Here is a 57671-nt window from a genome sequence, read left to right as displayed (position 1 = left end):
AGGCGCGTCCTTACTTCATAGTTGAATTTGCATTTGTTTTAGGCTTGCTTCTAACGCGGCCTAGGTTTTCAGGAATTGCACGCTTCCGATCATTCTGCTCGCCGGCAATATTCTTGGGACCTTTTCCGATTGAATACCAATGCATTGCTTGCTTATCATGGCGAGCCAAGCCGTTTCGCTTCAAGAAAAGTTTGGCTTTTTCGCTCGCATCTTTGGTGTATTGAGCATTGACAACAATCTCATTGATGGCCTGACCTGATAATCCTGTATCACCAGCTTCAGCCAAGGCATTAACGATGAGTTGGGCCACGCGGGAGCGTAGGCGCGGGATTGGCTGCGCCTGGCCGTCCAGGCCAGCGCGCTCGGCCGCTTGAGCGCCGTCGAGACCTGGACCCGACGGCGGTTCGGCAGCTACGCGAACGGCAACTTCGGCGAGCCGGCCGGCCAACCTCGCGCGTCCGGCGGCAGTGCCGGCCTGAAGTTCCAGTAGCGCGTTCTGCGCTCCGACCAACATCGTCATCAGCGCGTGCACCTTCGCGGCCAGCTCTTCGTAGGCCCTGAGCTCCTCGGTCAGTATGTCGGCGTTCGTCCGCATGATGGCTCCGGCATTCCCCTCCCGCCAATCTGGGGCGCTCGCGCTCCGGAGTCAACTCGGAAAGACAGGGATCAGGCACCAAGGATTACCGAGCTACAGGAAAGACGTCCATGCCTAGGTGCCCTGCCGCGTTCCGGTGTCGTCAGGTCCAGGTCCGGTCCGCCGTCGCACCCACGGCGCAACCGTTTCGGTGGCACGGCCCGCGAGGGACCGTAACTCGATGGCGCCGCCGGATCCGCGTTCGCGATGAGTCCATCAATCGTATGGGCTTGTACCTAGGAATATTAGCAGGGAAACCCCCGAATTTGCAACGCTCTAGTAAAAATGGCAAGATCCCTGTCGAAACCATGGTTAACAGACCGTTGCGCCCACCGGCCCACCGCTTGGCTTTTTCCAGCAGGTAGCAGACCCAGTATCCGGTCTCGGGCACCATAGTTCCGCACCTGAGCAACCACGCGTATCGTACGGTCGCCCCCGACAGCGGCTCTTCGACCTATCTGGCGACGCGGACAACCCGCTCCTCAGGTATGACTGGGCGTAGCGATGGGTGCCGCCCGCTTCCGGCCGCGTAGCCCATTAGGCGCGCGCCCGGCCAACATTCGCCAGCGCGTGCGCCGCCGGGAAAGCATGGTCCATGTCGAGACACCGTCTGTGGGTGCCTTGGCGCCTACCGACGGAACGAGGGCCTGGGCGCCCAGGCCCGGTTGAGCCAGGCGGCCCACCGGGACCGGTTAGCGCCCCGCCAAGGCGGGCGGCACCGTGCCTCTGGCAACTGAGAAGGTCCCGTTGCGCGCCCCGCAGGGCACCAAGGCGATGCCGGCCACAGGGATGCCGACAGCCGGGATGGCTGGTCCGAGCGCCACGAGGCCACGACGGCAGTCAGCGTCCGGGGCGGGGGATGCCGGACCTTGTTGGCCATCTCGACGATACGGGCTCCGATTTGGGACGGCCTGACCAATGCGCCGTAGGACACGGCTGCGGCGAGCGCCACGCCGCGCAGGCTAACGCGTCATCAGGTGCATCGAGACCGGCGTCGCCACCGTGCCGATCGGCGCAAGCATGGTGCCGGCAGGGCGGCTCCCGGCACCACCGGCACCACCGCCATCTCCTCACCCATGCGGAGCGCGTGGACGTCCGGTGGGTCCCGATCCAGCGTCGGTGAAGCGCCTCGCGGTCGTAGCCGACCATGGCGGCCGGGGTGGTACCGGTCGGGATGGAGATGCGGACCGCGTTTGCTCTGAATGCCAGCCAGGCTGAAGGCAGCCCTGCCCGAGGCCGCCTCCTTCCTGACCCGCTGACACCGGCGATCCGCAGCCCGCCGGGGGCGACCGGAATCCTGTGGACAACCAGCGGAGAGGCGCGCGTGCTCAGCCCAGGTCGGTCCGGTCGGCCGACCTGGGCTCGCCGCCTGGTCGCGATGACCCTTGGAAAGCCCTGCGCGGTGGCCGGGAAGCGCCTCGGCTCGGCTTCCCGGAGCGCGAAGCCGGCCGGGCAAGCCGGTGGGCCGGTCCACCGTGGCCCGGCCGTGTGCCCGGCCTCGACCCGGTCGCGCACCGGGAAGCTGCCTCAGGACCCGTTCCGTCCAGGCCGTCGTCTGGACCATCCTTCCTCGGGCGACCGGGTTCCCTTCCACCCGGCACTATGGCCCTGATCGACGGGCGGATGAGGAGGCGGGAATGCTGCACGATGCCCGGACCATCGACCTGGAAGCGCTGATCGAGGCGGAGTACGCCGCGCTGCGCAGGCATTTCGAGGAGAGGCTTGCTCCCCTCCTGGTGAAGCGCGCCCTGCGCGACGCGGCCGGCACGGTGCCTGTCCGGGGCGGCGACATCCCCGGGCCCGCGCCCGCGGCACGCGTCGAGGCTTCGCGCGCCGGCTCCCCGGTCACTAGGCTGGTCATCGAGACGCTTCTGAGGGCTCCCGCGCACCGCATGTACGGCCCGGACCTGACCCGCATCATCCGCGACGCGGGCTACACCCTCGACTGTGCGGAGAAGGTGAGGACACGGCTGAAGAAGCAGGGGGTCCTGGTCAAGGAGCGCGCGACGTCCTCGTGGTCGCTGGCGCCGCGCTTCCTTGAGACGGGAGCGGTAATCCCCGGGCGCACCACCCCGCACGTCGCCCGACCACGGGAAACCCCGGTGGGCCGGATCATCCTTGAAGCCCTGACGGCGGCCGGCGAAGCCGGGCTCGCGGGCGATGATCTCGTCGAGGCGGTGCGGTCTCGCGGCTACCCCACGTCCCGAGCGGTCGCGGTGCGGGGGAGCCTGCGCGCCGAGGGACACATCGCGTGCGGCCTGGGCCAAAACGCGCGTTGGCGGCTCGCGCGGCCGCACCGAGCGGAGCCCGGCGAGCCGTCCGCGACCGCCTCCGCGCAAGCGTAGGCATCCGACGTGATTACGGCCGGGCTGCCGGCCCAGGGCGCCCGCGCCCGAGACCGGTCAAGCCCCGACGCGTCGGCTCAAGCCGCCGTCAGGGCCGCCCCCCACCGGCCGCCGGATGGCCGGCGGGCACGCCGGCGATGCGGGCGCTCGCCGGCTCGGGCTGGCCGAGCGCCTTCGCGACCTCCTCGAAACTGGCCCGCGCGTCGGACCAGTCCTGCGCGAAATCGAACACCTTGCCGCTGCTCGATCTGGACTACCCCCTGTACCGGTGCGCCGTGGTCCTCGTCCCCGTTGGCGAAGGCGGCGGTGCCGAGGATGGCGCGGGCGGCGAGCGCGGCGTTCCCGGCATGGAGCGTCTCGACCATGCCGATCAGGTGCTCGCGGTCCTGCTTGTCGTCGGAAGCCATGGAAGCGGCGGCCTCGCGCTTGGCCTGCTTCCAGAGGGCCATGGCGAGCGCCTGGCCGGCCTCCTTCATGGCCTTGGACATGTCGGTCGGTTCGAGCTTGGGGTTGTAGCCGCGCTTCTTCCGCCAGGCGCGCAGGTGCCTGCAGACCTCGCGGGGCGAGCCGCCGGTCGGGATGGCCTCGCGGACCCTGCGCAGGTTGGGCCGCTCGCCCTTGGCGGACGGCATGGGCCCTCCCCGGGGGCGGCGGGGAGCATGCCTGGACGAGGTTAAGCGGGCGCTGAGGCGGGCTCCGCGGGGGCGCGGATTCGCAACTCCGCGGTCGTGTACCGGGTGGCGGCACCCGATACCCCGTGCGCCAACGGTCACTTGCCGCTCGCCTGGCTGGCCCGTGATGGTGTCAAGGCGGATTTGGGGATGTCCGACGGGGTGTGCCGTTTGCCCTGGATGCGGAAGAGGACGACCGCGGTCTCGACTGAGCTATCCGCCACGGTCCGGTGATGAACACCGATCTGGTCGCGTATATCGGGCTGGGCCCCGGAGCGGTCGAAGAGGTCGAGGACCATCAGCATGGAGAGGGCGACGTTGGTACCCTGGTACGAGATGGCCTGCGGGCCGTACCTGTCGACCAACTCGCCCGACGTGAGCTTCGGGAAGGAGCGCTTCAGTTCGGATGTCGTCCTCATCCACCTGTAGCTGAAGAGGACATCGACGCGACCACCGCCTAGGTCCCGGGCCTCGGGACGGCAGATCTCGGCAAGCCGCGAGCCCATGAGGGAATTCACGAAGTCATATTGGAGATCGGCCTCCAGCGGCGGGTTTTTCGCGTCCCTGTTGAAGAGATAGGCGACCCCGGGGAACGTGGCCGTGCTGAGGTTGTATCGTGAGACCACAAACCGGGTGACGTCGAGGAGCAGGATGTCGAAGAACCGCCGGGCATCGGCCCGCTCCCGGTAGTCGACGTTTGTCATCAGGGCGGCTGTGGCCCTTGCGAGTACGTCGTCGACGGTCCTGGAGACGGTCTCGTCGAGCAGCGAGATGGCGTCGGCCTCGATACGGGCCGAGACGGTGTCGCGGACTGTTGCCGGCAGGTGCTCAATGATGGCGGCGGTCGGTGAGCTCCCGTCCGCCGCCCCGGAAGGGCGGTGGGTGACAAGGTCTTCTCGGGCCTGCCTGACGAGGTCGCCGAGGGACTTGGCATCCGCCAGGTAAGCGGACCCTGCATTCTCCTCGATCCAGTGCTCCAGGATGTCCAGGGAACGAAGCTCGCGCTGCATCGCGCCCACGATCCTCGGGCGCACGACCTGCTCAAGCCCGCCGTCCGAGCCGCGCCGGAACATGGTGCGGCTCGCTGCATAGACGGACAGGAGCTCCTCCTCCATGACCGCGGCGACCTTGAGCCACGCCGAACGGGAGACCTTTTCCGCGACCGCCCCGAGACGGAGCGCGAGCGATGTCCAGTGGACGCGTTCGAGGTCCTTCGCCGCGAGCCAGGACGCCGTCTCGGGCTCGCGGTCGTTCAGCGTCAGGAAGGCGGTGTACTCGAAGGCCGACCGGGTGACGGTGTCGATCCGGTCCGGGAGGTCCTCGCCGGTACGGCCTTCCTGGAAGGCCACCAGCATGTCGAGGCAGTTCACGTACAGCCGGGCATCGAGGCGCGTCTCGGTCGCGTCCTCGGCACGCGCGAACCAGTACCGGGCCTGCCCGAAGGCGTCGAGCGCCGTCTCCGGCTTGGTGGCGCCGAGCCCCGTCCTCAAGGCATCGAGGCCGAGCTCGACCGCGGCCTCGTCCTCCGCTTCCTCCACATCCGCGAGTTCCGTCAATTTGTGGCGCAGGTCGTCCGCGGGCTCGTGGGCCAGCACGGCCCCGGCAACCCTGGCCGCATGGCGGAGGTAGATGCCGTCGTCCGACGGGTCGAGATCGAGGATGTCGGCCTGGAGGCGCCGGAGCAGCGACCGCTCCGACTGGGCCATGATCATCGCCGCCTTCAGCGCCTGGGAGCGCGTGCCGTAGTCGACGGATCTGTCGGCAGCGCGTCCGAGGAAAGCCTTGCCGAGCCCCTGGCGGTGCGACGACGGGACCTGCCCGCCGCGTCCGAGCCAGGACGCGATCTCCATCATGGCGAGGACATCGGCGTTCCCCGCCAACGCGACCAGCGCCTTCGTGGTCGCCTCGGTCCGCGGATGCTCGGCAAGGACAACGAAGAGGCGCGCGCCCTCGACCTCCGTCGAATGGTCAGCGACCGCCGCGGCAAGCTCGTCCGACGACAGGCAGCCGAGGTCTCGCGCGTCGCCCTCTTCGAGAAGGCGCCTGATCAAGTCGGACGTCGCCACGGCGCTAGGCTCAGAAAAGGAATCGCTCGCCCTGAGCGTGGGTCACGTGATCGCAAGGGACAACATCGAGGAGCGCCGGCTCCGCGCGGGCGCCGACGATGATCTGGATGTCTCCCGCGCTCTCGATAGCCCCGTGCACGCGCGACAGCAACGCGGCGAAGTCGGCGGGCGCCATCTCCTGCGCGCCAGGGCTGTCCAGCACCAGCAGTCCCGGGTGCCGGCCGTACATGCGTTGCCGGGCCACCTCGATCACGGCGAGCGCCGCCGCGATGCGCACGCGGAGGTTCTCGCCCGGCGACAGCTTCCCGAAGCTGGTCTGGGCCCTTCCCTGCACGATCCGCATCGCGCCCCCGGTGCCCCAGTCCATGCTCTCGATGTTCTGGACGCCAAAGGAACGCGACAGTTGCGTGATCTCCTTCGATACGTCGGCGAGGATCTCCCGCGCGAGTCCGTCGTAGAGGTCCTTGGTCACCTCCTCGGCGGCCTTCAGCACCGCCTCGTCATGGGCGCCGGCCGCGTCGGCGGCCTCGTCCTCGGCCTCCTCTTCCTCGGCCGCGATCAGGGCCAGGAGTTGCTCGCGTTGCGCCTCAAGACCCCGGATCTCCAATTCCAGGTCGGCCGAACCCTCGGTTCTCAACGCGGCTTCGAGGGCGCGCGACGATGCGATTGCACGGGACAGCTCCGCCTCGGCCCCGCGTTGCGACGCCTGCGCCTCGGTCGCCTGGGCGCGCAGTTCGGCGACGTTCGCCGCAACGTCGTCGGCGTCGCGCTGGAGCTCTTCCAACCTGAGGCCGTCCTCGTCCTCGGCCGGCGTCTGGCGGGTGCCGCACAGGGCGCAGGTCGAGCCGTCCGTCGCCCTGGCGTGCCGGTCGTGGTCGATCCCGGTGTCGCATGACGGGCAGCAGACGGGACGCAAGGTGCGGAGCACCACGCCCGCCGCGCGGTCGTCCTTGAGCTGCTGCAGGGCCCTGCGCGTGTCGAGGAGCACGGTCGTCGCTCCCTGCAGCTGCCTCTCCAGCCTGAACGTCTCCCGCCGGGTCGCCTCCACTCTTTCGCGCAGGGCGAGAAGCCGCCCGTCCATCTCCAGCATCCGGGCTCGCAGGACGCCGCGGTCCGGGCCGGGGCGGACCCGGCCACGGGCGGCAGCCAGGGCGTCCTCCACCGTCCCGAGCCTGGCCTGGAGGCGGTCCTTGAGGCCCTTGGACGGGCTGAGCCTCTCGGCCTTCGTTGTCCTCAGCCGCTTCAGCGCCGTGGATGCCGCCGTGTAGGTGCTGACCCACGGCAGGCCCATGAACATCTGCAGCAGCCTGAGGGGGATGGCGTCGACGAGCAACTCGCCGAACACCGCCTCGCCCGGGCCGTTGACGAACAGCGCCGAGGCGATGACCTGCCAGCCGTGGGTGTGACTGCCGTCCTTCTTGTTGTGGGCGTGGAACCTCGCGAAGCCGAACTCCGCCAGCATGGCGTCCTCGACCGCCCGTTCGAGGGGTTTTCCGACCGTACCTTCGTACAGGACGAACCAGCCCCCTTCCTGCTCGCGGGCGAAGGTGGCGGCTGCGTCCTTGTCGGGATCGCCCGCCTCCTTCGTGACGAGGACGCGGTGGCCGATGCCGTTGGCCTCGAAGACGATCTCGGCCTTGCTGAGCCACCGCCACACGTCCGGCTTCACGCGCTCGTGGATGTCCCCGCGGATGCCTCCCTGGATCATGTTCAGGAGCGTCGACTTCCCGCGGAAGTTCTCGTCCGACACGATGGCCCAGAGCCCGGGACCGAAGGTGAAGGTTTGGTCGAACGGGCCGTCGGCGGCGGTGCCCTCCTTCACGCCCTCCAGCGTGACGGAGCGGACGCGCAGGCTCTTCCTGCGGGGCAGCGTGGATTGCGGCTCGACGGCGTGCCTGTCGAGCGCCTCCTGCACGACGGCCACCGGCAGGGATGCCTTGCCGGCGATGGCCTCGATCCACTCCGCGGCCGTGGCTTGCGTCATCATCGTCCCCTGAGGCTCTGGAGCCGAGCCAGGACGCGCTCCTTGATGGACGGGATCTCGGTCCCGTGGCGAGCGTCGCGGTACTCGGGATGGAGGTACTGGTCGCCCTTGAGGTCGGAGCCGCTCCGGAAGCCGGCCAGCGTCATCACCAGCTCGACGCGAGACCTGTACCAGCGAAGGCTCGGCTGCTCCCGCTCGATCCGTTCGATGAACGAGAAAGCGGCCGGAAGGACCATGAAGTCGTGCCGGCGCTGTCCGGCGGTCTGCTTCAGCGGACGCACCAGGCCATGCGCCGCGAGGATCGAGAGCGGCATCTCGATGTTCTGGAAGGCACCGCGGCGCCAGCGGACCATCGCGACCGTGCGAAGGTCCGGCTCGTCGGCGTCGAAGATGTCGGAAGCGGCTTCCAGGGCGGCAGGATCGCCCTCGGCCTCGAAGCGGGTCAGCAATTCGTCGGCTAGGTAATCCGGGTAGCGGACGAGGAAGTCGATGGCCATGGCCCGCTTCTCGCCCTTGAAGATGCGGCCGTCATGTACGGCTTCCTCGCTCCCGAGCGCCAGGATGTACAGCAGGCGCACCGCGTCGCGATGGTGGAACCCGACCTGCGGCCTGGCCGGTCCGCCCTGCGCAGGACGGGCGGCGCCGGGGCTCGTGGTGGTCTCGGGCTGCCCGTCCATCGTGGTCGCTCAGGGTCGTGGAGGCCAGGTCACGTCGGTGACGAGGCGTGCGCCGGCCGGCGCCGAATTCCCGTATCGCCGGAAAGCTAGCCCGCCGAGTCACCGGCTTCCAGACCGCCTCGCGGCCATCGACGCTCGACGGGACCAGGCCGGACAGGTGACACAACGGCCCGGCAGTGGTTCCGGTTCGTTCGCGCGTAGGGTATCGGGTAGCGCTACCCGATACCTCGCCGACGAGTCGCGTTTCCGAGGCGTCTGCCCGGCGGGTCCGAACGGCCTCCGGCACCGTCCCGGCGGCGCACCTTCGCGAATCCCGGCGCCCCGGGGTTGCTTCGCCATCACGCGCGGGACGCGGCCGCCACCCTCCAGGACGCACCGTCATGAAACCCGCGCCTGAGCACCCATCTGCCTGACCGCCGGAGTGCCGCCGCGTGCCGAGCCTCCGCACCCGCGAGGCTCGATGCCATCCAGGGTCCCGTGGTCGAGCGACCACCGCTTCGACCCGTCAAGCCATTCTCGACGAGCGGATTCCCAACCGCCGCCCGTTCGCCTCCATAGAGGAGCACGACGAGACGCTGATTGCGAACCGGAATGCCGCTGTGGGCACCGATGACACCGTCCGGCACCTCGGCGACTTCTGCTACCGCCGCGGCGAGGATCACGCTGGTAGCCAACTCAGTGTTGCGCTGCGCGAGATCAAAGTTCCGCACTGTCACAACCTAGAGCACACGTGGCCGGCGTCGAAAGTCGGCGGCCACGTTCGTTCTTTGAGGGGGTGATTCGGCCCGTCAGCCCGGAAGCCGGGCGCTCGTCCGACGGAAAGATACGCGACGCCGAGGGCGCCTGTGACGGCGATGGCGATGTGCGCCCGGATGGATGCACCGCACCCTCAAGGCAGCGCGCCGCGCATCACCGGTCAGCCGATGGACCGACCGAGGCTCGCCGCTTGATGGCCGTGCGCGATACCCTCCCAGCCGAGCCAGCCGGTGTAGAGGCCGACCAGCACGATGAGCGCGGCCGAGGCGTAGGGGCCCGCCGGGCGAAGGCGCCGAACCCGGACCAGCGGCTCGCCACGTGCTTCACGCTGAGCGCCGCGAGCACACCCTTAGGCTTGCAAACTCTCGTTGAGCGGACGTCATTAAGGCAGTCTCACGCGCAGCAGCCGCAGCGCGTTCGCCGTCACCAGCACGGTGGCGCCCGTGTCAGCCAGGATGGCCGGCCAGAGACCGGTGATACCGGCGATGGTGGTGACCAGGAACACCAGCTTCAGGCCGAGCGCGATGGCGATGTTCGCCCGGATGTTGGCCAGCGTCCGGCGCGCGAGCTCGACCATGCGCGCGACGTCGGCAACGCGGCCATGCAGGACCGCGGCGTCGGCCGTCTCCAGAGCCACGTCGGTGCCGCCGCCCATCGCGATGCCGACGTCGGCGGCCGCGAGCGCGGGCGCGTCGTTGATGCCGTCGCCGACCTTTGCCACGACCGCGCCGCCGGCCTGGAGCTCGCGCACGATCCCCTGCTTGTCCTCCGGCAGGAGCTCCGCCCGCGCCTCGATGCCGAGGGCGCCGGCCACGGCCCGGGCCGTGCGCGCGTTGTCGCCGGTCAGCATGAGGGCGCCGATGCCCACCGACGCGAGGCGGTCGACGGCCGCCTTCGCGTCGGTTCGAGGCTCGTCCCGCATCGCGAGCAGGCCGGCCACCGCCCCGTTCGCGAGGAGCACGGACACCGTCTTGCCCTCGCCCTGAAGGGCGGAGATCCGCGCCTCCTGTCCGGCCGCCAACACCGTCCGCGTGTCGGCCTCCCGGGGAGAACCCAGGAACAGGTCGATGCCCCCGACCTTGCCGGTGACACCTTTGCCGCCGAGGGCCTGCGCTCCGAAGGCCGGGGGCACCGGCGCGCCGACCTCAGCGGCCTTAGCCAGAACGGCCTTGGCGAGCGGATGCGAGGAACCGCCCTCCAGCGCGCCGGCCAGCGAAAGCACGTCCCGCTCGGAGCGCCCGAACGCCACCACGTCCGTCACGACCGGCTTGCCCTCGGTCAGGGTGCCGGTCTTGTCGAACGCAACCGTCGTCACCGCGGCGAGCCGCTCCAGGACCGCGCCGCCCTTGATGAGGAGGCCCCGTCGCGCCCCGGCCGAGAGTCCGGCGGCGATGGCGGCCGGCGTCGAGATGACCAAGGCGCAGGGACAGCCGATCAGCAGGATGGCCAGCCCCTTGTAGACCCACTCGCCCCAGGAGGCCCCGGCGAGGAGCGGCGGCGCCACGGCCACGAGGGCCGCCACCGCAACCACGGCCGGCGTATAAATCGTTGCGAACCGGTCGATCAGCCGCTCGGTCGGCGCCTTCGCCTCCTGCGCCTCCTCCACGAGCCGGACGACACGGGCGATGGTGTTGTCGCGCGCGGCCGCGGTCACCCGCACCCGGATCGCGCCGTCCCCGTTGACCGTGCCGGCGAAGACCGCGTCGCCCGCCGCCTTGGGCCTTGGCACGCTCTCCCCGGTGACGGGCGCCTCGTCGACCGCGGTCTCGCCGTCGAGGACGGTTCCGTCCGCCGGGACCCGGTCGCCCGGGCGAACCAGCACGGTCGCCCCGACGCGGAGGCTCGCCGCCGCGACCCGCTCGGTCGTGCCGTCCCGCTCCAGCAGGGCGGTGTCCGGCACCAGGCCGGTGAGCCCGCGGATGCTCGCCCGCGCGCGGCCGGCGGCCACGCCCTCCAGCACCTCGCCGACCAGGAACAGGAAGACGACGGTGGCCGCTTCCTCGGTCGCCCCGATGGCGGTGGCGCCGACCGCGGCAATCGTCATCAGCGTCTCGATGGAGAACGGCGTGCCGTGGCGGGCCGCCGCCAGGGCCCGCCGGGCGACCGGCACCAGGCCGACCGTCATGGCGGCGAGGAAGGCCCAGCGCTCGGCCCCCGGCACGACGTGCCCGACGGCGTATGCCACCACAAGGGCCGCGCCGCAGGCGAACGCCAGCAGGGCCTTGGGCGCCCGCCACCAGGGAAGATCCGCGACCTGTTCCCCCGACGCGGCCGCATCCGGGTCCTCCGCGCCGTAGCCGAGGCCGCGCACCGTCGCGGCGATGGCCCCGGCGCTCGTCCCGGGCCCATGCCGGACCGTGAGGGTTTCCGTCGCGACCGACACGTCCACGGACTCGATGCCGGGAAGCCGCCGCACCGCCGTCTCGACCTTGGCCGCGCAGGAGGCGCAGTCCATGCCCGAGACCCGCAGGCACGTCGAGCTCGCGTCGGTCAGGTCCAGGGTCGCGGCGTCGCTCATGACAGGTGCCTTCCTTATCGTTCGGGAGACCCTACTTCCTCCAGCGACTAGAGGAGCAAGCGGCATGAGGCCCATCGCCATCGGGGAGTTGTCGCGCCGCACGGCGGTGAAGGTCACGACGATCCGGTTCTACGAGGAGCGGGGCCTGCTCCCGACCCCGGAGCGCACGGAGGGCAACCGGCGCAGCTACGGCGAGGCCGACGTGCGCCGCCTGCGGTTCATCCGGCATGCACGTGAGCTCGGTTTCGAGATCGAGGACATCCAGGCCCTGCTCGACCTCGCCGGCCAGCCCGACCGCCCATGCGGCGAGGCCGACGCCATCGCGCGCAAGCACCTCGCCGACATCGACGACCGGATCGCGCGGCTCACCGGGCTCAGGCAGGAGGTCCAGGCCATGGTCGAGCAGTGCTCGGGCGGGCACGTCCGGGAATGCCGCATCATCGAAGTGCTGGCCGACCACGGCGAATGCCTGCACGAGCGGCACTGAACGGCAGGGTGCGGCATTCCACCCCGCGACGGCGCCTTGCTCCTCCAGCGGCTAGAGGAGTTAGGCGCCCCGGATGCATCGGGGCCGGATGGGGCCCGGGGCAAGAGGGTCGGCGATGACGGGAAACCACGACCACCACGGTCACGATCATGAGCATGGCGAGCACGGGCACGACCACCACGGCCACGGTCACGGCGGCCTCGGCCACGTCCATGCGCCCGCGAACTTCGGTAAGGCTTTCGTCATCGGCATCGGCCTGAACCTCGCGTTCGTGGTCGCGGAGGTGGTCTTCGGCTTGCTGGGCCACTCGGTCGCCCTGCTCGCCGACGCGGGGCACAACATGTCCGACGTGCTCGGCCTCGGCGTGGCCTGGGCGGCCACCGTGCTCGCGAGGCGCGCGCCGACCGCGCGGTTCACCTACGGGCTCGGCAGCTCGTCAATCCTGGCGGCCCTGTTCAACGCGGTGTTCCTGCTGGTCGTCGTCGGCGGCCTGTCCTGGGAGGCCATCCAGCGCCTGGTCGAGCCGGAGCCGGTCGCCGGGAAGACGGTCATGGCCGTCGCGGCCATCGGCATCGTGCTCAACGGCGTCTGCGCCTGGCTGTTCGCGTCCGGCCGCAAGGGCGACCTGAACGTGCGCGGCGCGTTCATGCACATGGCCGCCGACGCGCTGGTCTCCGCCGGCGTGGTGGTGGCCGGCCTCGTCATTCTGCTGACCGGCTGGACCTGGCTCGACCCCGCCGTGACCCTGGCCATCAACGCGGTGATCGTCTGGGGGACCTGGGGCCTGCTCACGGGCTCGCTGAGCATGTCGCTCGACGCGGTGCCGCCGGGCATCGAGCTGGCGCGGGTCCGGTCGTTCCTGGAGGGTCAGCCCGGCGTCGCCGGCCTGCACGACCTCCACGTCTGGTCAATCAGCACGACCGACGTCGCGATGACCGCCCACGTCCTGATGCCGGGCGGCCACCCGGGCGACGCGTTCCTGCTCCGGACCGCCGCGGACCTGAAGGAGCGCTTCGGGATCGGGCACGCCACCCTGCAGGTGGAGACCGACGCCTCCACCCCCTGTGTGCTGGCGCCCGACCACGTAGTCTGAGGCCGGTCGGCTCAGTCGTCGTCGTGGTGATGGTGGTGGGGCCTGTCCCAGTAGGGGCGGCGTTCATCGTAGCGGCGCTGATGGTAGTGCCGGACGACGACGTCGTCATGGTCGCCGTGGCGGTAAACGTCGACGTGGTCGTGCGGGCGCCGATACCCGTAGCCGCCCTCGTAGTATTGGGCGGAGGCCGCGGCCGGCGCGAGGATCAGGGCCGCCGCAAGGCCGGCGAGGATCGTCCTCATGTGTCGCTCCGAAGGTGTCTCAGGTCACGGTCACCTTGCGACGCCCCGATTGAACGCACCCTGAGATAGCCGTTCAGGGAGCGGTAACCTTCGAGGGTCCGGGAAACCGAAGGGGCCGCGGACCGGGCTTCCCTGGTCCGCAACCCCTTCGGCGGCCTCAGTGGCGATGCTCTTCGACGACCGTGTGCTCGTGGACGTCGTGATGGTGCTCGTGCACGACCGGGCGTTCGTGGTGCTCCCGCACGACGGTGCCGTGGGTGTGCTCGACGTCGTGACGATGGTGGTCGCCGTGGACCGACACGCCGCCCGGACCGACGTCCACGTGCTGGGCGAACGCGCCGACCGGCGCGAGGGCCAGGGCGGCGGAGGCGGCCAGGGCGGCAATCGTGATCTTCATCGAAGGTCTCCTGGTTTCGAGGTTGGGCAGAGAATGCGCGAGCCGAAAAAAACCGTTCCGGGATTTTTTCGGCTCGGTATCCGTGCTGGTCCGACCAGCAACGGATCGCGGGCTAGCCTGCCTGCCAACTGCGCGACGAGCCACGAATGCCCTTGCGTCATGAGATTTACTTCCGTGCATCGCCATGTACCGGCCTTGCCGAGGGATGACCTTTCCGGACCTGGGAAGCTTTCGTTCAGGCCGTGTTCAACGCGCCACGGCGATGGCTTGTGTTATCCGGAGGGAATCGCACATAAGGCCGGAGATGGGTTCAGGACACGGGCATAGCCGCCGACGGGCGGCACGCGCATGGTGGGCGGCTGCCGCCCGCCTGCTCGCGCTCGTCCTCGCCCTGTCCCTGGTCGCGCCGGTCACCGGATACGCGGACGACATCGCGTTCCACCAAGGCCATCGCTCCGTGACCGAGGTTTCGATGGCGGACGCCGCGCCGGGCGCGGACGCGACCGATCCGGGGCTGGCTTGCCACCTCCATTGCGGCTGCCACCAGGTCGCCCCGGCAGTGGCGGGCAGTCCCGTCGTGCCCTGCCTCGAAGCCATGTCGCCTGTCTACGCCCGGGTCAGCGAGACGGCCTCCTCCATCGCCCCCGACCGCCTGCCCGAACCTCCCAGGACGTGAGGCGACGGCGCCCTCGCGGCGCATGTCCCGGCCCTGCGCCATATCCGGCGCCGGCTTCCCCACGTGAACCACGGGTCCGACCGCGAGCGCCCTCGGCGCCGACCGGAAGCCCGTCCGAGTAGGTCCCATGCGCATCCTCCTCCCCGCGGTCCTCCTGGCCGCCGGCATCGCCATCGGTGCCGCCGTGCCCGCCGTCTCCGACTTCGTCCGTGGCACCCTCGTCACCGCGGGCGTGCCGCCGACCCTGCTCGCGTTCACCGGCCCGCCCGCCAAGGCTCCCGAGGCCAGGCACGCGGATGGCGACGGCCACGATCACGACAAGGGGGCGGGAAAGGCCGGGCACGACCATGCGAGCCACGCCCCCGCCGCGGAGCCCGGGAAAGCCGCGGCGGCTCCCGCGCAGGGTCATGCCCATGGCGGCCACGGGCACGAGGAGGGCGAGGGACACGCCGAGGAGGGCGTGATCAAGATGCGGCCCGAGCAGGTAGCCGGACAGGACATCAAGGTCGCGCCCGTCGAGGGCGGGACGCTTGCCCGGCACCTGCTGGTTCCCGGCACCATCACCCCGGACATGGACCGGATCGCCCGGGTGCCGGCCAAGGTCGTCGGCACCGTGGCGGAGATGCGCAAGCGCCTCGGCGACGCCGTGCGGAAGGGCGAGGTCGTCGCCGTCCTCGACAGCCGCGAGGTCGCCGACGCCAAGAGCGAGTACCTCACGGCCGTCGTCCGCGCCGACCTGGAGAAGACCAACTTCGACCGGCAGCAGGCCCTCTGGGACAAGCGCGTCTCGGCCGAGTCCGCCTACCTGAACGCCAAGGCCGTCTACACCGAGGCCACCCTGCGCCAGGACCTCGCCCGCCAGAAGCTCTCGGCGCTCGGCCTGAACGCCGCCGAGGTGGCCAGGCTCGCCAAGCAGGACGAGGCCACGCCCAACGCCTCCACCCTGCGCCAGTACGAGCTGCGCTCGCCTCTCTCGGGCCGGGTCGTCGAGCGCAAGGTCGACGTCGGCACGGCGGTGGGCAAGGAGGGCGACCCGTCCGACGTCTACACCGTCGCCGACCTCTCCGCGGTCTGGATCGAGCTCTCCGTCCCCACGGTCGAGCTTGGCCAGGTGAAGGAGGGCGCCCGCGTCGTCGTCACGCCGAGCCGGGAGGGCGGCGGCCGGAACGAGGAGGGCAAGGTCATCTTCGTCAGCCCGTTCCTGAACCAGGAAACCCGCTCGGCCCGGGTCATCGTCGCCCTGCCGAACAAGGACATGGCCTGGCGGCCCGGCACGTTCGTCACCGCCGAGGTCGAGATCGCGCGCGACGAGGTGCCGGTGCGCATCCCCAAGTCGGCGCTGCAGACCGTCGAGGGCAAGCGCGTGGTCTTCGTGCGCACCGAGGAGGGCTTCGAGAAGCGCGAGGTCGAGCTCGGACGATCGGACGACGATTCCCACGAAGTCACCGCCGGCCTGAGGGCCGGCGAGGAGATCGCGGTCGCCAACTCCTTCCTCCTCAAGGCCGAGCTCGGGAAGAGCGAAGCCGACCACGACCATTGAGGGAGGGCGACATGATCAGCCGCATCCTCGATTTCTCCGTCCACCAGCGCTGGCTGGTGCTGCTGCTGTCGCTGCTCGCCGCCGGCTTCGGCGGCTACGCGGTGACCAGGCTGCCCATCGACGCGGTGCCCGACATCACCAACAACCAGGTGCAGATCAACACCACCGCGCCGTCGCTATCGCCGGTCGACATCGAGAAGCAGGTCACCTACCCGGTCGAGACCGCGCTCGCCGGGATCAAGGGACTCGAATACACCCGCTCGCTGTCGCGCAACGGCTTCTCGCAGGTCACGGCGGTGTTCGCGGAGAAGCTCGACATCTACTTCGCCCGCCAGCAGGTCGCCGAGCGCCTCGCCGAGGCGAGGCGGGACCTGCCGCCGGGCGCCGAGCCCGCGATGGGCCCGATCTCGACCGGGCTGGGCGAGATCTACATGTGGTCGATCCACTACGCCAAGCCCGGCGAGCGCCGGGCCTCGAAGGCGGACGCGCCGGGCTGGCAGCCGGACGGCAGCTACCTGACCCCCGAGGGCCAGCGCCTGAGGACGGAGCTGGAGCAGACCGCCTACCTGCGCACGGTCCAGGATTGGATCATCCGGCCCCAGGTCAAGACGGTGCCCGGGGTGGCCGGCGTCGACGGCATCGGCGGCTTCGAGAAGCAGTACCACGTCCAGCCCGACCCCAATAAGCTCGCCTCCCTCGACCTATCCTTCACGGACGTCGCCCGCGCCCTGGAGACCAACAACGCCAACCAGGGCGCCCGCTACCTGGAGGACAACGGCGAGGGCTACGTGGTGCGGGCGGCCGGCCGCCTGGAGGACATGGACGACATCGGCAAAGTCGTCGTCGCGACGAGGGGCGGCGTCCCGGTCCGGATCAAGGACATCGCCGAGGTCCGCATCGGGCGCGACCTGCGCACCGGCTCCGGGAGCGAGGACGGGCAGGAGGTCGTGGTCGGCACGGCGCTGATGCTCATCGGCGAGAACAGCCGCACCGTGGCGGCCGCCGTCGACGCGCGCATGGACCAGATCCGCAAGAGCCTGCCGCCCGGGGTCGAGGTCCAGACGGTCCTCGATCGCACCCGCCTCGTCGAGGCGACGGTCAAGACGGTCGTGAAGAACCTGTCCGAGGGGGCGGCCCTCGTCATCGTCATCCTGTTCCTGCTGCTCGGCAACATCCGGGCGGCGGTCATCACGGCGCTGGTCATCCCGGTCGCCATGCTGATGACCATGTCCGGCATGGTCGAGGCGCGGATCTCGGCCAACCTGATGAGCCTGGGCGCGCTCGACTTCGGCCTCATCGTCGACGGGGCCGTCATCATCACCGAGAACGCCCTGCGCCACCTTGCCGAGAGGCAGCACGCGCTCGGGCGAAGGCTCGACCCGGAGGAGCGCCTTGAGACGGTCCGGGCGTCGGCCGAGGAGATGATCAAGCCGTCGCTCTACGGGCAGGCGATCATCATCCTCGTCTACGTCCCGCTCCTGACCTTCACCGGGGTCGAGGGCAAGATGTTCGAGCCGATGGCCCTCACCGTGATCATCGCCCTGGTCTCGGCCTTCGTCCTGTCTCTGACCTTCGTGCCGGCGCTCATCGCCATCGTCATCACCGGCAAGGTCACGGAGAAGGACAACCTCATCATCCGGGCGTTGAAGGGCGCCTACCGTCCGGTGCTCGGGGCTGCGGTGCGCGGTCCCCTCGCCTTCATCGGCGCGGCACTGCTGCTGCTCGTCGGCGCGGGCGTCCTGTTCACGCGGCTCGGGACGGAGTTCATCCCGCAGCTCGACGAGAAGAGCATCGCGCTCAACGCGACCCGCATCCCGTCGACCTCGCTGAGCCAGTCCCAGGCGATGCAGCTCAAGGTCGAGAAGGAGGTCTCGAAGTTCCCCGAGGTCGCCTACGTGTTCTCGAAGACCGGCACCGCCGAGGTCGCCTCGGACCCGATGCCGCCGAACTCCTCCGACACCTTCGTCATGCTCAAGCCGCAGGAGGAGTGGCCGGACCCGGGCCTGTCGAAGGCCGACCTGCAGGGGCGGATCGAGAAGGCGGTGGGGGCGCTCGCGGGGAACGTCTACGAGTTCTCGCAGCCCATCCAGCTGCGCTTCAACGAGCTCCTGGCCGGCACCCGGGGCGACCTCGCCGTGAAGGTGTTCGGCGAGGAGTTCGAGCCGATGCTCAAGGCGGCCAACCAGGTCGCCGCGGCCTTGAAGGGCATCGACGGCGCCGAGGACGTCAAGGTCGAGCAGACGGCGGGCCTGCCGTTCCTGGAGATCAGGATCGACAAGGCCGAGGCCGGCCGCTACGGCCTGAGCACCGGGGCGATCCAGGAGGTCATCGGCGCGGCCATCGGCGGCAAGGAGGCCGGCGTCGTCTTCGAGGGCGACCGGCGCTTTCCCATCGTGGTGCGGCTGACCGACAAGGTGCGCGAGGACCGCGAGGCGCTGGAGAACATCCCGGTGCCGCTGCCGCCGGGCGCGAACGGCCGGGCGAGCTCGGTCCTGCTCAAGCAGGTGGCGGGCTTCTCGGTCACGGAGGGACCGAACCAGATCTCGCGCGAGAACGGCAAGCGCCGCGTCGTCGTCACCGCCAACGTCCGCGGGCGGGACATCGGCTCGCTCGTCGCGGAGGCGCAGGCCAAGGTCGGGAGCCAGGTGCAGCTGCCGCCCGGGTACTTCGTGACCTGGGGCGGGCAGTTCGAGAACCTCGCCTCGGCCAAGCGACGGCTGATGGTCGTGGTGCCGGTTTGCTTCTTCCTGATCTTCCTGCTGCTGTACTCGGCCCTGGGCTCGCCGCGGGACGCGCTCCTTGTGTTCAGCGCGGTGCCGCTGGCGCTGACCGGCGGAATCGCGGCGCTCTGGCTTCGCGGGATGCCGGTCTCGGTTCCGGCCGCCGTCGGCTTCATCGCATTGTCCGGCGTGGCGGTCCTCAACGGGCTGGTGATGCTGACCTTCATCAAGCAACTCGTGGCGGAGGGGCGGCCGAAGCGTGAGGCGATCCTGGAGGGTGCCATGACCCGGCTGCGCCCGGTGGCGATGACGGCGCTGGTTGCCTCGCTCGGCTTCGTGCCCATGGCCATCGCCACCGAGACCGGGGCCGAGATCCAGCGCCCGCTCGCCACCGTGGTCATCGGCGGCCTGATCAGCGCGACCCTGTTGACGCTGGTCGTGCTGCCGGCGCTCTACGCCCGCTTCGGCCGGGTCGCGCCGGCGAAGGCGGCGCCGGGCGCTCGGGAGCCGGAGCGCCGCCAACTCAAGGCGGCGGAGTAGCCCGATGCGGACCGTCCGGTGCTGGGCGGCGGTGACGGCCGTCATCGCCCCGTCCTGCGCGGCCCTTGCCGGCGAGGCGCCGTTCGGCCTCGCCTGGGGACCGGTCGCGACGGTGCCGCGGCCGCTCAAGGTGGGCCGGGAGGCGAACCTGACCGCGCTGCACTACCCGCGGGGCTGGCGGCCGGCCGTCGGCCCGGAAACCGCCGAGGTCGTGCTGGTGGTCTGCCGGGAGGAGGGACTGCAGCAGGTCGTGTGGGTCGGCCTGCCCCTGGCCGGCGATGCGTTCGCGCGGGCGCGCCAGGCCATCCGCGACGAGGGCGTCCGTCGTTACGGCGAGCCCGACCCGGGGCCGTCGCCCGGTTCCGAGGTTTGGCCTGGCGGCGGGGCGCTCCTGGCCACCCGCGAGGTCGGGGACGGTCGGCGCGAGCTCGTCATGACGACGTTCGGGCCCGGTTACGCGGCCTGTTCGGCGGCCCACCGCGCCGCGACCGGACACCCGGCCGGCGCGCACGTCGCCGACCTCATCGGACATGACGGCCCTTGAGCCTGCGGCAGGGCGGAAACGAGGATACGGGAGCGACATGGGACACGGACATTCGCATGGGGGCGGCATTCCGTCAGGCTCGGCGGCGGGCCGGAACAAGGGACGCCTCGCGTGGGCGCTCGCCCTGACCTTAACCTACATGGCCGCCGAGGTAGTGGGCGGGCTGCTCACCGGCAGCCTCGCGCTGCTGGCCGACGCCGCCCACATGGTCACGGACGCCGGCGGCCTGGCCTTGTCGCTGCTCGCCATCCATTACGCGGCCAAGGCGCCGACGCCAGGCAAGAGCTTCGGCTACATGCGCTTCGAGATCCTGGCGGCACTGGCGAACGCCGTCGTGCTGCTCGGGGTGACGGCCTACATCCTCTACGAGGCGTACCGCCGCTTCGTCGAGCCGACCGAGATCCTCGGCTGGCCGATGATGGCGGTGGCGTTCGTCGGGCTCGGCGTGAACCTCGCCAGCATGCGGCTGCTGGCCGGGGGCTCGTCCGAGAGCCTCAACGTCAAGGGCGCCTACTTCGAGGTGTTCTCGGACATGCTGGGCTCGGTCGGCGTCATCGCCGCCGCCCTGGTCGTGATGGCGACGGGCTGGCGCTGGGTCGACCCGCTCGTCGGCGCCGGCATCGGCCTGTTCATCGTGCCCCGAACCTGGCGCCTCCTGGGCGAGGCGCTCCACGTCCTGCTGGAAGGCACGCCGCCGGGCGTCGACCTGGGCGCGCTGAAGGCCGGGATCGAGGGTATGCCGGGCGTGCGGCGCGCCTACGACCTGCATGCCTGGACGTTGACCTCGGGCTTCGACGCGATGAGCGGACACGTGGTCGTGGATGACGTCGCGGCGGGCCCGGGCGTGATCCGGGCGATCCGGCGCTTGGTGAAGGACCGCCACGGCATCGAGCACGTCACCATCCAGGTCGAAAACGAGGCACTCGCGTCCGAGGCTCCCAGTCTTGCGGTCTAGGAGGCCTCGATGGTCGGTCCCCCGTCGGGCATGCCCGACGGGGCGGGCCGGCATGCGGAACGGCTTCGCTTGCCGGGTTGTTGCTCGGTTGCCGGCCCGTCCATGGTCGGCATGGAGCCGCCGGCGACGACCAGCGCGCCGATACCCGGAGAGGAACACCCTGCTCGTTGCCGCCGTCCTGGCCGCCTTCGGCGGCGCGACCTCGGCCTCCCCCGCGCCCGGCCTGCCCGGCGCCGTGGTCGCGCCGCCGGACGTGGTTTCCGTCCGTATGGAGCGGATGCACGGCGACCATCACCACCGAATGATGCGGCACCACCGCCAAGGCCACATGATGCGGCATATGCACCGCCACCGCCGCATGTGAGACGGTCGGGACCCATCAGGGGCCCGTTTCTCGCGGGGGCTCACGGCGGCGCCCTACGGCCGGCGGGGGAAAGGGGACGCCTTTCGGCCCCGGCTCGTCGGGCGGACGAGGTCGGGCGTCGGGGCGCGCCTACCGTGCGCCCCATGAGGCTACGGCCAGCCCGACGTTGGCCAACGCGAGCGCCAGCAGCAGGCCGTAGGTCGCGTCCGCGCCGCCGTAGGTCAGCGCCACCGCCCCGAGCGAGGGGGCGAGCGCCTGTGCGATCAGGCCCCCGGCCGGGCGAGGCGGCCCACCAGGATTGGGTAGCGCTCCGGCCCGAACAAGGCGAGCGGCACAGTGCCTCCGGCGATGGAGTAGATCCCGTTGCCAGCCCCGTAGAGCATCAGGGCAACGGCGACGGCCGGAATGCCCGCCGCCAGGATGGCAAGCCCGAGCGCCACGAGGACCATGGCGACCGTCAGCGTCCATAGCGGGTGGTGGCGCCCCTCGTTGGCCATCTCAACGACGCGGGCGCCGACCTGGGCCGGCTCGATCAGCGCACCGTAGGATACGGCGGCGAGCGCCACGCCGCGCGCCTGCAGCAGCGCGATCAGGTGCACCGAGACCAGCGCCATCACGGCGCCGCCCAGGACCAGCACGCCGGTCATCAGCAGGAAGGCGCGCCGCTCGCGCGGCGTCAGGGGCTCGTTGCGTCCGCGTGCGCCATCCGCGCCGGGCGCGGTCGCGGGAGCCTGCTGGATCAGGCCGAGCACCAGCGGCAGCGTCACGGCGAGATGCAGCCCGGCATAGGCGAGGCACGCACCCCGCCAGCCGACCTGCTCGACGAGGAAGGCGGAAAGCGGCCAGCAGACGGTGCTGGCAAACCCGCCCCAGAGGGTCAGCGTGGTGATGGCCGGGCGCGCCTCGGCGCTGTAGAGCCGACCGAGGGTGGCGAAGGCCGGGTCGTACAGGCCGCAGCCCATGCCGAGCCCGAGGAGGAGCCAGCCGGCGAGGAATACCGGCAGGCTCGGTGCCAGGCCGATCACCAGGTAGCCACCCGCCAGCAGCAAGGCCGCCGATGCGAGGACCGGCCGGCCGCCATGCCGATGGATGGCGATTCCGACCCGGGGCGAGGCGAATGCCGCCACCAGCAAGGCCGATGGATAGGCCGCCGGCCACCCAGGCCAGCGGGCAACCCGTGTCGCCGGCGACGGGACCGGCGAGCACCGCCGGCAGGTAGAAGGACGACCCCCAGGCGAGGATCTCCACCACCCCCAGGGCGGAGATGACGACGAGGCGGCTGCGGTTCTCAGACCTCACGGGAGGTGGGCTTCAGGGCCGCTCCCTTGGCCGCGGCGCCGCGCTCGTACCACCCTGGGAGCGGTTCACGATCCACAGTCTGGGCCCGCGTCGCCGCGCTCACGTTCGGTGGGCTTGCCGGGCAGATCGCGGTGATGCACCGCATCCTGGTCGAGGAGAGGCGCTGGATCTCCGAGAACCGCTTCCTGCACGCGCTGAACTTCTGCACGCTCCTCCCGGCCCCCGAGGCGCAGCAGCTCGCCACCTACGGGGCTGGCTGATGCATGGCACGCGCGGCGGGCTCGTCGCGGGCGGGCTGTTCGTCCTGCCAGGCGTCGTCGCCATCATGGGCTTAAGCTGGGTCTACGCGCTCTACGGCAACGTCGGGTTCGTCGCGGGCCTGTTCTTCGGCCTGAAGGCGGCGGTGCTCGCCATCGTGCTCCAGGCGGTGATCCGCATCGGCAAGCGAGCGCTCAAGGGCTCGGTGATGGTCGGCCTCGCCGCGGCGGCGTTCGTGGCCATCTTCTTCCTCGACGTGCCCTTCCCGGTGATCGTGCTGACGGCCGGCGTGATCGGCTACCTCGGCGGTCGCGCCGGCCTACCGCAGTTCAAGGTCGGCGGGCACGGGGCGGCGGCAAGGTCGTCGAGGGTCCCTTCCTACTGGACGACCACGAGCTCCCCCAGGAGCGGGCCGCGACCTGGCACACGCTGGGGATGCTGTTGACCTGGGGCGCGATCTTGCTGCTGCCCGTCGCCGCCATCCTGATCGCCGTCGGGCCGAACGACGTCTTCAGCCACGTCGCGGTGTTCTTCTCGAAGATGGCGATGGTGACGTTCGGCGGGGCGTACGCGGTGCTCTCCTACGTCGCCCAGCAGGCGGTGGAGCACTACGGCTGGCTCAAGCCCGGCGAGATGCTGGATCTTGTCGCGACCCGGGTCCGGGGGCCGTGCACCGGTGGTGCCCGGCCTCGCGGTGTCGCGCCTCGGCCACCGTCGGCGACCGGGGCTCGTGCTCCGGGTCCTGCCGACGGCGAAAGGTTCGGGTCAACCCGGGCCGGCCGCCGCGACAGTTAGTCGGGGAACGGGCTTATCACCCCAAGTTTCCCGATAGCCGAAATTGCCGCCCCAGTGCTGCGCTGCGCTGCACCGAAGTCCCGAACCGGCGAAACTTGGAGCAGACGTGGCCGCCCCCTCTCGATGGCGGCCACGTTGCGAGGTGCGGACCTGCCGATGACACGGACCTCGTCCCGCTTTCCCGGACCGGCGTACGGACAGGGAGGTGGCGCAACCGCGTCCAAGGCCGCAACGCTTCGTTAACCATCCCCGCTCCAAACCTCTAGCGTTTGGAGATTTCGATGGCGGGATAATATTCCTGCCTCTATAATTCCAACATCAGAAGTGAAGCGGGCCGCCAACGGAGGTCTCCCGTGATCATCGCGTTCTTCTCTGACGACACGTCGGCTCTCCATGCCGCCCTCTTGGCGGGAGCCGCCCTCGCACGCCTGGCAGGCTCCGCGGAGGCGGGGCCGGACCTCGCGCCCGCCGCCGCCGCCGTCTCGAAGGCCCTGGGCGCCGCGCGCGCGGAGAACCGCCATCTCGCGGTCGCCCTGCCGCTGGCGCGCCTTGCCGACCGCGCCGTACGCGGCAGCGTCGACCTCTCGGTTGTCTGCCACGGGCCGACGCCCCTCGCCACGGCAGTCGCCCGGTACGCGATGGCCTGCGTGAGCGCCTCCCCCGACCCCGCCCTTGAGCCTCCATGGATGCTCTCCTGCTGCGCCCGTGCGCGTCCCTACGGGCTGCGCGTGCTGCCCGTCGCCTCGCCGCCTCTGCGTTGCGACGAGGCGGCACACCTCCGCCGCGGGTGGCCAGGCCCTTCCCTGGCGGCCCGCGCGGCCGGCCTCGCCGCGGCCCTATGCCTGGCGGCCGAGGATCCCCGCGCGGCCTCCATCGAACCGGCCGACCTCGCCGCGCTCCTGGCCGGGCCGGCCACGGCCTCGGAGGTCGAGCTCCGGTCCAGGCTCCTGGACCTCGCCCGCGACCTCGACGGTGGCGACGCCGATCCGGCAGGGCCGTCGCGCCCCGCGGGCGCCGAGCGCGCGAGGCGAGCCCGCCACCTCGCGCCACGGCGCAGGCCCGTCGCGCCCCGCCACGAAGGCTTCGCGTTCCGCCCCCCCGCCCGCTGCACCTGCACCATCGCCGGTTGAAGGAGGAAAGACATGACCGCTCGCGCCACGCCCGTCCCGCACCCCGTCGCCGCGCTCGACCTGCCCGGGAACGCCCGCCGCCGCGGGCGCCCCGCCCGGCGCCAAGCCCTGGACCGGACCCGTTCCCCGCTCGCACCGCACCTCCTCGCCGATGCCCTCCTCGTCGACGAGCGGGAGCACCTGGACCTGGAGGCGCTGACGGCAGACCTCCTGGACGGTGATTTCGACCGGCAGGACGACGACTACGCGCTCGCCCCCGCCAGGCGCATGCACCGCGCCGTCCGCGACGAGGAGGACGCTTGGTTCGCGAACGGGTGACGGGCGGCCCCTAGCCTCACCGCCTTCCGACATTTCTCCCCCTAGGACAGGGGGAGAGGTGCCGAAGCGAACGCGGCAAGTCGTCGACAAGACGGGAATACGTGGGCCGCGCTTCACCTCGCGTATCCACGACCTCTCAGGCTGCGCTGGATTGAGGCCAGTGCTTGATACCTGCTTGCAACCTCGGCCCATCACCCGAACCGCTCGACGCCCTGACCGGCTCGACGGTCGGGCTGCGCCCCCCTTCACGGAGGCTTCCTTGATCGCTGCCATCTTCGGCTGCCCCGGGCGCACGGACGCCGCGCATGCCGCCCTCATCCTCGCCGACGCTCACGCCGTGGCAGGCGATGCCGCGACCCTCGTGCGCGTCACGCTCCCCGGCGAGCCGCGCCTTCCCACCCTCGCCATCCGGCCCGATGCGGTGCGGCTGGTGGAACACGAAGCATCGACCCTGCGGGCCGCCGGCGTCCTCGTCGAACGGGAAACTGCTCAAGCGGTCCGAGCGGGGCGTCACGTCGTGCTCGACCTTCCGCCGCGGTGCCTTGCCGACCGGGCCTTCCGGACGCGGGCCGACGTATCGGTCGTCGCCGTCGGCCCGACCCCGTTCGACGAGAATGCCGCCGCGTGCGCCCTGGCCGCCGATCCGCACGGGGAACGGGACGCCGGCCGCCAGGTGTCCGATGCTCTTGCCGAGGTCGCTCCGCCCTGGCTCCTGGGATGCGGGCGAGGCGGGGGCGCCCCGGCCGCACGGGCCTTCGAGGACGCGGTGGGGCGCCTCCTCGGCGGCATGGCAGCCGGACGCCATGCACGCGTGCTTCCCGTGGTCCTTCCGGCGCTGAGCCGCAAGGAGGCGCTCCGCGTCGTCGAGGGGGACCGGACGGCGAGGACCCTCGTTGCCGGGCTGACCCTCCTCGCCGCCCTGCGAGCCGTGGCCGGGAACCCCCATGCGGAATCCATCGACGGGAGCTCGCTCGCCGACGAACTCCGCGCCGTCCTCCCGAACGCCGGCCGGCCGGACGAGCGGGGGGCCGGGGATAGGCTCCGCGACCTCGCCGACGAGCTCCAGGGCATCCGCGACGGCGTGAAGCCGACCGGGGAGGACCTGGCATCGGCTCCCCGCCTGGAGGACTGGAGCGAGGCGACGCGCCAGGTCCGTGTCGTCACCGGCCGCGTCTACGGACATCCGAACATCCGGGATGGCCAGCGGATCCTGACGTCCGACCTCTACGCGTCCGACGGCGCGACCTGGGCGCGGACGCTGTCGCGGTACTACCTGCTCGGCAAGCCTGCCCGCCCCTCCGACGGCGGCGGCCTGCACTAGCAGGTTCTACCCATCCGAAGACATCCACCCGCGCCGCCCGGCCGTCCGCCGGGATGGCGGAGCCATGCCCGACCCGGAGGTCCCATGCCCCACAGCCGCCCGGCCGACGCCGACGAGCCCTGCAACGCGGTCCTCAGGGACCGTCGGGGGCCTCTCCCCACCCGTCCCGCGTGCCATCCGCTTGCCGCGTGGCGCGTGCTCGGCCCGGGCGCCGTCGACGCCGCGACGCTAGACGAGATCCGCCGGGCGCTCGCCGGCCCCGTCCTGCTGCACCATCGGCTGTGGCGCAAAGCCGTAAGCGGCGACGCTGCCGCCATGGTCGCCGTGGCCGTGGACGTCGTGCACGGCCGAGGGTCGGACGAGTTCGCAGGCGACCTCGCGATGAGTTGCCTGCTCGTCCACGCGCGGGCCGGTTGCGACGTCGCCGCCCTGGTCCTCGCCCACAACCTCGCCGTTCTGTCACGCCGCGGCGCCCTCGACGGCAACCCCGCGGACGTCGGCGGCCGCTAGCGGGCACGGCCGCACGCGGCCGGTGCCGTCCCCTCGGTCTCGCCCGCCCGGCGCCTGCCACCATCCCCCCGCATCGAGGCCACACCCCCAACAACGCCCGCGCCGTCCCTCCCGGACGGTGCCGACTCCCATGCGCGAGACCTCACATGCATGACCTTGCCTTCCTGCGCGAAGACCTCGACGACATGGAGGCCGCCTCCTCCCCGGCCGACCGACGGGGCCGGCGCATGCCTGCCACGGAAACCCTCGCCCGCCTCGCCGTGGAGGACGCGCTCGGCGACCGCCCGCGGCGACGCGTGGGGCGCGCCGAAGCGCTCGCCATGGTCGTCGAGGTCCCATCGGCCGAGTGGGTCGAGCCGGTCCTGGAAGCGTGCCGGGTGCTGGGCGAATGGTCGGCCACCTTCGCCCGGACCGGCTCCTCCCGGACCGAGGACCGGCCCGACAAGGGCAACGACAAGGTCGCCAAGGTCCTCGCGCAAGGTGGCCGGGTGCTCGGGGTGTCGCACGCCTGCGAGCGCCACCTCCCGGCGGCGCTCATCGCCGCCGTCGACGTGCGCATCCGCGTGTCGGTCCCCTCGAACGACGTCGTCGCGCGTGTCATCCGGTCGGCGACCGGCCAACGACCGCCCGCGATGCCGGCCCGCGTGGCGGCCGGGCTGGGCTACTGGGAGCTGTGCAGCGCGATCCGCGGAACGTCGGCCCGGGCGTGCGTCCAGCGGCTGGTCGCGGCGAAGGAGGCGAAATCGGTGGCCGACGCCTCCGGCGCGGAAGCGCCCGCCTTCGAAACCCTGTGCGGCTACGGCGCCGCCCACGACTGGGGCAAGAGGCTGCTTCGCGACCTCGACCTCTGGAAGCGGGGGGAAATCCCCTTCCGCTGCATCGACAGGAACGTGGTGCTGGCATCCGACCCTGGCCTCGGGAAATCTACTTACGTTAGGTCGCTTGCAAGAGCCTCGGGTTTGCCACTCATCGTTACATCTGTGTCAGCTTGGTTTTCATCCTCCAGTGGTTATCTCGACGCGGTTATTAAGCAGATAGATACAGAATTCTCGCATGCTGCATCGTTGGCTCCGTCGATAATCTTCCTTGACGAAATCGATAGTATACCGAACAGGGCAACGATGACCGAGCGAGCCAGAGAATATTGGAACTCTATAGTAACGCATATGCTTTTGACGATTGACAACTACACAGCAAACAATGCGGCCGATATTTGCATAATCGGCGCCACCAACCATGCGGACAAGCTCGACGCCGCGCTGGTCCGGCCGGGACGGCTCAACCGGGTGATCCGGATCGAGCCGCCGCGGGCACCCGACCTGGCCGTGATCTTCCGCCAGCACCTCGGCGCCGAACTCGCGGACGTGGACTTGGCCACGCTAGGCGAACTCGCCCTCGGCGCCACCGGCGCGCAGGTGGCCGCCTGGGTCCTGGAGGCCCGGGCCCGTGCCCGTGCCGAGGAGCGGCCGCTGCGGGCCGAGGACCTCTTCGGCGTGGTGGCGCCTGAGGACGGGCGCTCGGACCAGGAGCGGGCGCGCAGCGCCCTCCACGAGGCCGCCCACGCCGTGGGAGCGGAGATCCTGCGGGTCGGGCGCGTCGCGCAGGTCGACCTCGTCCTGCGTGGCGCCTCCGCCGGCGCGACCAGCATCAAGCCGCTCCTCGGCTCCTCCCCCACCCGGGACGAGTTGGAGCGCATGGTCATCTTCCTGCTGTGCGGCCGCGCGGCCGAGGCCGTCTTCCTCGGGGAGGCCAGCGCGGGCGCGGGCGGGGACGCCGCGTCGGACCTCGCCCGGGCGACGGCCTTCGTCGCCGGCATCCACGCCTCGCTGGGCCTCGGCGACGCCCTCGCCTACCGCGGCACCATGGAGGAGGTCGCGCGCTCGATCCGGGACGACCCCGGTCTGCGCGGCGCCGTCGAGGCCGACCTCGCCCGGCTCCAGGCCGAGGCCGAGAAGCTCGTCTGGCGGTTCGGCGAGGCCGTGCAGGCGGTCGCCAAGGCACTCCTCGACCGCCGCGTCGTCGGCGGCGACGCCCTGCGCGCGTTGATGGCCGGCCACGGGGCGGGCGGGCGTGCGACGGAGGGAAAGCGGAAATGACGCGCCACGTCCCGCCGCCGGCCGGGCATGCCGCGCCAGCGCCGGTCCCGCAGCGGGTTCCCGCGAGCCTCCCGGCCGCCAAGCTGCGCGTCTGGGTCATGTCGGACCTCAGGGTCGACTTGGCGCCCCTCCGGCTGCCGGATCCCCTGCCCGCGTTCGATGCGCTCCTGGTGGCCGGGAACGTGTCGAACGACCTGGGCTCCTCCCTGTCCTGGTTGGCCGACAACCTCGCGGGGCGCCAGGGCGAGCGGCCCGTCGTGCTCGTTCCCGGGAACGCGGAGTTCTGGAACGGCCGGGGCAAGGCGGACACCCTGCGCGAAGGCCGGATCCTCGCCTCCCGCCTCGGGATCACCCTGCTCTCCGACGAGGCGGTCCGGATCCCGGACGCGGGCGGGACGGGCGTCCAGGTCCTGGGCAGCACGCTTTGGACGGACTGGGGCATCGAGGGACGGGACAGGGCGACCCTTGCCCGCGGGTACGCCCGCCGGTTCCACCCGGACTGCCGGCGCATCCGGCTCGGCCCGCGCACCCGCTACCTGCCGCACGATGCCGCCGGGGCGCACGCCCGGAGCCGCGCCTTCATCGAGGACGCGCTCGTCAGCATCAAGGTCCAGTCGGGAAGCTTCGGGACTTCCCCGGTCGCGCTCGTGCACGGCACGCGGCCCGGGGACCGAGCCATCGTCCTGACCCACCACGCGCCCAGCCGCCGCTCGCTGGCGCCCAGGCCCCCGCACGGGCTCCCGGTCGATTGGGGCGCGGCCGCGCAGGCTTCCGACCTGGAGCATCTCATGACGGCATGGGGCGCCCCCGTCCTCTGGGTCCACGGCCACGTGCCCCGATCCGTGGACCTCCGGATCGGGCGGACCCGCGTCGTCGCCAACCCGCGGGGCCGCCGCGGCGACCTCGAAGCCTTCCATCCGGCCCTCGTACTGGAGACCTGACACGATGCCGTTCCCTGCCCAGGGCGTCCTGCCCTTCCCCGCGTCGGCACCCCAGGGCCGCCCCGTCCCGGCGCGGCCGGCTCCAGGCCGGTCGGCCGCGTCCGGGCGCCCCGCGCCGGCGGCTCGGCCGACGACGCTGCTGTGCCTCGACATCGAGACCGTCCCGGACGCGGAGCTCGTGCCGGCGGACTGGCCCGCGGACAAGTTCCCGAAGCCCGCTTGGCACCGCGTCGTGGCCGTGTCCTACGCCCGGGCGCGCATCGTGACCGATCCCGCGACGAGCTTGGAGACCTACGTCGTGGAGCACTGCCGGAGCGGAGGCGAGGCGACCTGGGGCGAGGAGCGCCTGCTGCGCGGGTTCTGGCGGCTCTTCGACGCCGGCGCGCACCGGCTCGTCACCTGGAACGGCAGGTCGTTCGACGTGCCCGTCCTGCAGTTGCGCGCCTTCGTCCATGGCATCCCGGCCAGTGCCTGGTACCGGCGGGGCGACAGGTGGTCGGGGTACTCCGCGAGGTACTCGCAGGAGTACCACGCCGATCTGCTGGAGCTGCTCTCGGCCCACGGCGCCTCGACGCGCATGGGCCTCGACGAGATGGCGACCGCGATGGGCCTGCCCGGGAAGGCGGGCGAGCACGGCTCGATCGTCGGGCACCATATCGCCGAGGGCGACATCGAGCGCGTCCGGAACTACTGCGAGTGCGACGTCCTGAACACCCTGGGGCTGTACATCAGGTGGTCCTATCTCTGCGGGCAGTCCGACGAGGCAGGGCACGACGCGTCCATGCGCAGCCTCGTCGACTACCTCCGGCGCGAGGGCGTGCAGCGTCCCCACCTCAAGGCCTTCCTGGACCGGTGGGCCGCCTCGGCGCGGCCCGCCCCCATGCATGTCGCGCGCGGCGGTCGCGCCACCGAGCCGGCCGCTCGGTGACCGACGGCGTCCGATGCCGGGCCACGCTCCCGGTCAGCGTGAGCCCGGCGGGAGACGCGTGTCTCGCACGCGGCGCGGACGGTCGGGATGAGCTCGCCGGTCGAGAGCGAAAGCGGCGCCTCCACGCCCACGCCGCCGCGGAGCGGCGAGCCGAGTAGCCGTGAAACGGACGGGGTACGATGGCCCGCTCGACGATCGTCCGCGAAGGAGCCACCTCGGCCCCACCCGAGGTCCTGCGGGTTCCTCGGGTGGCACCTCACCCCGGCGGAGCCGACACGACCTTCCTGGTCCGCCTGCCCTCCCGAAGCGTCCGGGCGCCGAAGCGGAGCCCCGGCGCGGGCGATGCCGCGGCCACGTCGCCGCCCGCGCCCGCGAGATCGTCGAGTATCGGGCAGTCTGGGCGGTGATCGCCGCCGCAGTGCTCGGCAAGGTCCGACAGCGTGCGCACCATCGCCTGCAGTTCCCCGATCTTCCTGTTCAATGCCGCCACGTGTTCCAGCGCCATGGCCTTGACCTGCGCGCTCGCCCGGTCCCGGTCGCGCCAGAGGGCCAGCAGCCCGGAGATCTGCTCCACGGAGAAGCCGAGGTCGCGGGCACGGCGGATGAACCGAAGCGCGTGCACGTCCGCCTCGCCGTAGTGCCGATAGCCGGAAGCCGAGCGCCCGGCCTTGGCGATCAAGCCTATGCTCTCGTAGTACCGGATCATCTTGGCCGAGACGCCCGACGCCTCGGCGGCCTGCCCGATGTTCAGCATGGCAACGCTCCGCTCACTCCGCAGGGGCCACCCGTCCCGGCACTGGGGCGTGCCCGGCCGTCCCGCCGCCGGCCGGGCCCGGGATGGCCGGCGGCGAGAAGCGCCTCAGGCGCAGGGCGTTCGTGACCACGAACACGCTGGACAAAGCCATCGCGCTGGCGGCCAGGACGGGTGACAGCATCATCCCGTTCAGGGGATACAGCACGCCCGCCGCGACCGGGACGAGGGCGACGTTGTAGGCGAAGGCCCAGAACAGGTTCTGACGGATGTTGCGCATCACCGCCCGCGACACCGCGACCGCGTTCACGACCCCGCGCAGGTCACCCGACATCAGGACGACGCCGGCGCTCTCGACGGCAACGTCCGTCCCGGTCCCCACCGCAAGGCCGACGTCCGCCTCGGCGAGGGCGGGAGCATCGTTGATGCCGTCCCCGACGAAGGCGACCTTGCCGCCCGCGGCCGAGCGAAGCCCCTTCACGGCCGCGACCTTGCCGTCGGGCAGCACCTCCGCCACGACCTCGTCGATCCCGACCTTGCGAGCGATGGCCTCGGCGGTCCGGCGGTTGTCGCCCGTGACCATCGCCACCCTCAGCCCAAGCGCCCGGAGGGCCCTGACCGCGGCCGGCGAGTTCTCCCGCACCGGGTCGGCGACGGCGAGGATGGCGACCGGCCGGCCGTCGACCGCGGCGTAGAGAGGACTCTTGCCCTCCCCGCCGAGCCGGACCGCCTCGGGCGCGAAGCCGGAGACGTCGTAGCCGAGGCGGGCCATGAACCGGTCGGCGCCCACCTCCACCTTTCGGCCCGCCACGCGGCCGGAGACGCCGAAGCCCGGCACAGCCTCGAACTCCTGGACGGGGCCGACGGCCAGCCCGCGGCGCTTCGCCGCCTCCACCACGGCGGTGCCGACCGGGTGCTCCGAGCGGGCCTCGACCGCGGCGACCAGGGCCAGCACCTCGTTACCGTCTGCCCCTGCAGCCGGCGCGAGGTCGGTCAGCTCCGGGCGCCCCTCCGTCAGCGTCCCGGTCTTGTCGAATGCCACCGTGCCCACGTCGCGGAGGGCCTGGAGCGCATCGCCGTGGCGGAAGAGGACGCCGAGTTCGGCGGCGCGGCCCGTGCCCACCATGATCGAGGTCGGCGTGGCGAGGCCCATCGCGCAGGGGCAGGCGATGATCAGGACGGCGACGGCGTTCACCAGGGCGAGGCCGAGGGCGGGCGCCGGGCCGAACGCGACCCAGGCGACGAACGTCGCGGCGGCCGTCGCCATGACGGCGGGAACGAACCAGCCGGTCACCCGGTCGACGGCGGCCTGGATCGGGAGCTTCGAGCCCTGCGCCTCCTCTACCATGCGCACGATGCGCGCGAGAACCGTGTCGCCGCCCACGCGCGTGACCCGGAAGTCGAAACCGCCGGTCGCGTTCACGGTGCCTCCGACGACCATGTCGCCCGTGTTCTTGGCGACTGGGACGGGTTCGCCGGTGATCATCGCCTCGTCCACGTGGCTGGATCCGGCGACGACCTCGCCGTCGACCGCGACCCTCTCGCCTGGACGCACCCGGACGACGTCCCCGACGCGCAGGGCCGCGACCTCCACCTCGGCCTCGCCACCGTCCCGGACCACGCGCGCCGTCGTCGGAGCGAGCGACATCAGCCGCTCGATGGCGGCGCCCGTGCGTCCCTTCGCACGCGCTTCGAGGTAGCGCCCGAGCAGGACGAGGAAGACGATGACGGCTGCCGCCTCGTAGTAGACGTTCCCCGTGCCCGCCGGCAGCAGCCCGGGAAGGAAGGTCGCCACAAGCGAGTAGCCATAGGCCGCGCTCGTGCCGAGCGCCACGAGGGAGTTCATGTCCGGGTGCCCTCGCAGCAGCGCCGGGACGCCCTTCCTGAGGAAGCGCAAGCCTGGGCCGAACAGGACGAGGCCAGCGAGCGCCGCCTCGGCCGTCCAGGTCGCACGCATGCCGACGGTATGCGTCACCCACGCGTGCAGCGCGGGGACGAGGTGCGACCCCATCTCGACGGCGAACAGCGGGAGCGCGAGGGCGAGCGCGAGCAGGAGGTCGCGGCGCAGGCCGGCCGCCTCGGCCTCGCGTGCCTCGCGCGCCTGGTCGGTGCCCCGGTCCTCCCCGACCGTGCGCGCCTCGTAGCCCGTCCCTTCCACGGCCTCCAGGAGGTCCGCCTCCCTCACGGCGCCCGCCGGGTGACGCACCGTCGCGCGTCCCGTTGCCAAGTTCACGGCGGCGCCTGTCACCCCTGGTATGCGGGCAAGGGCCTGCTCGACGCGCGAGACGCAGGACGCACAGGTCATGCCGTCGACCGCGATCTCGGTCCGGGCCTCCGGCACGGCGTAGCCCGCCTCCTCGATGGCGTGGACGGCGGCCGCCGGGTCTGCGGCGCCGGAGAACCGCACACGCGCGCGGGCCGTCGCCAGGTTCACCGCCGCTTCGGCGACGCCGGGAAGCCGACCGAGCGCGGCCTCGACCCGACCGACGCAGGATGCGCAGCTCATGCCCTCCACCGGTAGGCTGAGCTGCCGTCCCGGGGCGGCATGGTCAGTGGAAGCTTGGACGACGTCCTGGCCCATGGTCGGTGCCCTCCTCTGTCTCGACTTCCACGGACAGATAAGGCTTCCAACGATGGGAAGGTCAACGGGATCCCGGCGATCCCACCGGCCTGGACCACGGAACCGATAGGAACGGGATCGCGCCTTCCGCACGAATGGCCGCCGGCCCTTGACCTTCCCATCGTTGGAAGGACCATGTGGGTGGGGAACGCGCTACAGAGGAGATGGTCATGCTGCGTTTCCACGTGTCGAACATGAACTGCGGCGGCTGCGCCAAGGGCGTCACCCGTGCCGTCCAGGGTCTTGACGGCGACGTGAGGGTCGACGTCGACCTGTCCAGCCGGGAGATCACCGTCCGCGGCGCCGTCGACCCGTCGCGAGTGGTGGCGGCCCTCAAGCAAGCCGGGTACGAAGCCCGGGCGCTGGGCGCCTGAATCACGCGCCCGCGGGATCCACCGGCTAGAGTGCCGGGATCCCGCGGCCCCTGGCTTGCATTGTCCGGCACAGCCGTGAGACAGTTCAGGCGGGCGTGTTTCGAAGCGGACGAACCTTGCTTTCGTTGAGGACCCTCCTCGTCGCGATGGTCGCGGCGTGCCTGGCGGCCTTCCCGGCCGGCATCTGGCGCGCATCCGCACCCATCGGCGTGACTGCGTCCCGCGCCGCGGACAGCTTGCGGTACGCGCATGGCGGGGCGCGCCACCACCATGGCGTGACCGGGCCGCACGAGGACGCCCCGGTTTCGTTCACGGCCGAGCCCGATGACGACGGCTGCATGCATCACGCGTCCGGCGGCAAGCGCTGTGCCCCAACCTGCTGCGGCTTCGCCTGCCATGCCTTCGAGTCCTCGCTCGCGCCCGGGCTGACGGACCCGCCCAGCCGCACCTCCGATTGCCATGTGACGAACGACGAGCAAGTCGAGGGCGGCACGCCTTTCCGCATCGAGCGCCCACCCAGGGCAGCCTGAACCGGGGCGGACCCGCGTCCGCCTCGCGCGAGGCTTCCGTCAGCGGAACTCATCGCGTCGCTCGACTGACCGGTTCGCGTCCTTGCCCGCGGGCAAGGCCATGTCCCGTGCCTGCCCCCTTCGGCCGCTTGCCTGACGCCAACCCGGCGGCGGGCCGGGAACCGCTGCCTCGTCGAGGCGGAGGGCGAGGCGGCGTGACCACCGACCGGTCGTCCATTCGCGTGTCCCGAACGGCACCACCCGCGCCGCGTCCTGCCTGGCCTATGGCGAGGCTCGCGCAGGCCGGTCGTGCCGAGGGACCGACCAGGCCATCGTACCAGGATCGACTAGTGACAACGAACTTGTTCCGGGCATTCGCCGCGGCTGGGGCGCTTGCCCTCGTGGCCGGGCCCGCCCTATCGCATGACGAGGGCGCCACGGCGGGCGGGATCCACATCGAGGGGATCGCCGCCACCCCGGCGAGACCAGGCGAGACGAGCCGGGTCACGTTCACCATCGAGAACGACGGGCCGGACCGGGCCGTGCTGGTGGGACTGCTCCTGCCCACCGGCGAGCCGTCGCAGGTGCGCGGGTTCCTGGGTGGGGGCCACAGCGCCGCGATGGCCGGCGTGCGCGTCGGGGCGGGTGACGTCTACGGGCTCGGCGACCGCACGGCCTGGATCGACATCGGCCCCCTTCGGAACGAGCTGCCAGACGGCGCGACGGTCCCGGCCGTCATCCGGTTCGACAGCTTCGATGTTCCGGTCACGCTGCATGTGGGCGGCATGCCTGCGGCCGGCACACCTGCGGCCCGGGCATCCCGGTGAGCGGCATGCCACCACCTCCGATATCGCTGGCCGACCCCGCCGGGCTTTTCTCGGCGGAGCTACCCGCCCGGATCGAGCAGGGCTTCGAGCGGCGGGCGCTGGCCCCCCGGATCGGGGTCGTCCTCATCCTCCTGCTGGGTGCCCTCGCCGACTACGGCCACGGCGAACGCACGGGTCATTGGGTCGTGCTCGGGGCCTACGTCCTCGTCACGCTGCTGGCAACGGCCGGCGCCCGGGCGCGGTCCGAACGCGTCCGCTCCTGGCTCCCGCTCGCGGCGACATGCGCCGACGCGGCCATCGCGGTCTACGTGGTCGCCGACCACGTGCCTCGTTACAGCGGCGAGGCCCACCTCGCGACCGACGCGGTCAGCCTATTGCCGGCGTACCTGTTCCTGCTGCAGACCGGCATGCGTCTCAGGCCCCGGCTCGCCGCGCTCTTCGCGGCGCTCGTGGCCGCCGGGTGGGCGACGGCGCTGGCCTTGCTCCTCGACCCCGCGCGCCTCGGTCCGGACGGCGCGCACGTCCTGGTCCGCCAGGGGATGGGCCTCGCTGCGTTCGCTGTCGCGTCGGGCTTCGTCGTGTCGACGACGGCGTGGATGCGTGCCGCGGCCGCCGCGGCGTTGCGCGCCGGGGAGGAGCGGCTGATGCTGTCCAGGTTCCTGCCGGACGGCGTGGCCACCGAGGTCGTCCGCACGGGCGGCACGGCTTCCGTGGCCGAGCGCCACGCGACCCTGCTCAGCGTGGACCTGCGGGGTTCCTCGGCTCTCGCCAGGGCGTACCCGCCTGCGCTCTCCATCGCTTGGCTGCTGGAATTCCGGCGGCTCGTCCATGACGCGGTGACGACCCATGGCGGCGTAGTCGACAAGTACGTCGGCGACGGGGTGCTGGCGCTGTTCCTCGACGGCGATGCCGGCGAGCAGGCTGGCCGGGCACTGGCCGCAGCGGAGGCGATGCTCGACACCCTGACCGCGCTGAACCGCGAGCGGTCCAGGGCGGGGCGCCCGACGCTGCGGGTCATCGCCGCACTGCACTGCGGCCCGGTCCTGGCCGGCGTGTTCGACGACGGCCGGCGCGCCGAGTTCACGGTGCTCGGGACGGTCATGAACGACCTGTCGCGGATCGAGCGGCGCGCCAAGGAGGAAGACCTGGATGTGGTCGCCAGCGCCGACGTCCTGCGCCGGTTCGGCGCCGACGCGCCCGAACGGCTGGCTCCCCGCTCTTTGCCGCCCTCGGGGGAAACAACCCTGCCGCGCCTCTTCGCACTCCGCCTCGGCGCAGCCGAGCGGCCGGCGGAGAAAGGCGGGCGCGGCCTCCCGTCAGCCTCCCCCTCCATTGTCACCGACCCGGGAAGCGTGCCGTGAAAGCCACCCCGTCGTCCGGCACAGCGCCTTCCCCCGCCGAAGGCAGCGGCACGCCCGGCTTTGCAGGCCCCCACGGAAGGAACGTCGCCGCGCCCGACGACGCGACGTGGCGACGTTCCGTCCGCTCCCCGCGAGTGATGAACGGAAGGAGGCCGCGACCATGACACGCCCCGTAAAGCGCTGTCCGAAAGGAATTCCGCTGCTGCGCTCGTCCTGGTCCGCCCTGACGCCAGTGGATCCAGGGGCGGCCGAGGCCGCGCAGGCCTACCTCGCCCTCGCCGACGCCGCCCTGCCCGGCCTCGTCCGGTCCCTCCACCTCGTGGGCTCCGCCGTGCTGGGCGACTTCCGGTCCGGGTCGAGCGACGTGAACTTCGTTGCCGGGACGCACGGTCCGGCCCCGACTCAGGCGCTCGAAGCCGTTCACCAGGACATCGCGCCCGGGCATCCGCTCTCGCGACTCGACGGGATCTACGTCACGGAAGACGAGTTGCGCCTCGGGACGTGGGAGGTGACCGGACCGCAAGTTCGACGCGGGCGGTTCATCCCCACCGGACCGCACGGGCGCCGGGCACTGGATCGGTACGCGTTCGCGACCGGCGCCGTCGCCGCCCGAGGGACGACGCCGACGGGGCTGGAGCATCGCATCTCGTCGCGGGACATCAACCGCGACCTCGTGCTGCTGGCGGGGAAGGCGGTCACGGCCGCCCGTCGCGCGGCGCCGAGCGCCTGGGAGGCGTCCTCCCTCGTCCTCGGCACCGCGCGCTTGCACTACACCCTGCTCACCGGGCGGGTGACGACGAAGACCGACGCCGGCCTGTACGGGCTGGTTACGTTCTCGCCGTGCTGGGCGTCGGTCCTCGACCGGGCCTTAGCCGTCCGACGGGACGGCGCGGGTTCCGCGGCGGTACTCCAGGCCGGGGAGGTCGAGGCTTTTGCCGCCATGGTCGCCGCCGACATGGAGGAACTCGCCCCGGAGGCGCGCGGATGACGTTCACGTCGGCGCGGGTTCCGTTCGGCGTCGCGGCGTTGCTCCGCCTACGCGGGTCGCGACGTGGACATCCCGGGCGCGGCAGCCACGCGTCCGAGCGCGCCACGGGGTCGCCGCGTGCCGTCGCTCGAAGGGCGCTTATGGCGCGCTTCGGGCATCGCGCCCTTGTGGGGGCTAAACGGCTTCTCAAGCGGCTTTGAGCTCGTCACAGGGGGCGGGATCAGAAGATCAGGTACACCGCCACAACAGTGGCAACGAGGGTCAGGGCACATCCCAGAATGGAAATCGGTTCTTCGCCGTTTCCTCCGTCTCGGAATCGTACCACAGCGCCTCATCGTCATGTGTCACGGCGGTCTTCCTCGCTTGTCCCCTGCCGGGATTGGGCGCTCCCAGAGGGTTCAGGCCTGAGCGTTAAATCGCAGCCAACGGCATGCCGGGGGTGCCGCGACGGATCGTCGCGTGCCTGCAACGCGGGACCAACCGAAAGGGGCGTTGCCGCAAGGTGGATCGTGCCTGCCGGCACGCCGGCCCGGAAGGCGAAGCGAGGGCAAGTGGGCCGCGACTGCCCCGAAGCGATGCTTGGTTCGGATCGGATCCAGGCGGACGTGCTCGGGCGTCAGGCTAGGTCGAGGCCGAGCCGAATGTCTGCAGGACCATTCCCGGACGAGGGCGGACCGACATTTCGGTCATTCGTCATTTGGGGTTGATGGCCCCGCGTGACTTTCTCTAGCGCCGCCCTCAGACGGCGAGGAGCGTCCCGGGACGACGCACGGCCCGACGGCCCGCGTTGGCGCCCCCGAGGGGCTGCCCCCCTCGCTCGCGGCCTTGGCCGCGAGACCTCGGTCGCGGATCACCCCGGCCGAGTTCACGTCACGATGCTCGTCCAGCCCGCACGGGCAGACGTGCTGGCGCAGCGATAGCGGCTTTGGCACAACCGCCCCGCATCGCCGGCACTCCTGCGACGTCCCCCTGGCATCGACGCAGATCAACTCGCCACCGGCCCTGGCAGCCTTGTAGCGGACGAACTGCACGAGCTTGCCTCATCCCGCATCGAGGATGGACCTGTTCAACCCCCTCTTCTGGGCGACGTGCGTGCCCGGCTCCTCGACAGTCCCCGCAATCGAGCGGGTCATGTTCCGGATGCGCAGATCCTCCAGCACGACGAGCGCATGCTCGCGCGCCAGCCGCGCCGAGACGCGGTGGAGATGCTGGTCCCGCGTGTTCGCCACCGCCCGGAGTTGGCGCGCCAGCCGTGCCTTGACCTTGCGCCGGCGGTTCGAGCCCTTGCGGCATCGTGCGAGCGCCCGGCGGGACACCCGGATCTCGCGCTCGCGACGCGAGGCTGGTCGGACGTTCGGGATGCGGCAGCGCCTCGACGCCAAGGTCGCCGCCCACCGCCTCGCCGGCGGGTGGCGTAGCCGCCACCACCTCATTGGTCTCGACGGTGAAGCCGACGTACCGGTGCCGGCCCTTGCGGGTGAACGTCACGCCCAGGATCTTGGCGTCGGACGGAAGCGCCCGGTCGTGGTTAAGGCGGATCGGGCGGTCAAAACCCTTGAGCCGGATGCGGTCGCCCTCGTGCCGCAGGCCTGCGGCCTCAAGCAGGCCGAAGGTGTTCCAGCGCGAGACTGGCTTGAAGCGTGGGAATCCAGGCTTGAGCCCGCGCTTGATCCGTCCGAAGAACCCGGTGAAGCCGTCCTCGACGCGCTTGAGCGTCCAGCGACCCATGTTGGCCGGAGCGGCCAGCCTGGTCGTCGCGCTGGGGGGGGCTGCGGGAGAACCGGGCCCGGCTGTCGGCCAAGACGCCGATGGCCGGGGTGATGGACTTCCTGTTCAAGCGCTGGGCGGCGTTCATGCGCTTCCTTGAGGACGGGCGGGTCTACCTGAGCAACGCCGCCGCCGCCGAGCGGGCGCTGCGCGGGATCGCGGTGGGCCGCCGCAACTGGACGTTCGCTGGCTCGGACGCGGGCGGACGGGCGGCGCGCGGCGGCGCTGTACACGCTGACCGAGACCGCCAAGCTCAACGCGGTCGATCCCCGGGCCTGGCTGGCCGACGTGCTGGCCCGACTGCCGGCCCATCCCGCGCGCCGGATCGACGAACTCCTCCCCTGGAACTGGACACCGCCCCAGCAATCCCAGAGTGCCGCCTGACCTCGCGAGCGCGCAATGATGCTCGCCGCGCGGCCGTCGCCGAACGCGTACGGTGACTGACGTGCACCATCCTCTCAGGATGCATCGGCGACCTCCATCGTCGGGACGAGCGTTCGTTCGCGATGCCTCGAACGGATGCCGGCGGGGCCGACCGGTGGCGGCGGGGCAGGACGCATGGCCGGACGGTGACCCGGATGGGCTGGCGTCCGGCCGAAGCCCGATGCGGCCCCTCCCACGCGTGGAGGGAGGCCCCCGCAGGGCGCTCCCACCCTTGGACGGCGCCGGGGAATCGGACGCGGGCCCAATTTCGGGGGCCGCCCGGAAAGCCACAAACGGCACCATCGGCACGCGGGCGCCGCTCCGCCGGCTTCGCGCCCTGACCGCCCGGCCCGGGCGGCGTCTTTCACCCGGGCCGGACGCCGCGGAGGCGTCGGGGCAAGCGTTCCTTCGCGACCCGGACCGCGCCTACCGAACGGGACTCCACCCAACGCACCTCTCCAGCAGGCGGGTCGGGTGCCTCGCATAGTCGATGCCCGTTCCCTGCTCGTCCTCCGCGGCGGCGAAGGCGGCATAGTGAATGGATTGCAGGAAGGCGTTCCCGGGCAACCGGTCGGCGAGGAGCAGTATCGGCCCGACGCCGCCGCCGTGGGCGAGAGCGAGCCGGCCTGCGGCGAGGGCTCCCGCCAGGTCGGCGAGCAGGCGCCTGTCGTCGGGCCGGAACGCGGCGAGCGCCGCGCTCGCCTCGTCGTAGGCGGTCGCGAGGGCGTCGTCCTCCTGCCAGGCGTCGTGAAAACCCTCGCCGTCGCGCAGGTGCTTCCGGCGCACCCCCTGCCGCTTGGCGGCCCAGTCCCGGGCGTAGGCGTCGTTGAGGACGAGCAGCGTGGCCAGCTTCGGGTCGTCGTGCTGCACGAACGCCCAGTCGGGTCCGGCCGGTTTCGGCCGGCACAGGGCATCCTCGACCGTGATGGCGTCCTCCGCCACGCCGAGCCACGCGCGGAGCCCGGCGCAGCCGTGCTCGTGCTCCGCCTTGCAGTCGTGTCCCAGGGCCACGCCCCATGGGCTGCCGCCTTCCCCGAGCAGGACGACGCGGTTCTGGTTTCCGGCCTTCATGTCAGCCTCCGGGATGACGCGGCGGGAGCGCCTGACAGGGGAGACGATCGCCGCTTTCGCAGGAATGGCAAGGGCGCGCCCGTACCGGGTCGAGCCGGAGGGGCGCGCGCCGGCCGGCCCGGCCCCGGAACCTGTCGTCGGCGCGTTCGTGCGCCCGGTGTCCGCCGACGGAGCCGACCGTCCGTCGAGGCGTCGCGTCGTCAGCGATGGCGCCCGGGTTGTGGATTGCCCGGTCCTTCCCAAACTGGGCACGAGGCGGCCGCGCGCGTCGCGTCGGAGTGAAGGAATTGAGCGGGTCGGGGTCCTGGTTCGCGGACGCGATGCGCGGGAGCGCCGCCGGTCTTGGGGGCACGCACCTCAAGGTCCACGACCTGCTGCGCGCGCTCCCCCTGCAGGCGGTGCGCAACAACCTCGTCGCCGGGCTCGGGCACGCCGGCTCCCGCGGCCGACCGCTCTGGGACCACCAGGCCGAGACCCTGGCGGCGTTGGCGGCCCACCTCGCCGACCCGGCGTGCGACCCGCGGGCCCTGGCGGTGATCCCCACCGCGGGCGGCAAGACCGAGATCATCGTCAGGCTGGTGGAGGCGACCGGTCTCGACGCGGGCGGCGCGCGCCTGGCGGTCCCGACCATCGTGCTGGAGCCCTCGCGCCACCTCATCCGGCAGACAGTCGAGACGTTCCGCGAGCGCTTCCCGGCCCTGCAGGTGTCCGGGCTCCTCGCGCCGGACGACCGGCCGCGCAACGTGACGGTGATGAGCTACGATCTCTTCGTCAACATGCTCCGCGACGGCAGGCTGCTCCCCGGCGACGTCGGGGCGGTCGTCATGGACGAGGCCCACCGCGGGCTCTCGGACCTGCGGCAGGACCTGATCCGCCGGTTCCTCGACCACGCCGTGGTCACGGCGTTCAGCGCCACGCCCGCCTTCGACGCGAACAAGACCGTGCACGCGCTGCTCGGCTCGGAGAACGAGGTCATCAAGGTCGCGGACGAGCGCCTACGGCGCGAGGGGATCATCTCCCCCGTGGCCAACTACGTCCTGCGCGTCGACGTCGTCGGCGCCCTGCCGGACGACCCCGCCCTCAGGCGCGCCATCCTCAGGAAGGCCGGACACGAAGCCCTGGTCGGCTTCCTCGCCACCTACGAGGAGCCGGCCACGGGCCTGCGCCTGCGCGACAAGGCCTTCTTCGGCTACGCCAACGGCATCCGGCAGGCCGAGGGGCTCGCCGCCGCGATGACGGCGGCGGGCATGCCGGCCCGCGGGGTCAAGGGCAGCGACGGCCTGGAGGCGTTGAAGGCCAACCTTCTAGACCTGCGGGACGGGCACCTGCGGGCGCTGGTCAACGACAAGGTGCTCGTGGAGGGGGTGAACCTGCCGCAGGCGCGCGGCGTGGTCGCCTTTGATGCGACCTCGTCCCTGGTCAAGCACGTCCAGCGCTGCGGGCGCGCCAGGCGCCTCGACCCCGCGCTCGACCGATCCGACCCGCGGCAGATGTCCTCCGTGGTCGAGGCGATGGTCTGCATCGACGGGATGCCGCTCGACACGCAGCGCATCTACGCCGAGGCCATCGGCGACCTGTCGGTGGCCCGGGTCTACGACACGCCCCGCCAGGACGCGGCGGCGCTCGCGCGCGAGATCGTGCGGGACCGGCCGGCGGAGGCGGGCGGGGAGGAGGACCGGGAGGAGGCGTCCGAGATGGACGAGGCCATCGGTCGCCTGGAGGAGGGCCGACGGTCGGGCGCCAGAGGGGCGGGGCCCCGCGCGCCCGTCGACGCGGAGCGGTGGGCGGACGCCTTCTCGGTCATGGGTAGCCTGGATGGCATCCACTACCTGCTCGCCGAGCGCGAGGGCCCGCGGCGCCTGGAAGGCATGCTGCACCGCGTCCAGGTGGCCCGCGCCATCGGCATCCGGACGGACGACCCCCACCTCAAGGACCTGTTCGGCGAGTTGGAGGAGGCGGCGCGGGCTGGCCTGACCCCTGAGGTCGCGGGCGTCGCCGTCCATGCGGGCTTCCACAGGTTCGAGCGCCAGCGCGCGTTCTACGTCCACGTCGACGACGTGCCACGCGTCGGCGTCGAGGTCTTCAGGCGATCCGGGCGGATGCTGGCGGCCGGGACCATGCCGGACAACTTCGGCGCCGAGCGCCAGGCCGGATGGCTGACGCGCACCGAGGCCGCCTTCGCCTGCAACCTGAACCCCTACCACCCCGCCTTCACGGCCGTCTGGGACGCGGCGCTGGCCGGCACGCTCGGCGCGTTCGAGGGCGGCCCCCTGATCCGGCTGCTGCGCGACGGCGGCAAGCCCAAGCTCCACGTGCACGAGCGGGGATTGGAGGTGTTCCGCCGGCACCTGGGCGTCCAGGGTCCCACGCTGCCCGCCAAGCGCGCCGACCAGGCGTCGGTGTGGGAGGTGATGCGCGCGCTGGGCGTCAGCAAGCGCCTGACCCGGTTCCGGGAGCAATGGGACCGGATGGTCGAGGACTGCATGCGGGACGGGCAGGTCGTCCGGGACGGGCGCCGGGTTGGGTTCGGGTTCGTCCGCGGGGCGAACGGCAGCCCCGTCCCCGCGCTGGACAGGGCCGAGATCGCGTGGTTCGCGCAGCTCACCGGCGTCGCCGGCCTGATCGAGCCGTCCGAGGAGTGGCTCACCATCAACGAGGCGGGGCGCGCCATCTCGACGTCGCCCTACGCCACGCCGGCGCTCAAGGATCTCTGGATGGAGATCCGGCGCTCCTACGAGGAGACCGGCGTCGGCAGGGCGGCGGGCCGGGAGTGGCACAGCGCGATGGCCAAGGGGACGGAGGTCGGCGCCTTCCGGCTGCACCGGTCCGAGATGGACGCGCTCGCCGCCGCCATCGGGCGCGGCAGGGACCGGCTCATGACCGACGAGTGGCTGAGCGCGAAGAAGGTCGCCGCCCTCCTGAACCAGAACCCGGACAGGGGGAGGTTCCGCGAGGTGTGGGACGGCCTCCTCGAATGCCTGGAGGCGGGGGAGCCCCCCGTCCTGGATGGCGTGGCGTTGCGTATGGAGGCCCGCCTACTGGGCGGCAAGCCCGTCCCTTGCCTGCACGTCTCGGAGGTCGACGCGCTCGGGCGCATGACGGGCGGGCGCAGGTCCGCCGGACCCAAGGGCGACGCGTGGCAGGGGATGGCCGACGCCGCCGGCCATTTCGGGAAGCATCCGACGGACCCGACCTTCCGGCGGTCCTGGCAGGCCCTGGTGGTGGCGGCCGAGGACGGGCCGGTGCTGGACGGCGCACGCGCCGTGAGGTTCGAGTACCGGACGGCGACGAAGGCCGTCTGGTGCCTTCACCGGGACGAGCTCGAATGGTTCGGCAAGCGAACCTGGCCGAAGCGGCGTCCCCCCGTGCCGAGGCCCTACGTCCCCCTCGCGGACCTGCGCGCGGGCGAGGCCGTCGAGGGGGCGCTGGACGCCTTCGACCTCGTGGCCGAGGAAGTGGACGGGCTGCTCGCCGACGCTTCGCCGCTGTCGCTCCTCGGGCGGGAGGGGTTGCGCTTCGAGCGGCTTCCGGAAGGCGGGCTGGCCGTCCATCCGGACGACGTCGCCGGGTTTCTCGATTCCGTAAGGGAACTCTCCGAGACCGCCCCTTCGCCGTAAGTGGTTGAGGGGTCCGGCACCGCCATGAGGTGGGATGCGGCGCAGACCTGACGGCGCAGTCCCCCTTCCCATAGGCCGGGCCGCGCGCGGGGGGAGCCGCCCCGGGATATGGCCACCTAAGTCCGGGTGCGTTCAGATGTGGTGGCAATGCCTCGGAGTAGCATCCGCGCCGCGGCGCGAACCCTGTGAGGTCTCGAACATGTCCCTGAGGTCCATCGCGAACGTGACCGCGCGCCGTGGCACCCCAACATCGGGCGGCACGGTCGGCCCCGCTGCGGGCGCGACGTCGCTCGACGGCCAAGCCCCCGCGACCCCGCGGAGACACCGTCCGGCCTGGCCGGAGGCGTGGGCCGGCGCCGCGGAGCCTGTCGGCCTCCACCAGGCGTTGCTCGTCCTCGATATCGAGACGGTGCCCGACGAGGAGAAGGTCCCGGCGGATTGGCCGTCCGACAGGTTCCCGAAGGCGGCCTGGCACAAGGTGATCGCGGTCTCCTTCGTCGAGGCGGCCATCGCCCGCGACGCGGCGACCGGGACCGAGGCATACCAGATCCGGTCGTGCCGGAGCGGGGGCGAGCCAGGATGGGACGAGGAGCGCCTGCTGCGGGCCTTCTGGAAGTTCTTCGCGGCCGGCCGCTACAGGGTCGTGACCTGGAACGGCCGCAGCTTCGACCTCCCCACGCTCCTGCTGCGCTCGTTGATGCACGGTATCGCGGTGCCCTCCTGGTACAGGAGGGGGACCAAGTGAGACGGCTACGGCCGCCGCTACGCCGTGGACTGGCATGCGGACTTGATGGAGGCGATGGCCGAGTACGGGGCCTGCGCGCGCCTGACCCTGGAGGAGGCCGCCGGGCTCGTGGCCCTGCCCGGGAAGCTGGGCGAGCACGGCTCGCAGGTCGCCGCCATGGTCGCCCGCGGCGAGATCGGGCGCGTGCGGGCCTACTGCGAGACCGACTGCCTGAACCTCTTCGTGCTGTACCTGCGCTGGGCGCACCTCACCGGAAAGACCAGCCCGGAGGCCCACGACGCGGCCGTGGACGGCCTGATCTGGTACCTGGGAGCCGAACGCTTGGCGCGCCCGCATCTCGGTGTCTTCGTGGACGCATGGCGGCGGGCGACCGAATCCCGGCCCGCCTTCGTCTCCCGGCCGCCGCGGTCTTGGCCCGACGTCGCGGGTTGAGATCGGCCGGCCCGGACGCTCCCGCGCACGGCCGGGACGGGCTCGCCGGCGCCGCGGGCTTGGTCGGACGGGGGCAACCATCGTGAGCCGAGCCCCCTGGGAAGGGATAGAACACGCCGTCCTGTCCCGCCGGACGTCCTCGACGCCGTTGGGCCGAGGCGAGCACGCCCCGGCAAGATAGGCCGCGACGCTCTGGCTGACACCCGCGCCGATTCAGCCAGCCGCACTCAGGTCCCTGGTCCTCCCGAGCACGCCCGCCATCGCCGGTGCAATGTCCGTCGAGCGCGTGACCGAGGCCCCGCCCCCGGAAACCAGATCCAGGTCGTGACGCCGGCCGGGGGCCATGGGCTCGCTGATCAGGCGCCGGCACAGCAACTCGGCCAGCGAGGGGTCCTCGACGGCACAGACGATCTGCCGACCCGACCGCTGCAGGGCGGAGAGCACCTCGACGAGGTGCAGGGCCCGGAAATCGTCGATGTGCTGAACCGGGTCGTCGAGCATGAGCGTCCGCCAGGTGCACCACGGTCGGGACAGGTGCACGGAGAGGAGGAAGGCTAGGCCGGCTGCGCGCCTCTGCCCGCTGCTGAAGACGAATTGCGGGTTCAGCCCGTTGCCGACCCTCAGGCTCAGGAAGCGCTTCACGTCGCCGCGGATGCCGTAATCGATGGTGCGCCACTCGGAATGCGGGCGTAGCCGTTGGTACAGCTCGTTCAGCAGCGGGCTGATGACCGCGAGGCGCTCGTCGATGATCTCGGCATTCGTCCTGCGGACGGTACGGTCCAGCGTCCGGGCGGTGGTCACGGCCGTCCGGACCCGCGCGAGCCGGTCCCCCGCGGCGTCGGCCTCCACCCGGAGCGCTTCGACGTGCGCTTCGAGATCCGTCACGCGTTCCACCGCTTGCGAGGCCTCCAAGGTGAGGATGCTCCGCTCCAGGTCGATCAACCGACTCCGTTCGGCCTGCACGGCCGCGTCGAGGGCGCCGGCGTCGTGCGCGAGCTTCCCGTCCAGCGAGCGTCGCACGAGCTCGGCCGACAGCGCCTCTTCGCGGGCCGACAGCTCGGCCTCGGCGGACGCGAACCGGAGGACCGCTGCCTCGGTCTCCCGCAGGATCTCGGCCGCGGCCTCGTGCCGGGTCCGGGCCGCCGCGAGTTCGGCGCGCGCCTCCGGCACCCCCGAGTGCCGGGCGGCGAGCCGCTCACGCGCAGCCGCGAGCCCTGTCTCGAATTCGGAGGCGCCTTGCGGCGCGCGACAGAGCGGGCAGCGGTCGTCATGAAGCCCGACCCGGCTGCCATGGTCGACCAGGATGGCCAGCGACGCGGCGAGCGCGTCGGTCTCCTGCTCCCGGCGAAGGCGCGCCTCGGCGGCCTCCAGCGCGTGGCGGGCCTCCCGGACCGCGGCCTCGGCCTCGGCCGCCGCCACCGCCGCCGCGTCCCGGCCCGCCCGAAAGTCGGGGCCCGCGACCGTGTCGCGCAACGCGGTCACCGCGCGAACCTCGTCCGCGACCCGGCCCATCTCGCCGAGGCCCAGCCGGCGGCCGGCCAGCGCCTGCCGCGCCGCCGAGACCCGGCTCCCCAAGTCCTGGCCGCCGGCCGCCGTCAGCCCATCCAGGCTGGACAGGGCCGCGGCGATGTCGCCGGCCTTCAGGGCGACGTCCCGGGTTTCCTCCAGGTCGGTCAACGCCGCCGTCAGGCGCGCGCGCGCCTCCTCGTAGGCGTGCGCGGCGGCATTGTGCGTGCCCTCGGCGGCGGACAGGACCTCTCGCGCCTTGGCGGCGTAATCCGGACCTTCGATGGCGCCCAGCGCCGCGCGTACGAGCTCGAAGCGCTGCGTTTCCGTCAGGTCGAGGCTGAGCGCCGCGATCCATTCGTCGCGGATGATAGAGGTCCTGCAAACCTGCTGCAGCGCCCGCTCCGGCTTCGCGCCCGGAACGCAGAGCATCGCCTCGATGCGCGCCGCGTCCCGGTCGGCGCCGGTCTCGCGCGAGCGCGTCACGGCAAAGGCGCTCCCGTCATCGGCACGGAATCCCACCGTGACGAAATGCGCCTCTGGCTGCCCTTCGCCGCGCCACCAGACATAGTCGTCGAGGCTTTCCTTCGCCGCCTTGTCGACGAGGTACTTGTCGATCTGGCCCGTGAGGGCGAACTCGACCGCGTCGCACAGCGTGCTCTTCCCGACGCCGTTGCGTCCGCAGATCACGGTGAAGCCGGGCCCGAAATCCACGCGTTGGCGCTCCCGGAAGCCCCGGAAGCCGCACAGTTCAAGGTAATCGAGCCTCATGGCGCATCCACCAGGATGCGCGCCACGTCGGAAGCGCTCGCGGCGCCCAGGAAGGCGGCCACCGCGGCGTCCGGAACGTCGCTCAACCGCGCCCGCAACCGCGCCTGGTAGTCGGCGCCGCCGATCGTGGGTGCGCTGAGGACCGGCAGGAGGGGCAACAGGGTCCTGCGCAGGTCGGCGGCCGTGCGCAGGTCGCCGCGCGCGATCTTGCGGGTCATGGAGAAGTCCTCCTCGATCCGCTCGATCTGCCGCGCGAGGACGGGGTCGGAACCGCTGGCCAGGAACAAGGCGTAGACGTTCCAGGCCTTCGCGCCCGCGGAGCGCAGCGCGGCCGCATGTCGGCCGAGCGTGGCCTGCTGGACTTGCCGCCAGTCGGCGAGCAGGCCCTCGCCGCTCCCGAAGACGTGCAGGAACCCGGCGACGGAGGCGTTCTCGAAGCAGACGACCGGCACGCTGCCGCCCGGCCAGGTCCATGTCTCGTAGCCGGCCGAGCGGAGCAGCACTTCGGATTGGGTCGCGATGTCCATCACACACCGAGCTCCTGGCGTGCGGCGGGAAGGTCGAGCCACGCCGCTGATGCGCCCGGCCGGATGATGTCGCCCGGACGGCCCTCCCGCACGAGGTTCACAGGCAGGCCGACGTCGATGGCTCCGGCGCAGACCACGACGTCGGCGACGTCGAACGGCGTTTCCCTGAACCGGTCCTGCGTCGTCTGGAGCAGCGTGCCCGAACCGTTCACGACCCTGACACGACGGCCCGCGAGATCATAGCCTATGGATGTCTGGACGGCGCCGGCGCGGCGCAGCAACAGGTGCGCGTAGCCCAAGACCTCGGAGTGGCCGGGGTTGCGCAAGGTTGCGGCGGCGGTGGCCGGCACCCCCTCGGCGTCCCGGCGAAGGCCGTAGAGGTCCTCGCTGCCCAGATCGGGCGGATCAAGCCAGGTCGGCTCGCACGCCGCTCCCGTTTCCCTCTCCAACGCGGCGCGTCCGGCGTGCAGCACCTTGCGGAGGTAACCCTGGGAGAACGCCCTGCGAAGTTCGTCCAGGACCTCGGCCCCCGAGCGCCTGACATGCGCGAAGCGGACGTTCCCCGAATTGGCCAACGTCCAGAGTTCGGGGGCCTTGGCCTGCAGGACGTCCTCGCCCGCGAGGTCGACCAAGGTCACCGACAGCGGCGCGACGCCCGTCATCGCCTCGGCGAGAACGGCATTGAGGTAGGACCAGTCCGACCAGAAGCCGACGACGAGCAGGTCCTTCTCGCGCAGGTTCGCCGCCATCCAGGTCTTGGTCTTGGCGATGCGCGCGGCGACCACGCCGTCCTCGGTGAGCTGGGAGGCCGTCCAGACCGTGGCGCGGCGCTCGCGCACCGAGCAGCCATGGAACTTGAGCAAGGGCGCGTGCTTACGGGCCCGCACGGTCGCCTCGTCGCCGTCGAGCGAGGCGGCGAGGTCGAACCCGTAATCCTGCGCGCGACGCTCGATCAGGTTGTCGTAATTTGCCGAGACGGCGCCGGCAGCCATGCGCGTGATCAGGAAGTCCGCCACCGCCGCGTGGCCGGCGTTCGGCGGCCTGACGAAGCTCTCCCAGGGAACGAGGGCCTCGATGAAGACCGAGCCGAGGGTGTCGTCCCTCGCGAAGATCTCCGCCAAGGCTTCCAGGTCGCCGCGCAACTCCGGCGGGCACGCGGGGTCGATGCTCATAACGTACCGGTCGTAGCAACTGGCGGCCACGGACCATGCCGACGGTAGCGAACTCGGCGGCGCCATCGACAGGCCGGCACCGCAGAGTATGACGAGGCGCCCCGCCTCCATGGAGGCGAGCAATCGCGCACGAACCGCTGCGTCCAAGCCGCCCCCCCTTTGCCGCGCAAACCTTCGCGATGGCGATAGACCGAGATCACACTCAAGTTGACATCCTCCCCGCCCTGAAGGACGGGGATTCCTACCGCGTGTCAGGCCGCCAGGGCCGGGCCCGCCTCGGTGGGTTCCTGGGCCGACGCCCGAACGGGCGAAGCATCTCCGCAGGCTAACCGGGCGTGCCCCGCCCTTGCGATGTTGATCGACGCCACGTCGTCCGCATTCCCCGCATGGCCGCACGCCACGCACCGGAACACGGCCTGGCTCGGGCGGTTCCCCGCCGCCACGTGCCCGCACTCGGGGCACGTCCGGCTCGTGTTCGGAGCCGGCACCGGCAGCAACCAGCCGCCGAGCCACTCCTGCTTGTACCCGACCTGCCGGCGGAACTCGCCCCAGCCCTGGTCCAGAATGGCCTTGTTCAGTTCCGCCTTCTGCCGGACGTTCACGCCCGGCTCCTCGACCGTCCCGGCCGCGCTCGCCGTCATCGCCCGCACGTCCAGGTCCTCGACGCAGACCACCGCGTGGTTCTTGCTGACGGTCGTCGAGGCCTTGTGCAGGAAGTCGGAGCGGATGCGGGCGATGCGTGCCTGGACCCGTTGTACCTTCGCCTTCGCCTTCCTCCAGTTGCGGCTGAACTTGGTCTTGCGGCCCATCGGCCGCTGCGCCTTGGCGAGCGACGCCTCGGCCTTGCGGAACGCGTTCGCCGGCTCGATGACGGTGCCGTCGGACAGCGTGGCGAAGCGCGTCACGCCGACGTCGATGCCGACAAGCGTCGTCGACGGGTGGACCGGCCGCTCGACCTCGCGCTCGGTCTGGACCGAGACGTGCCACTTGCCGGCCTTCAGCGAGACGGTGACCTGCCCGACCCCGCCCTCGACGGCGCGGGAGGCGCGGCAGCGCATCCAGCCGAGCTTGGGCAGGCGGATGCGCCCGTTCGGCTGGTCGAGCTCGACCTTCTGCGGGTGGCGGAAGGCGTCGTTCTTGCCCTTCCTCTTGAACTTGGGGAACTCGGCCCGTCCCTCGAAGAAGTTGCGGTAGGCGCGGTCGAGGTCCTTGAGCGCCTGCTGCAGAACCTGGCTGTGCACCTCCTTGAGCCAGGAAGTGTCGGGTTCGGCCTTCCAGCCGGTGAGGTGCTTGCAGAGGTTGGCGCAGGAGAGGTGCTTCCCGCCGGCGGCGTACCTTTCCTTCCGCAGGGCGAGGGCCCTGTTGAAGACGTAGCGGCGCGCGCCGCAGGAGCGGCGCATGAGCCGTTCCTGCGCGCCGTCGGGCCGGAGGACGAACCGGTATGCTTGGACGCGAAGCACAGGCCAAGGATAGAACGAATGCGGAACGAAGGCAAGGGGATTGGATCGGTGCCCGGGCAGGCTTCTGTCGCGGCCGGCGATATCCATCCCCGCCCTGAAGGACGGGGCCTTCCGCGCTTCTACGGTCACCGGAACCAATTCGCACCCGACCGGGTGGACGCTTTCGTGGCATGGCTTCGCGGCATGCCGGGCCGCGGCTTCCTGGGACGGCCGGCGAACTGGCCCGCCTGACAAGCGAGCCGCGGCGCCGACCGTCACCGTCCCGGCCGCCGGTTCGTGAACCCGGCCGCTCAAGCCTTGTTCGTGAACCGCGCGGAGGCGGCCTTGCCGCCGACCTTGAGCGACACCGTGGCCACGACCTGGCCGGTCGCCGCGACGGGCAGCTTGCCCTGCACGCTGTTGGCCCCGGCCGGGCTGAGGGCGACCTTGTAGCTCTTGCCGCCGACGAGCACCGTTGCGGTGCCTGAGACCTGCGCTGCCGGAACGGGCTTGCGCATCTCGTCCAGGATGTAGACCGTCACGTCGGTGTCCTTCACCACGAGTTCCAGCCAGAGCTCCTGGGCCTCCTGCACGAGGCCGCCGTGCACGGCCTGGGGCGGCTCGCCATGGGCGAGGGCAGAACCGGATGCGAGGCTGAGGGCGAGAATCAACGGTATCGCGTGGGTCTTCATTGCAAGTCTCCGTGCGGTCTTGTGTTCATCTGGCCGCGTGCCATTCCGCGCGACCTTCGCCGCCGAAGGCCGCAGGGTCGGAGCGGCTGACGGCAAGCGTCCGATCCTGCCGCCCATGCCGTCTGGACGCGTATGCCGCGACGGCTTGGTTCGGGGGACGACGGACGGGCCTCCAATGCGCCGCCGGGCCGGTGTGAAGGCCCTGTCGGCGACCGCGTCGCGGGCCGCGGCCTTCAATGGCTGTGCTTGTGGCCTGGGCCCCCGTCCGGCTGCGACGCAGTCGAGGGTAGGTCAGCCGGCTTCGTGCCGTCCATGCCGGCGGTACCATGATTCATGCTGCCGTGGTCGCCGGCTGCCTGCGCCTGCATCCACAGGTCGTTGTAGTCGTCGTCGGACAGGTCCGGCAGCTTCCGCAGCAGCGCGACCGTCGACCAGAGCATCTCGTCCCCGTCGCTCGCCATCGACGGCATGCCGCTCATCTTGATCCCGTTCTTCAGGATCCAGAACAGCTCGCCCGGGCTGTAGCGCCCCGCCGCACCCTTGAGGTTGGGCGGTTCGGGATACATGCCCTCGGCCACCTCGCTGCGCTTGGCGCCCGGTCCGCCATGGCACGTGGCGCAGTGCTCGGCGAAGTGTCCGACGGCCGGCACCAACCTGGTCTGCTCGTCGTAGCCCGGCGGAGGCAGCAGGCCGGCCGCATGGGCTCGGATCGAGCGCACCCGTGCCGTGTCCAACACCCACGTGGTCAGGGCCCAGTGAGGCTCCGTGGCGGCGACGTTGAAGACGCCCGCGTAGACCACGGCCGCGGCGGCGACCGTCGCCAGGATGCCGGCCGAGAGCAACGTGAGGAAGACGATCTTGGCGGTTCGCATGGAGGTGTCCTGAGTGACCGGTTTCGAGCCGGGCCGCCCACGCGTCAGGTGCGGGGGCGCCGTCGGCCGACCTGGGATGAGCGCGCTCTCGTCGGATTGGTCTTCTCACCGCGCCTTCTGGATGCGCGTGATGGCAAGCTGCCCGTTCACCCGGTCGGCGGAGAACCGGACCCGGTCACCGGCCTTCACCCCCTTCAGGATGGCGGGGTCGGCGACCCGGTAGGCCATGGTCATGGCGTCCATGTCGATGTTCGGGATGCGCTCGTGGTCCAGCGTGACCTTGCCAGAGGCCTCGTCGACCTTCTGGACGGTCCCGCTCACGAGAGGCGTGTTGGCGACGGGCTTGGCGGGGGACGCCGGAGCGGGCGACGGCGACGCGGGCTGGGCCGAGCCCCCCGCCTGGGCCTGGCGGTCCAACGGACCCTGGCCGGACGGCGTCTGGTTCGGCTGCGGCCGGTAGTCCGACTGTCGGTTCCGGACCTGCCATTCCTTAAGGGCGTCGATCTTCTGCTGCTGCTCGTCCTGGATCTTCTGCGCGGTCTCGCGCAGCTGCCGGTCGCCGCCGTAGTCGAGCTGCGCCTTGGCAAGGAAGAGGGACTGCTCGTAGCTCGCGATCAGGAGCTCGGCGAAGTCCCGGTCGGGGTCGCCGGTCAGCTTGAGGTTCCTGAAGCGGTCGGCCATGACCTCGCGCACGCGCTCCAGGGCGGCCGGGGCACCCTTGGCAGGTTGCGCCCAAGCCGCCCCCGATACCGGGCCGGCGAGCGCCACGGCCATGGCGGCGGCGAACAGGGATAAACGTCGCATGTGACTTCCTCCGCGGCATGGGGCCGCCGCGCGGGATCGGGCGTGTCCGCGCGGCGGGCCCGTTCGAGGCGCTACTTGGCTTTTTGGATCTTGGTGACGGTGTACTGGCCGCCGGCTTCGTCGACGTCGAACTCGACCTTGTCCCCGGACTTCAGGTCCTTGATCATCGCCGGGTCCTTGACCTTGTAGGCCATGGTCATGGCGTCCATGTCGAGCTTCGGGATGCGCTCGTGGTCCAGCGTGACCTTGCCGGACGCCTCGTCGACCTTCGTGACCGTGGCCTTGACCGATTGCGCCCAGGCCGGACTCGCCAGGGCCAGCAGCGCGGCGAGGGCGAAGGGAGGTACCTTCCTCATCGTATTCTCCTGATGGTCGCTGTGCCGCTGCACGGGCACTTGTTCAGGGGGCGATGGTGCCCGCGCAGCGGCTTTCGGGCGGACTAGGTCCACCCGAATTCGTCCGCCGGTCCGCGCCCGCATCGGGGCGCCGTTCCGGCGGAAGCTCGGATGACATCCGGCATCGCCGGGTCAGTGGTTTCCGTGACCGCCCGAGTTGGAGGCCGTCCGGCGCTTGCGCGGGTCGACCACGCGCAGGTCCGTCTCGCGGGCGCGCTTGCCCCGGGGGGTGTTCGGATCGCGGCTGGGTTCGGGTAGGGGCTCGCCCGTCCACTCGTAGGCCAGCGTGCCCTCCGGGTGCTGGTACCAACCGGGGTCCCTGTAGTCGCCGGGCGCCACGTCGGGGCGGACCTTCAGCACGGTGAACATGCCGCCCATCTCGACCGATCCGAACGGGCCGGCGCCGGTCATCATCGGCAGCGTGTTCTCGGGGAGCGGCATCTCCATCTCGGCCATGGAGCCCATGCCGGTCGAGCCCATCGGCATGTAGCCGGGCGCGATCCTCTGGATGCGCTTCGCCGTGCTCTTCAGGTTCACGCCGATGTAGGTGCGCACCGAGTGGCCCATGGCGTTCATGGTGTGGTGCGACTTGTGGCAGTGGACCGCCCAGTCCCCCAGGTTGTCGGCGTTGAACTCGATGGCCCGCATCTGGCCGACCGCGACGTCCGCGGAGACCTCGAACCACTGGCGCTCGGGCGGGATCCAGCCGCCGTCGGTGCCCGTGACCTTGAAGTCGACGCCGTGGACGTGGATCGGGTGGTTGGTCATGGTCAGGTTGCCGAAGCGCATCCGCACCTTGTCGCCCTGGCGCGCGACCATGGGTTCGATGCCCGGCCAGACCCGGCTGTTGAAGCACCACATGTTCATGTCGAGCATCGTGTTGACCTTGGGCACGTAGGACCCGGCCTCGATGTCGTAGGCGTTCAGGAGCCAGACGAAGTCGCGGTCGACCCGCCGCTCGGCGGGATCGCGCGGATGCACGACGAAGAAGCCCATCATGCCCATCGCCATCTGGACCATCTCGTCCGAGTGCGGGTGGTACATGAAGGTGCCCGAGCGCCTCAGGATGAACTCGTAGACGAACGTCTTGCCCGGCGGAATGCCGGGCTGGTTCAGGCCCGCCACCCCGTCCATCCCGTTGGGCAGGGTCTGGCCGTGCCAGTGGACGGCGGTCGCCTCCGGCAGCTTGTTGGTGACGAAGATGCGCACCTTGTCGCCCTCTACCGCCTCGATGGTCGGCCCGGGAGACTGCCCGTTATAGCCCCAGAGATGCGCCTTCATCCCGGGGGCCATCTCGCGCACGACCGGCTCGGCCACGAGATGGAACTCCTTCCAGTCCCCGCGCATGCGCCAGGGCAGCGTCCAGCCGTTGAGCGTCACCACCGGCTGGTAGTCCACCCCAGTGGTCGGCACGAGCGGCGGCTGCGTCGTCGCCTTGTCCATCGAGGGAGCCTCGGGCAGGCCGGCGGCCTGCGTGCGGCCGCTGATCATGGACGTTCCTGCGAGGACGAGCCCCCCGGCGCCCAGCAGTCCCCTTCGCGAGATGTCAGTCATCGGTTTCTCCATGGGTCTCGTGGGGGAGCGGCATCAGCCGCCGGGCGTGGCGGCCGCGAGGGTTTCGCCTCCGCCGCCGGCCACCGCCTCGGCTCCGGCCGACTCGCCCCCGAAGCCTTCGCCGGTGAAGCCGCCGCCGATGACGGCCGCCCTGAGGTCGGTCGCCGCGATCCAGAAGTCGCGTTGGGCCTCGATGGCCTGGATATTGCTCAGGATCCGCGAGCGGGCGTCGATGATCAGCGTGGTGACGTCGATCAGCATGCCGCTGTACTGCAGCAACGCCTGGTCCTGGATCGTCTTGCGCAGCGGCAGCACGCTGCCCTGGTAGTGCCGGGTGATGTCGTATTGGCCGCGGTAGCGCTGGTAGGCCTCGCGGACCTCCGAACGGGCGTTGACCGCCTTCTCCGCGAGGCGATGGGCGGCGCCGAGATAAGCCTCCCGCGCTCCGCGCACCACCGTCGTCCCGAAGTCGTAGATCGGGATGACCAAGTCGACGGTGTAGCCGCGGCCGAAGCTCTTGTCGCGCGTGACGTTGAAGCCGCCCTGCTCGTTCAGCTCGAACGCCTTCGAGCGCTCGTAACGGTCGGAGTAGCCGATATCGAGCACGTTGATGAAGCCGCTGACTTGGTTGAGGCCGTACTGGCCCGCGAGCGACTGGAGTTCGAAGCGCGCCGTCTGGATGTCCGCGCGCTTCTTGATCGCCTCGGCCTCGATCTGGGTGCCGCTCACCAGCCGACCGGGCAGCGACGGCAAGCCGTTCGGCAGCTTGAAGTCGATCTCGCGCCCCCACAGGCCGAGCAGGCGGATCAGCTTCTCGCGCTCGACCCGCTGCAGGACGCGCGCCTTGGCGAGCTGCGCCCCGAGCTCGCTGTAGAAGGCGTGCTCGCGCGCCTGCTCCAGCTTGTTCAACGCGCCCGTCTCGCCGAGCTGCTTGGCCAGGGTGGAGGCGGAGCCGGCGCTCGCGAGCGCCTGCTCCAGGTAGGCGACGGACTGGTTCGCCGACACCGTGCGATAGAACTGGCGCCGCGCCTCGCCGGCGAGGCGCAGGACCTGCCCGACCGCGCGGTACTGCTCCGCCCTGAAACGGTTCCGCGCGATGGGGATGCGGACCGGCAGCGTCAGGAGCTCGATGAGGCTCGCGGTGAGCGAGCGCTCGACCTCCAGGGTGAAGTCGCCCCCGGTCCGGCTGAGGGAGAGCCGCGGGACCGGCGGCAACGTCGCCTGGACGAACTCGGCTTCCGACACGCCGAGGTCGTTGAAGGACGCCTGCAGGGCGCGGTTCTTCAGGAGGGCGACCTGTACCGCGCTGTCGGGCGTGAGCGGGCGCCGCAGCAATTGCTCCGCACGGGCCGCGGCGCCGATTGCCGCTGTCTCGTCGGACACCTTCACGATGTCCTTCCGCAGCTCCAGGGCGGCGTAGCCGTGCGCCGGGCCAAGACCACCGTCGGCCGAGAAGCCCACGCAGCCGCCAAGCGTCACCCCGACCGTTACCAGGAGGGCGGCGGTCCGGGCGCGACGGCCGGGCGACGCTGCGGCGACCCGGCACGCACCGGACCCGCGAGACTGAGGCGAGGTCATCCGTGGGTTCCCTTTGGGGGTGAGTCCGTGGGCGGGCGGGGTTTGGTTACAGGGCTCGCGCATCACCGCCC

At 71.4% G+C, this 57671-nt stretch carries 45 protein-coding genes and 5 pseudogenes; 25 read left to right on the top strand and 25 right to left on the bottom strand.

From position 1 onward, the window contains the following. Window positions 1-10: 10 nt before the first annotated feature. Entirely contained in the window at window positions 11-595 is a 585-nt protein-coding gene (locus EU555_RS17270; RefSeq protein ID WP_135416228.1) for a hypothetical protein, read from the bottom strand. 1676 nt (window positions 596-2271) lie between these two features. Here EU555_RS17270 and EU555_RS17265 point away from each other — a divergent pair. Then, on the top strand, window positions 2272-2979 hold the full coding sequence (locus EU555_RS17265) for a hypothetical protein (protein ID WP_135416226.1): 708 nt from the start codon (window positions 2272-2274) through the stop codon (window positions 2977-2979). Window positions 2980-3056: 77 nt separating this feature from the next. On the opposite strand, the gene EU555_RS17260 is transcribed toward EU555_RS17265, so the two are convergent. The 4 genes from EU555_RS17260 to EU555_RS17245 all read right to left on the bottom strand — a co-directional run bounded on the left by EU555_RS17260 (window position 3057) and on the right by EU555_RS17245 (window position 8377). Further along, window positions 3057-3611: a DNA-binding protein gene (locus tag EU555_RS17260; RefSeq protein ID WP_135416224.1), complete on the bottom strand. Its 555-nt coding sequence runs from the start codon at window positions 3609-3611 to the stop codon at window positions 3057-3059. A 137-nt stretch (window positions 3612-3748) separates the two neighbouring features. Beyond that, window positions 3749-5716, bottom strand: a complete 1968-nt coding sequence (locus EU555_RS17255) for a hypothetical protein (protein WP_135416222.1) — start codon at window positions 5714-5716, stop codon at window positions 3749-3751. Between the two features lie 10 nt (window positions 5717-5726). Then, complete coding sequence (locus tag EU555_RS17250; protein WP_135416220.1) at window positions 5727-7703, bottom strand: hypothetical protein; 1977 nt, start codon at window positions 7701-7703, stop codon at window positions 5727-5729. Continuing rightward, on the bottom strand, window positions 7700-8377 hold the full coding sequence (locus tag EU555_RS17245; RefSeq protein WP_135416218.1) for a hypothetical protein: 678 nt from the start codon (window positions 8375-8377) through the stop codon (window positions 7700-7702). Before EU555_RS17245 ends, EU555_RS17250 begins: the two co-directional genes overlap by 4 nt. Window positions 8378-8808: 431 nt before the next feature. Here EU555_RS17245 and EU555_RS17240 point away from each other — a divergent pair, with 431 nt between their 5' ends. Continuing rightward, window positions 8809-9156, top strand: a complete 348-nt coding sequence (locus EU555_RS17240; RefSeq protein WP_099902734.1) for a metallophosphoesterase family protein — start codon at window positions 8809-8811, stop codon at window positions 9154-9156. 137 nt (window positions 9157-9293) lie between these two features. Here the strand turns inward: EU555_RS17240 and EU555_RS37040 are convergent. Further along, a pseudogene (locus EU555_RS37040) lies at window positions 9294-9481 on the bottom strand (nickel/cobalt efflux protein RcnA); the annotation flags it as partial. Between the two features lie 34 nt (window positions 9482-9515). Continuing rightward, window positions 9516-11651, bottom strand: a complete 2136-nt coding sequence (locus EU555_RS17230; protein WP_135416216.1) for a heavy metal translocating P-type ATPase — start codon at window positions 11649-11651, stop codon at window positions 9516-9518. Window positions 11652-11715: 64 nt separating this feature from the next. Between EU555_RS17230 and EU555_RS17225 the strand changes: the two genes are divergently transcribed. After that, window positions 11716-12138: a MerR family transcriptional regulator gene (locus EU555_RS17225; RefSeq protein WP_099902262.1), complete on the top strand. Its 423-nt coding sequence runs from the start codon at window positions 11716-11718 to the stop codon at window positions 12136-12138. Window positions 12139-12253: 115 nt separating this feature from the next. After that, complete coding sequence (locus tag EU555_RS17220) at window positions 12254-13231, top strand: cation diffusion facilitator family transporter (RefSeq protein ID WP_099902260.1); 978 nt, start codon at window positions 12254-12256, stop codon at window positions 13229-13231. 11 nt (window positions 13232-13242) lie between these two features. Here EU555_RS17220 and EU555_RS17215 read toward each other — a convergent pair whose 3' ends face one another. Beyond that, on the bottom strand, window positions 13243-13473 hold the full coding sequence (locus tag EU555_RS17215) for a hypothetical protein (RefSeq protein WP_099902258.1): 231 nt from the start codon (window positions 13471-13473) through the stop codon (window positions 13243-13245). Between the two features lie 157 nt (window positions 13474-13630). Then, on the bottom strand, window positions 13631-13870 hold the full coding sequence (locus EU555_RS17210) for a hypothetical protein (protein WP_135416214.1): 240 nt from the start codon (window positions 13868-13870) through the stop codon (window positions 13631-13633). A 304-nt stretch (window positions 13871-14174) separates the two neighbouring features. Here EU555_RS17210 and EU555_RS17205 point away from each other — a divergent pair, with 304 nt between their 5' ends. From EU555_RS17205 to EU555_RS17185, 5 genes are all read left to right on the top strand, one after another. Continuing rightward, the gene (locus EU555_RS17205; RefSeq protein ID WP_099901588.1) at window positions 14175-14546 is read left to right on the top strand and encodes a hypothetical protein; all 372 of its coding nucleotides are present in this window, start codon (window positions 14175-14177) and stop codon (window positions 14544-14546) included. Window positions 14547-14673: 127 nt separating this feature from the next. Beyond that, window positions 14674-16086, top strand: a complete 1413-nt coding sequence (locus EU555_RS17200; protein WP_135416212.1) for an efflux RND transporter periplasmic adaptor subunit — start codon at window positions 14674-14676, stop codon at window positions 16084-16086. 11 nt (window positions 16087-16097) lie between these two features. Further along, window positions 16098-19346 (top strand): efflux RND transporter permease subunit, encoded by a 3249-nt coding sequence (locus tag EU555_RS17195; protein ID WP_135416210.1) that lies wholly within the window; start codon window positions 16098-16100, stop codon window positions 19344-19346. Between the two features lie 4 nt (window positions 19347-19350). After that, the gene (locus EU555_RS17190) at window positions 19351-19890 is read left to right on the top strand and encodes a threonyl-trna synthetase (protein ID WP_099903210.1); all 540 of its coding nucleotides are present in this window, start codon (window positions 19351-19353) and stop codon (window positions 19888-19890) included. 37 nt (window positions 19891-19927) lie between these two features. Continuing rightward, window positions 19928-20845: a cation diffusion facilitator family transporter gene (locus EU555_RS17185; protein ID WP_135416208.1), complete on the top strand. Its 918-nt coding sequence runs from the start codon at window positions 19928-19930 to the stop codon at window positions 20843-20845. A gap of 493 nt (window positions 20846-21338) precedes the next feature. Here EU555_RS17185 and EU555_RS17175 read toward each other — a convergent pair. Next, a pseudogene (locus EU555_RS17175) lies at window positions 21339-22508 on the bottom strand (MFS transporter). Window positions 22509-22534: 26 nt separating this feature from the next. Between EU555_RS17175 and EU555_RS17170 the strand changes: the two are divergent. The 8 genes and pseudogenes from EU555_RS17170 to EU555_RS17135 all read left to right on the top strand — a co-directional run. After that, a pseudogene (locus EU555_RS17170) lies at window positions 22535-23408 on the top strand (chromate transporter); the annotation flags it as partial. Between the two features lie 506 nt (window positions 23409-23914). Continuing rightward, complete coding sequence (locus EU555_RS17165; RefSeq protein ID WP_135416206.1) at window positions 23915-24691, top strand: hypothetical protein; 777 nt, start codon at window positions 23915-23917, stop codon at window positions 24689-24691. 12 nt (window positions 24692-24703) lie between these two features. After that, the gene (locus EU555_RS17160; RefSeq protein ID WP_135416204.1) at window positions 24704-25009 is read left to right on the top strand and encodes a hypothetical protein; all 306 of its coding nucleotides are present in this window, start codon (window positions 24704-24706) and stop codon (window positions 25007-25009) included. Window positions 25010-25268: 259 nt separating this feature from the next. Next, window positions 25269-26330: a hypothetical protein gene (locus tag EU555_RS17155; RefSeq protein ID WP_135416202.1), complete on the top strand. Its 1062-nt coding sequence runs from the start codon at window positions 25269-25271 to the stop codon at window positions 26328-26330. Between the two features lie 84 nt (window positions 26331-26414). Beyond that, the gene (locus EU555_RS17150; RefSeq protein ID WP_135416200.1) at window positions 26415-26840 is read left to right on the top strand and encodes a hypothetical protein; all 426 of its coding nucleotides are present in this window, start codon (window positions 26415-26417) and stop codon (window positions 26838-26840) included. A gap of 146 nt (window positions 26841-26986) precedes the next feature. Next, the gene (locus tag EU555_RS17145; protein ID WP_135416198.1) at window positions 26987-28936 is read left to right on the top strand and encodes an AAA family ATPase; all 1950 of its coding nucleotides are present in this window, start codon (window positions 26987-26989) and stop codon (window positions 28934-28936) included. Continuing rightward, a complete protein-coding gene (locus tag EU555_RS17140; protein WP_135416196.1) occupies window positions 28933-29877 on the top strand; it encodes a metallophosphoesterase family protein in 945 nt (314 codons plus the stop codon). The genes EU555_RS17145 and EU555_RS17140 overlap by 4 nt, the downstream gene beginning before the upstream one ends. A 4-nt stretch (window positions 29878-29881) precedes the next feature. Next, on the top strand, window positions 29882-30805 hold the full coding sequence (locus EU555_RS17135) for a 3'-5' exonuclease (RefSeq protein WP_135416194.1): 924 nt from the start codon (window positions 29882-29884) through the stop codon (window positions 30803-30805). A gap of 256 nt (window positions 30806-31061) precedes the next feature. Here the strand turns inward: EU555_RS17135 and cueR are convergent, their stop codons facing one another. Both cueR and EU555_RS17125 read right to left on the bottom strand, forming a co-directional pair. Next, a complete protein-coding gene (cueR, locus tag EU555_RS17130) occupies window positions 31062-31556 on the bottom strand; it encodes a Cu(I)-responsive transcriptional regulator (RefSeq protein WP_099902274.1) in 495 nt (164 codons plus the stop codon). Window positions 31557-31572: 16 nt separating this feature from the next. Continuing rightward, window positions 31573-34137, bottom strand: coding sequence for a heavy metal translocating P-type ATPase (locus EU555_RS17125; protein ID WP_135416192.1), 2565 nt, complete (start codon window positions 34135-34137; stop codon window positions 31573-31575). 209 nt (window positions 34138-34346) lie between these two features. Between EU555_RS17125 and EU555_RS17120 the strand changes: the two genes are divergently transcribed. The 5 genes from EU555_RS17120 to EU555_RS17100 all read left to right on the top strand — a co-directional run bounded on the left by EU555_RS17120 (window position 34347) and on the right by EU555_RS17100 (window position 38235). Further along, entirely contained in the window at window positions 34347-34550 is a 204-nt protein-coding gene (locus EU555_RS17120) for a heavy-metal-associated domain-containing protein (RefSeq protein ID WP_099900565.1), read from the top strand. A gap of 125 nt (window positions 34551-34675) precedes the next feature. Continuing rightward, entirely contained in the window at window positions 34676-35080 is a 405-nt protein-coding gene (locus EU555_RS17115; RefSeq protein WP_135416190.1) for a hypothetical protein, read from the top strand. Between the two features lie 329 nt (window positions 35081-35409). Next, the gene (locus EU555_RS17110) at window positions 35410-35886 is read left to right on the top strand and encodes a hypothetical protein (protein ID WP_135416188.1); all 477 of its coding nucleotides are present in this window, start codon (window positions 35410-35412) and stop codon (window positions 35884-35886) included. A gap of 5 nt (window positions 35887-35891) precedes the next feature. Further along, window positions 35892-37247 (top strand): adenylate/guanylate cyclase domain-containing protein, encoded by a 1356-nt coding sequence (locus EU555_RS17105; protein WP_135416187.1) that lies wholly within the window; start codon window positions 35892-35894, stop codon window positions 37245-37247. 160 nt (window positions 37248-37407) lie between these two features. After that, window positions 37408-38235 (top strand): aminoglycoside adenylyltransferase domain-containing protein, encoded by an 828-nt coding sequence (locus EU555_RS17100; RefSeq protein WP_099956015.1) that lies wholly within the window; start codon window positions 37408-37410, stop codon window positions 38233-38235. Between the two features lie 686 nt (window positions 38236-38921). On the opposite strand, the gene EU555_RS37720 is transcribed toward EU555_RS17100, so the two are convergent. Both EU555_RS37720 and EU555_RS17090 read right to left on the bottom strand, forming a co-directional pair. Then, window positions 38922-39266 (bottom strand): zinc ribbon domain-containing protein, encoded by a 345-nt coding sequence (locus EU555_RS37720; protein WP_099956016.1) that lies wholly within the window; start codon window positions 39264-39266, stop codon window positions 38922-38924. A gap of 9 nt (window positions 39267-39275) precedes the next feature. Next, complete coding sequence (locus EU555_RS17090; RefSeq protein WP_099956017.1) at window positions 39276-39668, bottom strand: transposase; 393 nt, start codon at window positions 39666-39668, stop codon at window positions 39276-39278. A 336-nt stretch (window positions 39669-40004) separates the two neighbouring features. Here EU555_RS17090 and EU555_RS17085 point away from each other — a divergent pair. Next, window positions 40005-40386: pseudogene (locus EU555_RS17085) on the top strand (transposase domain-containing protein); the annotation flags it as partial. A 465-nt stretch (window positions 40387-40851) separates the two neighbouring features. Here the strand turns inward: EU555_RS17085 and EU555_RS17080 are convergent. Continuing rightward, window positions 40852-41496, bottom strand: a complete 645-nt coding sequence (locus EU555_RS17080) for a hypothetical protein (RefSeq protein ID WP_099956018.1) — start codon at window positions 41494-41496, stop codon at window positions 40852-40854. A 320-nt stretch (window positions 41497-41816) separates the two neighbouring features. Here EU555_RS17080 and EU555_RS17075 point away from each other — a divergent pair, with 320 nt between their 5' ends. After that, entirely contained in the window at window positions 41817-45113 is a 3297-nt protein-coding gene (locus tag EU555_RS17075) for a DEAD/DEAH box helicase family protein (RefSeq protein WP_167858576.1), read from the top strand. A gap of 34 nt (window positions 45114-45147) precedes the next feature. Then, window positions 45148-46290 (top strand): annotated as a pseudogene (locus EU555_RS17070) (3'-5' exonuclease). Between the two features lie 213 nt (window positions 46291-46503). On the opposite strand, the gene EU555_RS17065 reads toward EU555_RS17070, so the two are convergent. The 10 genes from EU555_RS17065 to EU555_RS17015 form a co-directional block, all read right to left on the bottom strand. Next, the gene (locus EU555_RS17065; protein ID WP_135416183.1) at window positions 46504-48567 is read right to left on the bottom strand and encodes an ATP-binding protein; all 2064 of its coding nucleotides are present in this window, start codon (window positions 48565-48567) and stop codon (window positions 46504-46506) included. Next, window positions 48564-49094, bottom strand: a complete 531-nt coding sequence (locus tag EU555_RS17060) for a hypothetical protein (RefSeq protein ID WP_099900508.1) — start codon at window positions 49092-49094, stop codon at window positions 48564-48566. Before EU555_RS17060 ends, EU555_RS17065 begins: the two co-directional genes overlap by 4 nt. Next, the gene (locus tag EU555_RS17055) at window positions 49094-50266 is read right to left on the bottom strand and encodes an SIR2 family protein (protein WP_236012695.1); all 1173 of its coding nucleotides are present in this window, start codon (window positions 50264-50266) and stop codon (window positions 49094-49096) included. The genes EU555_RS17060 and EU555_RS17055 overlap by 1 nt, the downstream gene beginning before the upstream one ends. Window positions 50267-50517: 251 nt before the next feature. Next, window positions 50518-51813 carry an RNA-guided endonuclease InsQ/TnpB family protein gene (locus EU555_RS17050; RefSeq protein ID WP_273557159.1) on the bottom strand — a complete coding sequence of 432 codons (1296 nt, stop codon included), beginning with the start codon at window positions 51811-51813 and terminating at the stop codon, window positions 50518-50520. A gap of 203 nt (window positions 51814-52016) precedes the next feature. Further along, the gene (locus EU555_RS17040) at window positions 52017-52397 is read right to left on the bottom strand and encodes a hypothetical protein (protein ID WP_060850403.1); all 381 of its coding nucleotides are present in this window, start codon (window positions 52395-52397) and stop codon (window positions 52017-52019) included. Between the two features lie 233 nt (window positions 52398-52630). Then, the gene (locus EU555_RS17035) at window positions 52631-53269 is read right to left on the bottom strand and encodes a c-type cytochrome (RefSeq protein ID WP_091891602.1); all 639 of its coding nucleotides are present in this window, start codon (window positions 53267-53269) and stop codon (window positions 52631-52633) included. 105 nt (window positions 53270-53374) lie between these two features. Continuing rightward, window positions 53375-54073, bottom strand: coding sequence for a copper-binding protein (locus EU555_RS17030; protein ID WP_091891599.1), 699 nt, complete (start codon window positions 54071-54073; stop codon window positions 53375-53377). Window positions 54074-54144: 71 nt separating this feature from the next. Continuing rightward, a complete protein-coding gene (locus tag EU555_RS17025) occupies window positions 54145-54429 on the bottom strand; it encodes a copper-binding protein (protein WP_091891596.1) in 285 nt (94 codons plus the stop codon). A 171-nt stretch (window positions 54430-54600) separates the two neighbouring features. Then, entirely contained in the window at window positions 54601-56022 is a 1422-nt protein-coding gene (locus EU555_RS17020) for a multicopper oxidase family protein (protein WP_091891621.1), read from the bottom strand. Between the two features lie 33 nt (window positions 56023-56055). Continuing rightward, window positions 56056-57663, bottom strand: coding sequence for a TolC family protein (locus EU555_RS17015; protein ID WP_091891593.1), 1608 nt, complete (start codon window positions 57661-57663; stop codon window positions 56056-56058). Window positions 57664-57671 lie beyond the last annotated feature (8 nt).

The sequence above is a fragment of the Methylobacterium nonmethylotrophicum genome (assembly GCF_004745635.1).
Classification (GTDB): domain Bacteria; phylum Pseudomonadota; class Alphaproteobacteria; order Rhizobiales; family Beijerinckiaceae; genus Methylobacterium; species Methylobacterium nonmethylotrophicum.
This window is presented reverse-complemented; position numbering and strand designations above follow the sequence as displayed.

Excerpts from the sequence above, each read along its gene's own strand:
- EU555_RS17270 (WP_135416228.1), bottom strand. The coding sequence starts at position 595 with ATGCGGACGAACGCCGACATACTGACCGAGGAGCTCAGGGCCTACGAA.
- EU555_RS17265 (WP_135416226.1), top strand. The coding sequence starts at position 2,272 with ATGCTGCACGATGCCCGGACCATCGACCTGGAAGCGCTGATCGAGGCG.
- EU555_RS17260 (WP_135416224.1), bottom strand. The coding sequence starts at position 3,611 with ATGCCGTCCGCCAAGGGCGAGCGGCCCAACCTGCGCAGGGTCCGCGAG.
- EU555_RS17250 (WP_135416220.1), bottom strand. The coding sequence starts at position 7,703 with ATGATGACGCAAGCCACGGCCGCGGAGTGGATCGAGGCCATCGCCGGC.
- EU555_RS17245 (WP_135416218.1), bottom strand. The coding sequence starts at position 8,377 with ATGGACGGGCAGCCCGAGACCACCACGAGCCCCGGCGCCGCCCGTCCT.
- EU555_RS17230 (WP_135416216.1), bottom strand. The coding sequence starts at position 11,651 with ATGAGCGACGCCGCGACCCTGGACCTGACCGACGCGAGCTCGACGTGC.
- EU555_RS17225 (WP_099902262.1), top strand. The coding sequence starts at position 11,716 with ATGAGGCCCATCGCCATCGGGGAGTTGTCGCGCCGCACGGCGGTGAAG.
- EU555_RS17220 (WP_099902260.1), top strand. The coding sequence starts at position 12,254 with ATGACGGGAAACCACGACCACCACGGTCACGATCATGAGCATGGCGAG.
- EU555_RS17215 (WP_099902258.1), bottom strand. The coding sequence starts at position 13,473 with ATGAGGACGATCCTCGCCGGCCTTGCGGCGGCCCTGATCCTCGCGCCG.
- EU555_RS17210 (WP_135416214.1), bottom strand. The coding sequence starts at position 13,870 with ATGAAGATCACGATTGCCGCCCTGGCCGCCTCCGCCGCCCTGGCCCTC.
- EU555_RS17205 (WP_099901588.1), top strand. The coding sequence starts at position 14,175 with ATGGGTTCAGGACACGGGCATAGCCGCCGACGGGCGGCACGCGCATGG.
- EU555_RS17200 (WP_135416212.1), top strand. The coding sequence starts at position 14,674 with ATGCGCATCCTCCTCCCCGCGGTCCTCCTGGCCGCCGGCATCGCCATC.
- EU555_RS17195 (WP_135416210.1), top strand. The coding sequence starts at position 16,098 with ATGATCAGCCGCATCCTCGATTTCTCCGTCCACCAGCGCTGGCTGGTG.
- EU555_RS17190 (WP_099903210.1), top strand. The coding sequence starts at position 19,351 with ATGCGGACCGTCCGGTGCTGGGCGGCGGTGACGGCCGTCATCGCCCCG.
- EU555_RS17185 (WP_135416208.1), top strand. The coding sequence starts at position 19,928 with ATGGGACACGGACATTCGCATGGGGGCGGCATTCCGTCAGGCTCGGCG.
- EU555_RS17160 (WP_135416204.1), top strand. The coding sequence starts at position 24,704 with ATGACCGCTCGCGCCACGCCCGTCCCGCACCCCGTCGCCGCGCTCGAC.
- EU555_RS17150 (WP_135416200.1), top strand. The coding sequence starts at position 26,415 with ATGCCCCACAGCCGCCCGGCCGACGCCGACGAGCCCTGCAACGCGGTC.
- EU555_RS17145 (WP_135416198.1), top strand. The coding sequence starts at position 26,987 with ATGCATGACCTTGCCTTCCTGCGCGAAGACCTCGACGACATGGAGGCC.
- EU555_RS17140 (WP_135416196.1), top strand. The coding sequence starts at position 28,933 with ATGACGCGCCACGTCCCGCCGCCGGCCGGGCATGCCGCGCCAGCGCCG.
- EU555_RS17135 (WP_135416194.1), top strand. The coding sequence starts at position 29,882 with ATGCCGTTCCCTGCCCAGGGCGTCCTGCCCTTCCCCGCGTCGGCACCC.
- EU555_RS17125 (WP_135416192.1), bottom strand. The coding sequence starts at position 34,137 with ATGGGCCAGGACGTCGTCCAAGCTTCCACTGACCATGCCGCCCCGGGA.
- EU555_RS17120 (WP_099900565.1), top strand. The coding sequence starts at position 34,347 with ATGCTGCGTTTCCACGTGTCGAACATGAACTGCGGCGGCTGCGCCAAG.
- EU555_RS17105 (WP_135416187.1), top strand. The coding sequence starts at position 35,892 with ATGCCACCACCTCCGATATCGCTGGCCGACCCCGCCGGGCTTTTCTCG.
- EU555_RS17100 (WP_099956015.1), top strand. The coding sequence starts at position 37,408 with ATGACACGCCCCGTAAAGCGCTGTCCGAAAGGAATTCCGCTGCTGCGC.
- EU555_RS17090 (WP_099956017.1), bottom strand. The coding sequence starts at position 39,668 with ATGAGGTGGTGGCGGCTACGCCACCCGCCGGCGAGGCGGTGGGCGGCG.
- EU555_RS17080 (WP_099956018.1), bottom strand. The coding sequence starts at position 41,496 with ATGAAGGCCGGAAACCAGAACCGCGTCGTCCTGCTCGGGGAAGGCGGC.
- EU555_RS17075 (WP_167858576.1), top strand. The coding sequence starts at position 41,817 with ATGCGCGGGAGCGCCGCCGGTCTTGGGGGCACGCACCTCAAGGTCCAC.
- EU555_RS17065 (WP_135416183.1), bottom strand. The coding sequence starts at position 48,567 with ATGAGGCTCGATTACCTTGAACTGTGCGGCTTCCGGGGCTTCCGGGAG.
- EU555_RS17060 (WP_099900508.1), bottom strand. The coding sequence starts at position 49,094 with ATGGACATCGCGACCCAATCCGAAGTGCTGCTCCGCTCGGCCGGCTAC.
- EU555_RS17055 (WP_236012695.1), bottom strand. The coding sequence starts at position 50,266 with ATGAGCATCGACCCCGCGTGCCCGCCGGAGTTGCGCGGCGACCTGGAA.
- EU555_RS17050 (WP_273557159.1), bottom strand. The coding sequence starts at position 51,813 with ATGGATATCGCCGGCCGCGACAGAAGCCTGCCCGGGCACCGATCCAAT.
- EU555_RS17040 (WP_060850403.1), bottom strand. The coding sequence starts at position 52,397 with ATGAAGACCCACGCGATACCGTTGATTCTCGCCCTCAGCCTCGCATCC.
- EU555_RS17035 (WP_091891602.1), bottom strand. The coding sequence starts at position 53,269 with ATGCGAACCGCCAAGATCGTCTTCCTCACGTTGCTCTCGGCCGGCATC.
- EU555_RS17030 (WP_091891599.1), bottom strand. The coding sequence starts at position 54,073 with ATGCGACGTTTATCCCTGTTCGCCGCCGCCATGGCCGTGGCGCTCGCC.
- EU555_RS17025 (WP_091891596.1), bottom strand. The coding sequence starts at position 54,429 with ATGAGGAAGGTACCTCCCTTCGCCCTCGCCGCGCTGCTGGCCCTGGCG.
- EU555_RS17020 (WP_091891621.1), bottom strand. The coding sequence starts at position 56,022 with ATGACTGACATCTCGCGAAGGGGACTGCTGGGCGCCGGGGGGCTCGTC.
- EU555_RS17015 (WP_091891593.1), bottom strand. The coding sequence starts at position 57,663 with ATGCGCGAGCCCTGTAACCAAACCCCGCCCGCCCACGGACTCACCCCC.